Genomic DNA, 57,671 nt, shown 5'->3' on the forward strand with positions numbered 1-57,671 from the left:
GGCCGCCGAGGAATGACAAGCGGAAAAATGCATTTTTATTTCAACCGCTCATCTTTTCACCAGAAAGGCTATTTTTGGTGCTTTTTAATCTCTTTTGGCAGCTCGGCCAGACTATTAATTACCCAATCCGCCGCATTCTCAGCTTCTGGCGTCACAGGCTTGCCGGTGCGCACTAATATTTTGGTCCCTACACCCGCTGCTGTGGCTGCCTGCATATCTTCCAGTTTATCGCCCACCATATAAGAAGCCGCCATATCAATGTGCAGGAACTCCTGCGCAGAGATGAACATCCCCGGATGCGGCTTACGGCAATCACAGGTCTGACGATACTCTTCTACGGTTCCCTGTGGATGGTGCGGACAATAATAGATGCCATCGAGATCCACACCGCGGTCGGCCAGCGACCAGTCCATCCATTCCGTCAGCGTTTCGAACTGCGCTTCGGTGAATTTACCGCGTGCAATACCGGACTGGTTCGTCACGACCACCAGCGCATACCCCATCTCTTTCAGCTGGCGCATGGCATCTATTGCGCCCTCGATAAACTCGAACTCATCAATCTCATGGACATAACCGTGATCCACATTAATAGTGCCATCACGATCGAGAAAAATTGCGGGTACTGATTTTGCCACCGGTTTGCTCCTGAAAAAGGCATGTTCAACTAGTATCTCATGAATCGCAGCGCAATAAAGTGCTCATCGTGCATAGTTGGATTGATTTAGACGTCTGGATGCCTTAACATCCGTTTTGTTTACGGCCATCACCCGTATCTGGCAGAAGAAAATGCCACGGCTAACTTACATACGATAAAAATAATCTAATGATTAAACTTTCCAATATCACCAAAGTGTTCCAGCAGGGGAACCGAACCATTCAGGCTCTGAACAATGTCAGCCTGCATGTTCCTGCTGGCCAAATTTATGGCGTCATTGGCGCATCGGGTGCAGGTAAAAGCACGCTGATCCGTTGTGTTAACCTGCTTGAGCGTCCAACCCAGGGCAGCGTAGAAGTTGGCGGTCAGGAACTTACCGCCCTTTCAGAGAAAGAACTCACCAAAGCGCGTCGTCAGATTGGCATGATTTTCCAGCACTTTAACCTGCTGGCTTCCCGCACCGTGTTCGGCAACGTTGCCTTACCGCTTGAGCTGGATAACACGCCGAAAGAAGAAGTGAAGCGTCGCGTCACCGAGCTGCTCGACCTCGTGGGTCTGGGCGATAAACATGATAGCTACCCGGCAAATCTGTCCGGCGGGCAAAAACAACGTGTGGCCATCGCCCGCGCGCTGGCCAGCAATCCTAAGGTACTGCTGTGCGATGAGGCCACCAGCGCACTGGATCCCGCAACCACGCGTTCTATTCTGGAACTGCTGAAGGACATTAATCGTCGTCTGGGCCTGACGATCCTCCTTATTACGCACGAGATGGATGTGGTGAAACGCATCTGCGACTGCGTGGCGGTCATTAGCAACGGTGAACTGATCGAGCAGGACACGGTAAGTGAAGTGTTCTCGCACCCGAAAACCCCGCTGGCGCAGCAGTTCATCCAGTCCACCCTGCATCTGGATATCCCGGAAGACTATCTGGAGCGTTTGAAGACCGAACCCGCTGCTGACAGCGTCCCGATGCTGCGCATGGAGTTCACCGGTCAGTCCGTTGATGCTCCCCTGCTTTCCGAAACCGCGCGTCGCTTTAACGTGAACAACAACATCATCAGCGCGCAGATGGATTACGCCGGTGGCGTGAAGTTCGGCATCATGCTGACAGAAATGCACGGCACACAAGAAGAAACCCAGGCAGCCATTGCCTGGCTGCAAGAACATCACGTAAAAGTAGAGGTACTGGGTTATGTCTGAGCCGATGATGTGGCTGCTGGTTCGCGGCGTTTGGGAAACGCTGGCAATGACCTTTGTCTCTGGCTTCTTTGGTTTTGTGATTGGCCTGCCGGTCGGCGTGTTGCTGTACGTGACGCGTCCGGGTCAAATCATTGAGAACGCGAAGCTGTACCGTACGCTCTCTGCGCTGGTGAACATCTTCCGTTCTATCCCGTTCATTATTTTACTGGTGTGGATGATTCCGTTTACCCGCGTGATCGTCGGAACGTCTATCGGTCTGCAGGCGGCGATCGTTCCGCTGACCGTTGGCGCTGCGCCGTTTATCGCCCGTATGGTGGAGAACGCCCTGCTGGAAATCCCAACCGGTTTGATCGAAGCTTCCCGTGCGATGGGTGCCACGCCGATGCAGATCGTCCGCAAGGTTCTGCTGCCTGAGGCGCTGCCAGGGCTGGTGAATGCGGCAACCATTACGCTTATCACCCTGGTCGGTTATTCCGCGATGGGCGGTGCCGTTGGTGCCGGCGGTTTAGGTCAGATTGGTTACCAGTACGGCTATATTGGATATAACGCTACCGTGATGAATACCGTTCTGGTATTGCTGGTTGTTTTGGTTTACTTAATCCAGTTCTCTGGCGATTGCATCGTCCGGGCTGTTACGCATAAATAACGTTACACACAACACAAACTCTACGAGTTAAGGATAAAACATGGCGTTTAAATTAAAGACCTTCGCAGCAGTAGGCGCGCTGATCGGCTCTCTGGCACTGGTGGGTTGCGGTCAGGACGAAAAGGATCCAAACCACATTAAAGTGGGCGTTATCGTAGGTGCAGAACAGCAGGTTGCGGAAGTTGCTCAGAAAGTGGCAAAAGAGAAATATGGCCTGGACGTGGAGCTGGTGACCTTCAACGATTACGTTCTGCCGAACGAAGCGCTGAGCAAAGGCGATATCGACGCGAATGCCTTCCAGCATAAGCCATACCTGGATCAGCAGATTAAAGATCGCGGCTATAAACTGGTGGGTGTCGGTAACACCTTCGTGTATCCGATTGCCGGTTACTCTAAGAAAATTAAATCCCTGGACGAACTGCAGCCGGGCTCTCAGGTTGCCGTACCTAACGACCCAACTAACCTTGGTCGTTCCCTGCTGCTGCTGCAGAAAGTGGGCCTGATCAAACTGAAAGACGGTGTTGGCCTGCTGCCAACCGTTCTGGACGTCACCGAGAACCCGAAAAATCTGAAAATCGTTGAACTGGAAGCACCGCAGCTGCCACGTTCTCTGGACGATGCACAGATTGCTCTGGCCGTTATCAACACCACGTACGCCAGCCAGATTGGCCTGACGCCAGCCAAAGACGGTATCTTCGTTGAAGATAAAGACTCCCCGTACGTTAACCTGATCGTGACTCGCGAAGACAACAAGGACGCGGAAAACGTGAAGAAATTCGTTCAGGCCTATCAGTCAGATGAAGTTTACCAGGAAGCCAACAAAGTGTTTAACGGCGGCGCTGTTAAAGGCTGGTAATCTCACCTCAGTGTAATATCATCAGGACGGGCTTATGCCCGTCTTGTCATTTGTGCAGTCAACTGATTCAATATCTGACGTTTTGATTATCCATTGAGGAAATATTATGCGTGCTTTACCGATCTGTCTTTTAGCACTCATGCTGAGCGGCTGTTCTATGCTAAGCAGATCTCCCGTTGAACCTGTTCAAAGCACGGCAACCCCGCCAAAGACCGAGCCTGCGAAACCGAAAGTGGTTCGCCCTGCGCCGGTTCGCATTATCACGAAAGCGGACGAACTCGTCGGTAAACCGTTCCGTGAGCTGGGCGAAGTGAGCGGCGAATCCTGTCAGGCGACCAATCAGGACTCACCACCAAATATTCCGACAGCGCGTAAACGCATGCAGATTAATGCCGCAAAAATGAAAGCTAACGCGGTTCTGCTGCACAGCTGTGAAGTCACCAGCGGCACGCCGGGCTGCTACCGTCAGGCGGTTTGCATCGGTTCTGCGCTGAACATCACGGCGAAATGAGTGCATTTCAGTTCGAGCAGATAGGCGTTATCCACTCTCCTTATAAAGAGAAGTTCGCCGTCCCTCGCCAGCCCGGTCTGGTCACCAGCGGAAGCGGTGAGCTTCACCTGATTGCGCCTTACAATCAGGCCGATGCGGTACGCGGGCTCGAGGCTTTCAGCCATTTATGGGTGGTGTTCGTGTTTCACCAGACGATGGAAGGCGGCTGGCGACCTACCGTGCGTCCTCCTCGTCTTGGCGGCAATGCGAGAATGGGCGTGTTTGCAACGCGCTCGACCTTCCGTCCAAACCCGGTTGGCATGTCGCTGGTTGAACTGAAAGGCATACGCTGCCAGAAAGATCGGGTGATACTGGAGTTAGGTAGCCTGGACCTGGTCGACGGCACGCCGGTTATCGACATCAAGCCCTATTTGCCCTTCGCCGAAGCGCTCCCGAACGCGCGTGCAAGTTATGCTCAGGACGCACCACAGGCGGACATGCCGGTGTATTTTACGCCTGAGATAACCGCACAGCTCGGTCAGCTGGAGAAACGCTATCCTCGCTTACGGGATTTCATCACCGAAGTTCTGGCACAGGACCCGCGCCCGGCCTACCGTAAAGAAGAGGAAGCAGGAAAAACGTACGCCGTCTGGCTGATGGATTTTAACGTTCGCTGGCGCGTCTCCGGGGCAGGTTTTGAAGTGTTTGCCCTTGAACCCAGGTAATTTTGTTCTCCTCTCTTTTGGCATCTTTGCCACACTGGTAAACTAAACCACTTTTTTTGTGTCAGGCTGGTGTTTCAGCCTGTTCCAATCGTCGAAATGGAACCGTAACAACATGCGTACTAGCCAATATCTGCTCTCCACTCTGAAGGAGACGCCTGCCGACGCCGAAGTGATCAGCCATCAGCTGATGCTGCGCGCCGGGATGATCCGCAAGCTGGCCTCCGGGTTATATACCTGGCTGCCGACCGGCGTGCGCGTCCTGAAAAAAGTCGAAAACATCGTGCGTGAAGAGATGAACAACGCCGGTGCTATCGAGGTGTCCATGCCTGTGGTTCAGCCCGCTGACCTGTGGCAGGAGAGTGGCCGTTGGGAACAATATGGTCCTGAACTGCTGCGCTTCGTCGATCGCGGCGAGCGTCCGTTCGTTCTCGGCCCAACGCATGAAGAAGTTATTACCGACCTGATTCGTAATGAGCTGAGCTCTTACAAACAGCTGCCGCTGAACTTCTTCCAGATCCAGACCAAGTTCCGTGACGAAGTTCGCCCGCGTTTCGGCGTCATGCGCTCTCGCGAATTCCTGATGAAAGATGCCTACTCTTTCCATACCTCTCAGGAATCACTGCAAGAGACTTACGACGCAATGTACGCGGCATACAGCAAAATCTTCTCCCGCATGGGTCTGGATTTCCGTGCTGTGCAGGCTGATACCGGCTCCATCGGCGGTAGCGCATCCCATGAGTTCCAGGTACTGGCGCAGAGCGGTGAAGACGATGTGATCTTCTCTGACTCTTCAGACTACGCGGCGAACATCGAATTTGCAGAAGCGCTGGCACCAAAAGAACCGCGTGCTGCGGCAACGCAAGAGATGACGCTGGTTGATACGCCAAACGCGAAAACCATTGCCGAGCTGGTTGAGCAGTTCAATCTGCCAGTTGAAAAAACCGTGAAAACGCTGCTGGTGAAATCCACCGAAGGCAGCGCTTACCCGCTGGTTGCCCTGCTGGTGCGTGGCGATCATGAGCTGAACGAAGTGAAAGCCGAGAAGCTGCCGCAGGTCGCCAGCCCGCTGACGTTCGCCACGGAAGCGGAAATCCGCGCCGTGGTGAATGCGGGTCCAGGTTCACTGGGTCCAGTCAATCTGCCGGTGCCGGTTGTTATTGACCGCACGGTTGCTGCAATGAGCGACTTCTCCGCTGGTGCGAACATCGACGGTAAACACTACTTCGGCATCAACTGGGATCGCGACGTGGCGACGCCGGAAGTGGCTGACATCCGTAACGTGGTTGCAGGCGATCCAAGCCCGGATGGTCAGGGTACCCTGATGATTAAGCGCGGCATCGAGGTCGGTCACATCTTCCAGCTGGGCGATAAATACTCTCGCGCGCTGAACGCCGCCGTTCAGGGCGAAGATGGCCGTAACCAGATCCTGACCATGGGTTGCTACGGTATCGGGGTGACGCGCGTGGTGGCTGCGGCGATTGAGCAGAACTACGACGAGCGCGGCATCGTCTGGCCGGACAATATCGCGCCGTTCCAGGTCGCCATTCTGCCAATGAACATGCACAAGTCTTACCGCGTGCAGGAGCTGGCCGAGAAGCTGTATGCCGAGCTGCGCGCTCAGGGCATCGAAGTGCTGATGGATGACCGTAAAGAGCGTCCGGGCGTGATGTTCGCCGATATGGAACTGATCGGCATCCCACATACCGTCGTTATCGGCGACCGTAACCTCGACAGCGATGAGATTGAATACAAATACCGTCGCAGCGGCGAAAAACAGATGATCAAGACCGGCGATATCCTTGATTACCTGGTGAAAGCCATTAAAGGCTAAACAAAAAAACCCCGCTCAGGCGGGGTTTTTTAATGGTGCTACGTCAGCTTATTTACTATTACAGTCTTTGCCCGCAATAAATTTCGCGCCTTTATCCGCCACCAGCGTTTTCACCATCTCTCCGCTATCCGGGTTTGCTTCAAGCGTAAAGTGACCGTCAACCGTCAGCAATACCGGCTTGCTGTCATTACCGCGTGCCACGGCGTAATCACGTTCAAGCTGCGCATTGTTTGCCACGCTAACCTTCCTGCCGGTTGCGCAGTCGGTAAAGATCGCCGCATCCGCCATATAGAAGTACATCCCCCGCATTGCCATAGGCGTGGCAGGCAGAGCCGCTTTTACCGGCGCAAGCGTGTAGTTGAACTGGGATTCAATCGGGTTGCCTTCGCGGTCAAGCATCTCCATTCCCTCGCCTTTGGCGCGGAAAAAGGTTTTCTCACCGGAGGCATCCGTCAGAACCAGCTTCTCAGCCGTACGCGCCCATGTTCCGTAAGTTGCAAATGACGAGGGTTCTTTAGCGCCCTGATAGCGCTGGTTCATTACCCAGGTGCCGTCTTTTTGCAGGAACAGAGACGTTTCAATGCCTTCGCAGTCTGCGCAAGGCAATACGCCGCGCCAGCTCTGCTGCATTGGTTTTAACTCTTCCGTTTGCGTGGGTTGTAACATCTGCGTTTCGGAGCGGTTGTTACACCCGAAAAGCGCAAACAGCGTGCTCACTGCCATCGCTGACCATAATGCTTTTTTCACAATGAATTCCTTATGAAAATTGTGTTCCCTTTCGTCACTCTGTTGGGCGACGAACTTTACCGCGTAGTGCTTTCACTGTGGATTTTTGGGCCTTCGAGGACAGCCGACGCTCTTTCGATGCGCGGGTTGGCCGCGTTGCCCGGCGGCTTTTTTGTACTGCCGTTAATTCTTTGATGACCGCCACCAGCCTGGCTATCGCCGCTTCCCGGTTGAGCTCCTGGCTCCGGTACTCCTGGGCTTTGATCACAATCACACCATCGCTGGTGATCAGGTGATGGCTGGCAGCAAGCAGGCTGTCTTTATAATACTCTGGCAGGCTCGAGGCCCGAATGTCAAAACGCAAATGGATAGCCGTCGACGCCTTGTTGACGTGCTGCCCACCGGCCCCCTGAGCACGGATGGCGGTAATCTCCAGCTCGTTGTCAGGAATGCTGACGTTACGGGACAAGACGATCATGACGCGGGCTGCCACGCCGCCAAATGAATTTCCAGATTATTCTGAGAATCAGAGAGCCAGATGGCGCCATCCTGAATCGTCGCCTGCAACACCATGGTCCGGCTGGCAAACTCGCTCAGCTGAGCCAGCTGCTCATCATCCAGATACCAAACCGTGAGATTTTTAAACTGTCCGCACTTGCTCTTGTTTTGCTGCCACCAAATCTCCGCAGCACGCTGATTATACGCGAATAAGGCCACTTCAGCGGACTGGGTGCAGGCCTTCTTAATTCTGCGCTCGTCAGGCAGGCCGAGTTCGATCCACAAGTCGATACCCAGATGATCGTTGCGCAGCCAGGCTTCAGGCTCGTCTTCTGCGCTTAACCCACGGGTAAACTGCAGACGCTCGTCGGCGTACTTAATCCACGCCAGCAGGCGCAGCATCATGCGCTCCTGGGTTTCGGAGGGATGGCGTGCCAGCGTAAGCGACGCGTCGAGGAACTGGTTGCGATCAAGATCGGCCACATTGACCACTGCTTTATAAATTGTCGCTTTCAGCGCCATGAGAGAACTCCATTCGAATCAGGCGCTCATTGTAGCGAAAACCGCGGCAAAAGGCTGTTATGGGGTGATAAATACACCGCTATCAAGGCGCTGATATTGCTTAAATGAGTATGGTATAGTCACCTTGCTAAACCGAGTTTATCTTCGTAGGCTTAATGATATCTCACAGTAAGTCAGTGCGCTGGCGGGAGGGGATGTGAATAATTATTGTGAGTTAATTCGCAAACGGTATGCGGAAATCGCCAGCGGAGATCTGGGGTATGTCCCGGACGCGTTGGGCTGTGTATTGAAAGTGCTTAATGAAGTGGCCTCTGATGAGAGCCTTTCAGAGTCGGTCAGGGAAAAAGCAGCGTATGCTGCGGCGAATTTACTGGTGAGCGATTATGTCGATGAATGATACTTATCAACCCATCAATTGTGATGACTATGACAACCTCGAACTCGCCTGCCAGCATCATTTATTACTGACGCTGGAGCTAAAAGATGGCGAAGTGTTGAAGGCAAAAGCCAGCGATCTGGTTTCACGCAAGAATGTGGAATACCTGATAGTGGAAGATGCCGGTGCGACGCGTGAGCTGCGCCTGGACAAAATAGCCAGCTTCAGCCACCCGCAAATCGGCACCGTCGTGGTGAGCGAATCCTGATGACACTAACGGGCAGCCTGGCTGCCCGTTACGCTTTCTGCCACTCAAAACGGACACCCTCTTCTGTCCAACCCTCTTCCGTAATGAAAACCCCTGCCGCAGCAATCAACGTTTCACCATAGAACAGCAGCGGCGTGGTGTCGCGCAGCCACGGCGGCACGTTGCACTCCTGCCAGATTTTCTTCAGCTTGCGTCCCCCGTTGCGCCCGACGATATGCAGCATGCCGCCAGCCTTAAAGCGCACGGTGACCGGTTCACCGGGCTTCGGCAGCCGCACATGACCAGACGACAGGAGAGAAACGCGTCCTGCCTCACCGGGCAATACCAGCGGTGCGTCAGGAGAAAGCCAGTCGAGCACCACATCGGTCAGTGAAGGCGTTGATTTTATCCACCAGAGTTCCCCTTTATAGCGTCTAACGTCAAAACCGTTAAGGTGGACGCACGGGGAAGCATCATCCCGCGCCAGGGCAACCTCGTCCCAGATACGGCTCAGCATCGCCCGCGACGGCATCGCAGCGTGATGAGAGGCAAGCCAGCGGCGTAACAGCGCGGCGCGACGTACCGGGCTCATCGCTTGCATCGGGGCGATCGCCAGCCCCCCGTCGGCAGAAATCAGCCCAGCCAGCTCGCCGCTCAACAGCTCGTCCAGCAGCGACTCCTGTTCGGCGCACAGCATGGCGCTTCTTGCCGTCGCGTCGGCGAAATGCGGCCAGCGCTCGCTTAAAAGCGGAAGGACGCGCAGACGAAGGAAGTTACGGTCATAGCCGTCATCCTGGTTGCTCTCATCTTCGATCCAGCTCAGCTGATGTTCTCGCGCCCAGGCTTCAAGCGAGACGCGCGTCTCGCCAAGCAGCGGACGCAGTAACGTTGTGCCGGCAAATTCAGAACGCGCCGGCATGGCAGAAAGCCCCGCCGGCCCGCTGCCCCGCTTAAGCGCCAGCAGAAAGGTTTCACACTGATCGTCCAGGTGCTGGGCAGTGACCAGCGCTTCTCCGGTACGTAATGCCCCGGCAAAGGCGGCATAGCGGGCTTTACGTGCCTGCGCCTCGATACCCAGCCCTTCCTCTACCAGCGTGACGCGCTCGACGAGGAGCGGGATCGCCCATGCCGCACACAAGGCTTCGCAGTGCGCCACCCACTTCTCTGCGTGAGGACTTAATCCGTGATGAATATGTATCGCCCGCAGCTGGACGTCAGGCTCCCGATCGCGCCAGCGCTTAAGGCGATGGAGCAGAACGGTGGAATCCAGGCCACCGCTAAACCCCACCAGCAGCTGGCGGTACGGTGAAACGGCGTGTGCGATAGCGGGTAAGGTCATAGGGAATTACACATAAAAAATGCCCGAACTGAGCGGGCATTATCACACAGCACGAAGATTACTGCTGATAAAGCTCCAGCGGCAGGCCGTCCGGGTCGTTGAAAAAGGTAAAGCGCTTGTCGGTGAACGGATCGACGCGAATCGCTTCGCACGTCACGCCGTGCGCTTCCAGATGTTTTACTGCGCTATCCAGGTCATCGACGCTGAAGGCGAGATGGCGCAGGCCGCAGGCTTCCGGGCGGGACGGACGCGCAGGCGGAAAAGGAAAAGAGAACAGTTCAATCACATACTGCCCGTTTAACGCCAGATCGCCCTTCCAGGAGTCGCGATCCTCGCGGTACGCCTCGCTCAACAGCGTAAAGCCGAGAATGTCGCAGTAGAAGGCCTTACTCTTCGCGTAATCGGTCGCAATGATCGCAATATGATGAACCTGTTTTAAACCCAGCATAGCTTCTCCTTTTTATGATGCCTGAACGTTACAACCGAAAACCCGCACCATGCAAGCGGTCACCCTTATTTTAGGACTCGCACCCAGTAAACGCCGTTTTCGTCGCGCTTCGCACCGTGGATATCCGTCTCAAAACCGGGATAGTGACGCCCTACCGAACAAAGCATCAGCAGGAAATCGAGCACGGCCCGACTCTCTTCGGTAATCATCTCTCCCGGCATCAGGAGCGGTACGCCCGGTGGGTAGGGCAGGATCATGTTCGCTGATACGCGCCCGACCAGGTTTTCCAGCTCAACGGTTTCGACCTCCCCTTTCACCTGGCGCTGCCATGCCTTGTGCGGGATAAACTTCATCTCCGGTAAGACATCGAACGCCTGAAGCATCAGACGCGGCAGATCGTGCTGACGGATCAGCCTGTGGATCCCCTGGGCCAGATCCTGAATGCGCATATTACGGTAGAAGTCAGGATCCTCCGCGTAGAGATCCGGCAGCATGTTCTTTACCCGCAGGTTGAGATCGTAGGCTCGCTTAAACTCCATCAGCCCGCGCAGCAATCCCATCGCCCGGGTTTTGTCGATCCCGATGCTGAACAGGAACAGCAGGTTATAGGGACCGGTTTTCTCCACCACCACGCCACGTTCATCAAGGAATTTCGCGACCAGCGCGGCCGGAATACCTTCATCGCTCATCCTGCCCTGCTCGTCCATGCCCGGCGTCAGGATCGTCACTTTTACCGGGTCGAGGAACATATGGTCGCTATCGGCATCCCGGAAACCATGCCAGTCTTCGCCGGGCGAGACGGGCCAGCATTCTGCCTCATCAATCTCTTCCGGCTGCCAGATATCAAAGAACCAGCCGTCGGCTTCATCTTTCAGCCGCTGCACCTCTTTACGGAAATGCAGCGCGCGCTCCACCGAACGGTTGATGAGACGTTTACCCGGGTTGCCGCGCAGCATCGCCGCGGCCGTTTCGATAGACGCCACCAGCGGATAGCTCGGCGAGGTGGTGGTATGCATCATAAAGGCTTCGTTAAAGGTCTCCTCGTCGTACTCGCCTTTAATGTGAATAAGCGAAGCCTGGGAAAACGCGGCCAGCATTTTGTGCGTCGACTGCGTTTCGAAGAATACTTTACCCGGCACGCGCTCGCCGCTCATGCCGCTTTTACCCGCGTAAATCGGGTGGAAATTAGTGTACGGTACCCATGCGGAATCGAAGTGGATCGACGGCACGTCCAAAGTCTTTTTGATCCAGTTCGTGTTGTACAACAGACCGTCATAGGTCGAGTTGGTGATGACCGCATGAACAGGCCAGCTTGCGCAAGGGATCGTCGCGACCTTACTTTCAATGGCTTCATGGGTAAACTCCCGGCGCGGAATGCCGCCAAGAATACCGAGCGCGTTACGCGTGGGCGACAGCCAGAGCGGTACGACGTCGCTCATCATCAGCAGGTGCGCCAGCGATTTATGGCAGTTACGGTCAATCAGCAGGGTACTGCCCGCAGGCGCGGCGTACATCCCGACGATTTTATTCGAGGTCGAGGTGCCGTTGGTCACCATATAGCTCTGCTCGGCCCCAAAGGTGCGGGCGATGTACTCTTCGGCTTCCAGATGAGGGCCGGTGTGATCCAGCAGAGAGCCTAATTCGGTGACTGAAATGGACACGTCCGCTTTCAGCGTGTTGCCACCAAAGAAATCATAGAACAGGCAGCCGACCGGGCTTTTTTGGTAGGCCGTTCCCGCCATATGGCCCGGCGTACAGAAGGTATATTTTCCCTCTTTCACGTAGGTGAAGAGCGCCCGGGTAAACGGTGGCGTAATGTTATCGAGATATTCATTCGTGTACTGCTGAATGCGGGTCGCAATGTCTTCCGCCACGCCGAGTGAATATTCAAAGAACCACAGCGCCATACGCATATCATTGGCGCTGACGTCCATGGTTGAGTGGGTATTAATAAAGGCGTACAGCGGGAGATATTCGTTCAGCTTGTTGATATCGCTGCACAGTTCAAGGTCATATTCATCCCAGTCGAAGATCACGCCGCAGATACGCGGGTTATGCTCGATGAACTTCAGCAGATCGGCGCTGTTGTGCGGCCAGATTAGCTGATACCCACGCGACTGCAGGGCTTGCTCCAGCTCCTTAATCGGCTCATCTTTATAAAAGACGCCGTGTGGCCCCATAACGGCAATGATATTCATGGGCTTCCTCCTTAAAAAACATTAGCTAAGCATAGTCCGGCTAAACCGCAGGTATAAAAAAAGCCGCAACATTGTGCGGCTTTTCAGATAATTGTGAAGCTTACGCGTAGCCGTAAGTCATCAGACGCTGGTAACGGCGGTTGAGCAGATCTTCTTTGCTCAGCACGTCCAGGTCTGCCAGATCGGCCAACAGCTGCGCTTTCAGGGACGCGGCCATCACTTCTGGCTTACGATGTGCACCACCCAGCGGTTCCGGGATGATGGAATCGATCAGCTTCAGCTCTTTCAGGCGTGGTGCAATGATGCCCATTGCTTCTGCAGCCAGCGGCGCTTTGTCGGCGCTTTTCCACAGAATGGACGCACAGCCTTCCGGGGAGATAACGGAATAGGTACTGTACTGCAGCATATTCACTTTATCGCCCACGCCAATTGCCAGCGCACCGCCGGAGCCACCTTCACCGATAACGGTACAGATGACCGGCACCTTCAGACGAGACATCTCGCGCAGGTTGCGCGCGATGGCTTCAGACTGACCGCGCTCTTCCGCGCCCACGCCAGGGTAGGCCCCCGGGGTGTCGATGAAGGTGATGATTGGCATGTTGAAACGCTCAGCCATCTCCATCAGACGCAGGGCTTTACGGTAGCCTTCCGGTGCTGGCATACCGAAGTTACGACGGATTTTCTCTTTGGTTTCACGACCCTTCTGATGACCAATGATCATCACCGGGCGTCCGTCCAGACGCGCGATACCGCCAACGATAGCTTTATCGTCAGCGTATGCGCGATCGCCTGCCAGTTCGTCAAATTCGTCAAACGCCAGGCGGACATAATCCAGGGTGTACGGACGCTGTGGATGGCGAGCCAGCTGGGCCACCTGCCATGCGCCGAGATCGGCAAAGATTTTGCGCGTCAGCTCTACGCTTTTCTCGCGCAGACGATGCACTTCTTCGTCGATGTTAATATCCAGTTTTTCATCCTGACGGCTTACCGCTGTCAGAGAATCGATTTTCGCTTCCAGCTCAGCAATCGGCTGTTCGAAATCAAGGAAATTCAGACTCATAGTATTCCTGTATTAGTCAAACTCCAGTTCCACCTGCTCCGAACCAATGAGGCCACGGAGATCGTTCAGTAAACGATCGCTCGGAGAGACACGCCACGTTGCACCAAAGCGCAACCGCGCACGTGCATCCGCCCTCTGATAGTAGAGATGTACTGGAATTGTCCCCGAGCGGTGGGGTTCCAGAGACTGACGGAGTCGGTTTAAAAGCTGGTCATCAATTTGCCTGTCCGTCAGCGAGATAGCAAGCCCGCGAGCATATTTTTCCCGGGCTTCGTCAATGTCCATCACTTCGCGGGCGGTCATTTTAAGCCCCCCACTGAAGTCATCAAAGCTGACCTGTCCGCTGACGATAAGTATGCGGTCTTTTTCCAGCAATTGCTGGTATTTATCCAACGCGTCGGTGAACAGCATCACCTCCAGACGCCCGGAACGGTCATCCAACGTACAGATGCCGATACGATTGCCGCGCTTGGTGACCATAACCCTTGCAGCAATCACGAGCCCCGCAGCCGTAGTGATTTTACCACGTTCTGTCGGATGCATGTCTTTAAGCCTGTGGCCGCCGACATAGCGCTCAATTTCTTTAATGTACTGGTTGATCGGGTGCCCCGTCAGGTACAAGCCTAACGTTTCACGCTCCCCATCCAGTACCACCTGTTCTGGCCACGGCTGGCAGTTGGAATAAGATTGCTCGATCTGCTCTGGCTCTTCCGCCAGCACACCGAACATATCCGCCTGACCAATGGCTTCCGCTTTTGCGTGCTGATCCGCCGCTTTCAGGGCGTCGCCGAGGGAATTCATCAGCGCGGCGCGGTGCGGCCCCAGCCTGTCAAACGCGCCGGACATGATCAGTTTTTCCAGCACGCGACGGTTCAGTTTTTTGGTATCGGTACGGGCGCAAAGATCGAACAGCTCGCGGAAATACCCGCCGTTGTTACGCGCCTCGATGATCGCCTCGATCGGACCTTCACCTACGCCTTTGATCGCGCCGATCCCGTAAACGATCTCTCCGTCATCGTTGACGTGGAAGTGGTAGAGCCCTGAGTTAATATCCGGCGGCAGGATCTTGAGTCCCATGCGCCAGCACTCGTCCACCAGGCCAACCACCTTCTCGGTGTTATCCATATCGGCCGTCATTACCGCCGCCATAAATTCAGCAGGATAGTGCGCCTTCAGCCACAGCGTTTGATACGACACCAAAGCATAGGCGGCGGAGTGAGATTTGTTAAATCCGTACCCGGCGAATTTCTCCACCAGGTCGAAGATTTTCATCGCCAGCTCGCCGTCAACGCCGTTTTTCTTCGCCCCGTCTTCAAAAATGGAGCGCTGCTTGGCCATCTCTTCCGGCTTTTTCTTACCCATCGCACGACGCAGCATGTCCGCGCCGCCGAGCGTATAGCCGGAAAGCACCTGGGCAATCTGCATGACCTGTTCCTGATACAGGATGATGCCGTATGTTGGTTCCAGTACCGGCTTCAGGCTTTCGTGCTGCCACTGAACGTCCGGGTAAGAAATCTCTTCGCGACCGTGCTTACGGTCGATAAAGTTATCTACCATCCCTGATTGCAGTGGGCCCGGACGGAACAGGGCGACCAGTGCGATCATATCTTCAAAGCAGTCAGGCTGCAGACGTTTAATCAGATCTTTCATGCCGCGGGATTCAAGCTGGAAGACGGCTGTCGTCTCCGAGCGCTGCAGCATGTCGAAACTTTTCTTGTCATCCAGCGGGATGGCGGCAATGTCTATCGGCTCAAGACCCTGCTTTTCCCGGCGCGGGTTGATCATCTTCAGCGCCCAGTCGATGATCGTCAGCGTACGCAGGCCGAGGAAGTCAAACTTCACCAGCCCGGCGTATTCCACGTCGTTCTTATCAAACTGAGTAACCGGATGCTCACCAGCTTCATCGCAGTAGAGCGGCGCGAAGTCGGTAATTTTGGTCGGCGCAATAACCACGCCCCCCGCATGCTTACCGGCGTTACGCGTGACGCCTTCAAGCTTGCGCGCCATGTCGATCAGCGCTTTGACCTCTTCGTCCGCCTCGTAGATTTCCGGCAGCTGCGGCTCGGCTTCAAACGCTTTTGCCAGCGTCATGCCCGGATCGGGCGGCACCAGCTTAGAAATGCGATCGACAAACCCGTACGGGTGGCCCAGCACGCGGCCCACGTCGCGGATAACCGCTTTTGCCGCCATCGTACCGAAGGTAATGATCTGCGATACCGCGTCACGGCCGTACATATCGGCGACGTGCTCAATCACCTGGTCGCGTTTCTCCATGCAGAAGTCGACGTCGAAGTCGGGCATCGAGACACGTTCCGGGTTGAGGAAACGTTCGAACAGCAGGTCGAATTCCAGCGGATCGAGGTCGGTAATTTTCAGCGCATACGCCACCAGCGAACCTGCACCGGAGCCACGCCCTGGCCCGACCGGCACGCCGTTATCTTTCGACCACTGGATAAACTCCATAACGATCAGGAAGTAGCCCGGGAAGCCCATCTGGTTGATCACCTGGAGTTCAATGTCCAGGCGTTCGTCATACTCAGGACGACGCTTTTTACGCTCTTCTTCATCCGGGAACAGGAATTCCAGACGCTCTTCCAGACCTTCTTTTGATTTCGCGACCAGGAAATCTTCCGTGGTCATGTCACCCGTCGGGAACTGCGGCAGGAAGTATTCGCCGAGGCGGACGGTAACGTTGCAGCGCTTGGCGATCTCTACGCTGTTTTCCAGCGCTTCGGGAATATCGGAGAAGAGTTCACACATCTCCTCCTCGCTGCGCATGTACTGTTGAGCGGAGTAATTACGCGGCCGCTTCGGATCGTCGAGCGTAAAGCCATCGTGGATCGCCACGCGAATTTCGTGCGCGTCAAAATCTCCCGGTTCGAGAAAGCGTACATCGTTTGTCGCGACGACGGGCAGACCGCGTTCTTCCGCAAGTGCGACCGCCGCATGAAGATAGCTCTCTTCGTCCTGGCGACCGGTGCGGATCAACTCCAGATAATAACGATCCGGGAAATACTCTTCGTAGAACGAGACGCATTGATCCACCAGCGCGCTGTTACCGCGCAGCAGTGATTTGCCGACGTCACCCATACGGCCACCGGAGATCAGCAGCAGCCCTTCGTTGAGCTCGGCCAGCCAGTCGCGGTCGATCCACGGGCCCAGCGCACCATATCCGCGCTGATAGGCTTTTGAGATAAGCAGCGTGAGGTTTTGGTAACCCGTGTTGTTCATCGCCAGCACGGAGATTTGCGTCAGTTCATCCCCGATGAGGTCGCTCTGTACGTGGAAATCCGCGCCGACGATGGGCTTTATCCCCGCGCCGTGCGCTGTTCCGTAGAACTTCACCAGGCCACACAGGTTGGTAAAATCGGTGATCGCCAGCGCAGGCATGCCAAGGGAGGCCGCCTTTTTTACCAGCGGCCCGGTCTTCGCCAGCCCATCGATCATGGAGTAGTCGCTATGCACCCGCAGGTGTACGAAACGTGGTTCAGCCATCTTCAGATTCCGCGTTACTTAATTGCTTGCGTATTGATTCAGGACACCCGTCCCAGCGCGCGTTTCACCGGGCCGAAACTGCGCCGGTGGTGTTCGGTTGCGCCATGTTCAGCCAGCCTCTCCAGGTGGAAAGGTGTGGGATACCCCTTGTGCTGGGCGAAACCGTACTGAGGGTAAGTGAGGTCCAGCGCGGCCATTTCGGCGTCGCGCGTCACTTTGGCAATAATAGAAGCTGCGCTAATTTCTGCGACCCGGCTATCGCCTTTGACGACCGCCATTGAAGGCATGGGCAATGCCGGACAGCGGTTGCCGTCAATCAGGACATATTCCGGGGAAATTTTCAGGCCCGCTACCGCACGCTGCATCGCCAGCATCGTGGCGTGCAAAATATTCAGTTCATCTATTTCATGCGGTTCAGCGCGCCCCAGGCTCCAGGCCAGCGCCTTCTCCTGAATCTCACTAAACAGCGCCAGCCGGCGCTTTTCAGACAATTTTTTAGAGTCGTTCAGCCCGACGATCGGCCGAGCCGGATCGAGGATCACCGCAGCGGTCACCACTGCCCCGACTAACGGACCACGACCCACTTCGTCCACGCCCGCCACAAGATGGGTGTGAGGATAAACAAATTCCATCATTTTGCTAACTCCAGCACCGCATCGGCCGCTTGCTCATCAGCATTACAGCGGATCAGTTGATGCAGTTCGCGGAAGGTATCGTGCATCTGGTGGCTGGTCTTGCCGTTGGCGAGCAGCGGCAGCAGCGCATCGGCAAGCGCCTGCGGCTGGCACTCATCCTGCAGCAGTTCTTTCACCAGCTCGCGCCCGGCAAGCAGGTTCGGCAGGGAGACATAATCCGTTTTCACCAGACGTTTTGCCAGCCAGAAAGTGAACGGCTTCATGCGATAACCGACCACCATCGGACATTTCGCCAGCATGCATTCCAGCGCCGCCGTGCCGGAGGCCAGCAGCGCGGCATCGCTCGCATACATCGCTTCCCTCCCTTTCCCGTCCAGAAGACGGACGTGTAGATCCGGGGCGACTTCCGCTTTGATACGCTCAAACTGCTCGCGGCGTTTGGCATTCACCAGCGGCACGACCACTTCGAGATCGGGGTACGTCTGGCGAAGAATTTGCGCTGTTTTGAGGAAATCGGAGCTCAGCATCTCCACTTCTGCGCCACGGCTGCCCGGCAGCAAGGCCAGACAGTGCACATCATGGGGAATGCCCAGCACGTCGCGCGCCGCGTTTTTATCCGGATCCAAGGGCATCGCATCCGCCATGGTATGACCGATAAAACGGCACGGAACATTAAATCTGTCGTAAAACGCTTTTTCGAAAGGCAGAAAAGCCAGCACCAGGTTGGTGGACCGTCCGATTTTGAAAACGCGTTTCTGTCGCCACGCCCAGACGGACGGACTGACGTAGTGAATCGTTTTGATACCCTGCTTTTTCAGATTCCCTTCGAGGGTAATGTTGAAATCAGGCGCATCGATACCGACAAACACATCGGGTTTGAGTTCGGTAAAACGACGGGTGAGATCGGCGCGGATGTGCAGCAAACGGCGTAGCCGCCCCAGCACCTCAACGATGCCCATCACGGCGAGCTCTTCCATTTCATACCAGGCTTCACAGCCTTCGGCCTGCATTAGCGGGCCAGCAACGCCGACAAAGCGAGCATTGGGTACACGCGCCTTAAGCGCGCGGATGAGACCGGCACCAAGAATATCGCCGGAGGTTTCTCCGGCGACCAGGGCTATCGTAAGCGGACGACTGTCGACCATTAACGAATCAGACCCCTTGTGGAACGGTCAAAGAATTCCATGAACGCGTTCACTTCCGGGTGCTTATTCGCCAGCTCGGCAATTTCCGGCTTCGCCTCTTCCAGCGTTTTACCGCTACGGTACAGCAGTTTGTACGCGTTGCGGATGGCAGTAATCGCTTCGCGACTAAAACCACGACGCTTGAGGCCTTCGATGTTCACGCCAAACGGCGTGGCATGGTTGCCCTGCGCAATCACATACGGTGGGACGTCCTGCGCCACACCGGAGCATCCGCCAACCATCACGTGCGCACCAATGATGCAGAACTGATGGACAGCGGTCATGCCGCCAATAATTGCGAAGTCATCAACCGATACGTGTCCTGCCAGCGTTGCGTTGTTGGCAAGAATACAGCGGTCACCTACGGTACAGTCGTGCGCGATATGCGCATTAACCATAAACAGGTTATCGCTGCCCACCTTCGTCAACCCACCACCCTGTACTGTTCCACGATGAATGGTGACGCTTTCGCGAATACGGTTACGATCGCCAATTTCCAGACGGGTCGACTCACCAGCATATTTCAGATCCTGGTTAACTTCGCCGATGGAAGCGAACTGATAGATCTCGTTATTGCAGCCAATGGTCGTGTGACCGTTCACGACAACGTGAGATTTCAGTACTGTACCCTCACCAATTTCGACATGGGGTCCAACAATACAAAACGGGCCAATATGGACGTTAGCGCCAATGATGGCACCGGTTTCCACAATAGCGGTAGGATGAATAAAGGCGGATTTATCAATCACGTATCAGGACTCCCGGCTACGAGCACACATCATCGTCGCTTCGCAAACAACTTTGCCGTCAACCAGCGCTACGCCTTTGAAGCGAGTCAGGCCACGACGCGTTTTTTCAAAAGTGACTTCCATGATCATCTGATCACCAGGCACGACAGGGCGCTTAAAGCGCGCTTCATCAATACCCGCGAAGTAATACAGCTCACCTGGCTCCAGTTTACCGACGCTTTTAAACGCCAGGATACCGGTAGCCTGAGCCATCGCTTCCAGAATCAACACACCCGGGAAGATAGGCTTCCCAGGGAAGTGCCCCTGGAAGAACGGCTCGTTCACGGAAACATTTTTCACTGCGCGCAGAAAACGACCTTCTTCAAAATCCAGCACACGGTCTACCAGCAGAAACGGGTAGCGGTGCGGCAGAAGTTCTAAAATCTCTTCAATATGCAGAGTATGAGTGTCAGTAGTCAAAATACTCTTCCTGTCAAAATGTACTGATAACAATAATAACACGGCCTGCCGGTTTATTAGAAAGCCGACAGGCCGGGAAAAATAGCGTTAAACGGATGACGCTTAATCTTGTTGATCGATCTTACGCTCAAGAGACTTGAGGCGCTTGTTCATATCATCAATGTTCATCACCAGAGCTGCTGTTTTACGCCATACCTTGTTGGGTTGTAGCGGAATGCCCGAGGAATAGACGCCAGGTTCAGTGATAGGACGCATTACCATGCCCATTCCCGTCACGGTGACCTTGTCGCATATTTCCATATGGCCATTGATCACGCTCGCGCCGCCAATCATGCAATAACGGCCAATTTTCAGGCTGCCTGCCATGATGACGCCACCCGCAACCGCGGTATTGTCGCCAATCACAACGTTATGCGCAATCTGGCACTGGTTATCGATGATAACACCATTGCCAATGATCGTGTCGTCAAGCGCGCCACGGTCAATGGTGGTACAGGCGCCGATCTCTACGCGATCGCCAATAATAACGCGACCAAGCTGCGGGATCTTAACCCAGTTACCGCGATCGTTAGCGTAACCAAAGCCATCGGAACCAATCACGGTGCTGGACTGGACGAGGCAATTTTCGCCAATTTCAACGTCATGATAAACGGACACGTTGGCCCATAAACGGGTCCCGGCCCCGATTTTTGTATTTTTCCCAACGAAGCAACCTGGGCCAATGACGACGTTATCGCCCAGCACAACGCCGGATTCGATAACCGCATTCGCGCCAACGGCGACGTTGTTACCCAGCCTGGCCGTCGCATCAATCGCTGCACTGGCAGCAATGTTCTGGGCCGGCTGCGGCGTGGTATCGAGAATTTGAGCCATGCGTGCATACGTCAGGTAGGGGTTTTTCACTACCAGCGCGCTTACAGTGGCAAATGGAAGATCGTCCTGCGTCAGTACAACAGCTGACGCCAGGCATTGAGCCAGTTGCTCACGGTACTTAGGGCTTACCATGAAGGTAATCGTGCCAGCTTTAGCAGATTGCATGGACGCAACAGCGGTGATGACGATATCGCCATCACCGTGTAATTCTGCATCCAACTGCTGAGCTAAATCAGCCAGTCGAATTGAAGGCATTACTTATTTAACCTGTTTCAGAACATCAGCAGTGATGTCTTTAACATCTTTGCTGTTGAAAGCAACGGCGTTCGCATCAACAACCAGATCGATGCTCTGATCGGCAGCCACTGCTTTAACAGCGGTCTGAATGCGAGTCACCAGCTTGCCGCGTTCTTCGTTAGAACGACGCTGACGATCCTGCTCGAAAGCCTGCGCTTTCTGGGAGAACGTCTGGCGCTGAGCCATTACGTCTTTTTCCAGCTTGCTGCGGTCGCTTGCCTTCATGGTAGAACCATCACGCTGCAGACGCTGCATTTTGGACTGAAGATCGTTTTCCATACCCTGCAGTTCGCTTGCACGGCCTTTGAATTCGTTTTCCAGAGTCGCAGAAACACCCGTTTTCTGTGCAACCTGCTGGAACAAATTACCCATGTTGACGATTGCAATTTTGTCTGCTGCCTGAGCAGAAGTTGCCATCGCTAAACCGAGACCTGCAGCTAATAACCACTTTTTCACAATTAACTCCTTACCATCCCATTGGCACCAGAAGGTACCGTTCTTTGCGTGGCAAGGCGACCGTATTACCGATCGCCAGTTGTCAGCGCTACACTGCCAACGCATTCCTTTGCAGCGGATTATTACCAGGTTTTACCAATGTTAAACTGGAATTGCTCCGCTTTGTCTCCATCGTATTTCTTAAACGGCTGGGCGTAAGAGAAGACCAACGGCCCCAGCGGTGACATCCATTGTAATGCGATACCGGCAGACATGCGAATATTGCTCGGATCGCTGTAGTCAGGTATGCCTTCTGCGCGCATCTGGGCTGTATTCTGCCAGTTGGTATCCCACACGGTACCCGCATCCCAGAAGAAGGACGTACGGACCGAGTTCGCGTATTTATCACTGATAAACGGCGTTGGCGTGATGAACTCCAGGCTGGCAACGGCCATAGCGTTACCGCCCACCGCGTCATTGGAACCACAGACTTCGGAAGAGGAAGACTTATTACAGTTATCTTTGTCGTTTCCGCCGTAGTAAACCGCTTTCGGACCAATGTTGTTGGACTGGAAACCACGAACGGTGCTGGAGCCACCCGCATAGAAGTTTTCATAGAACGGCAGCTCTTTGCCACCCAGACCATCGCCATAGCCCCAACGGGTACGACCCAGTACCACCCACTTATGATCGTCATCGATCGGGAAGTAGGATGCGGTATCCAGCGTGACCTTATAGAACTCGTTATCGGAACCTGGAACTGTAACTTTACCGTTCAGGTTGACGCGAGAACCTTCCGTTGGGAAGTAACCGCGGTCGAGACGGTTATAGGTCCAACCGTAGTTAAAGGTGAAGTCATCCGCCGCGAAGCCATTGTCATGACCAGTTTTGCTGGTTGACTGGCCGATAGAGTCCAGATAACGCCACATCGCCACCTGAGGTTGCATGTTGGACAGGTCGTTATGTACGTAACCTAAGCCCGCACGCAGGGTGTTGTATTCGTTAACCGGGAAGCCAAGCGTACCGTCTACACCGTAACTCTTGTTGGTGTAAGAAGACAGATCCGCGTCGTCTGCTTTAAAGTCGTTATAGAAAATACGACCGCCCAGGCTCACACCGTCTACGGTGAAGTATGGGTTAGTTACAGAGAACTCAGAGTAGGTCTGGTAGTCGTTTTTGGTGCCGTTAATACCGACAGAGTAACCTGTACCCAGCCAGTTATCCTGCTGCACGCCGACCTGGAAGCTGACGCCGCTTTCAGTACCGTAGCCCACACCGAAGTTGAAGCTACCGGTATTGCGCTCTTTCACTTTATAAACGACATCAACCTGATCCGGGCTGCCCGGTACGCGCTGGGTATCGGTATCTACCGTTTCAAAATAACCCAGACGGTTCAGACGCTCTTTACCCTGATCAACGAGGTCGCTACCCAACCATGCGCCTTCCATCTGACGCATTTCGCGACGCAGAACGGAATCTTTGGAGGTGTCGTTACCGACGAAGCGGATCTTACGCACGTAGAAACGGTTGCCCGCATCAACATTCACATGCAGCTTAACGGTTTTATCCGCGTCATTGATTTCAGGCTGAGTCTGTACGCGCGGATAGGCGTAACCATAGCGGCCGAGCAGCTTCTTAATGCTGTCTTCCATTTTGGTTACTTTGGAACCGCTATACAGGTCGCCTGGCTGAATTTTGGTCAGCGATTCGATTTCAGCAGAATGCCCCGCCAGATTACCACTCACTTCAACACCAGAAAGCTTGTACTGCTCGCCTTCAGTGATGTTAACCGTAATGTAGATGCCTTTCTTGTCCGGAGTCAGACTGACCTGAGTCGAGTCGATGTTGAAACGCGCATAGCCACGATCGAGATAGTAGCTGCGCAGGGTTTCAAGGTCGCCCGCCAGTTTCTGTTTCTGGTATTTGCGATCGCCTACCACGTTCCACCATGGCACTTCATCGCGCAGCTGGAAGGTGGAGATCAGTTCGTCGGTGCTGAACGCATGGTTGCCGACAATGTTGATCTGCTGGATCTTCGCAGAAACACCTTCCTGGAAGACCAGCTTCAGGTCAACACGGTTACGTGGCAGCGGAGTAACAACCGCTTTCACGCTGGCGCTGTATTTACCGACGCTGTAGTAGAAGTCTTCCAGACCTTTTTCAATGTCTGAAAGGGTTGTGCGGTCCAGAGATTCACCCACACGAACACCCGATGCTTCAAGGTTTTGCTTGAGCATGTCATCTTTCACCGACTTGTTACCGGAGAAAGTGATACTGGCGATCGTTGGACGTTCTTTTACCTGTACCAGCAGCGTATCACCATCGCGCAGGACGCGAACGTCCTCAAAGTTGCCGGTGGCAAACAGAGCACGGATGGTGTTACTGATATCATCATCATTAACCGTATCGCCGGGGCGTACAGGCATACTGAGGAGGGCCGCACCAACGGCGACACGCTGGAGGCCTTCGAAATGAATGTCTTTCACTACGAACCCGTCAGCACCGTATACGGTGGCGCTGCTAAACAGCAGCGACGCTATGAGCAACTTTTTCATCGCCATCGTTATTATGCGTTCTTCCTAACACTCTCTTACAACCGAGAGAAATCATTGAAAAGTGCAAGCCCCATTAACAGCACCAGCAGAATCGAGCCAATGCGATAACTAAAGTCTTGAACTCGCTCGGATACCGGTCCGCCTTTTAGCTTTTCAATCGCTAAAAACAGCAGATGACCCCCGTCTAAAACGGGAAGCGGGAACAGGTTGATTATCCCAAGGTTCACGCTAATGAGCGCGAGGAACATGAGATAGTAAATCACCCCGAATTCCGCTGACATCCCAGCCCCCTGAGCAATCGAAATTGGCCCACTGAGGTTGTTCAGTTTCACATCACCGGTTATCAATTTCCCCAACATGTTGACCGTCAGCTTCATCAGTTGCCATGTTTTATCCGTGGCTTCAAGGATGGCGCTGAACGGCCCATACTGGCGTATTGTCTTGTACTCATCTGGCAGCGGGATCACTTTTGGCACAACGCCTGCAAACCCTTCTGCCTTTTTGCCGACCGACTTCGTATCCGGAATCAGCGTCAGCGAAAGCGGACTACCCTGCCTTTCAACTTCCAGCGCGAGAGACGTTCCCGGATTATCGCGCACCAGAGTAACAAAGGTCATCCACTCTGTTAATGGTTGACCATCGACTTTAACGATCCTGTCGCCCGCTTGCAAACCCGCTTTGCTCGCTGCCGAATTTGCCTGTACTTCGGCTAATACCGGCTCGATCTGCGGGCCGCGCGGACGAATGCCCAGCGCAGCGACGGGATCCTCTTTGTCTGGCTCGAAACGCCAGTGGCGTAAATCAAGTACTTTGTGCTGACGCGTATCAGAACCAAACGGCGATACGCTGATGGTGGTCTGCGGATCGCCAATTTTGGCTACCAGCTGCAGTCGCACGGCATCCCAATCAGGGGTTTCGATGCCATCAATCGCTTTTAGTTCCATCCCGGATGTAATTTGCGCACTCGCCGCGATGGAGTTGGGGGCAATTTCACCCACTACAGGACGTACGCCAGGGACGCCGATGATAAACACCAGCCAGTACGCAAAAATCGCAAAGATGAAGTTGGCTACCGGTCCGGCAGCAATGATGGCGGCGCGTTGTCCAACGGTTTTATTGTTGAATGCGCTGTGTCGCAGCTCAGGAGCGACAGGCTCGACGCGTTCGTCGAGCATTTTGACGTAGCCGCCCAGCGGAATAAGGGCGATGACAAACTCTGTGCCATGACGATCTGTGCGCGTCCAGAGTGATTTACCAAAACCGATGGAAAACCGCTCTACGCGCACGCCACAGCGGCGAGCAACCCAGAAATGGCCAAATTCATGCACGGTAATCAGTACACCCAGTGCAACAATGAACGCCGCCAGATTCCAGAGAATGCTCAGCATAAAACCTTCCGTTAAATCGTCCCGAATACCAGTAAAAGCAAACACGCAAACACTGGAACAGCCGCTGTCAGGCTATCAATGCGATCCAGTATACCGCCATGCCCTGGAATCAGGTGTCCGCTATCCTTAATCCCTGCTTCGCGCTTAAACATACTTTCGGTCAAATCACCGAGCACGGAGGCAAGCGCAGCAAAAATCGAGCACACCAGCAGTATTGACGGTGCCACTTCAAGATTCGCCCAGACGCCGTAGCCCCAGGAGATGATCGCTGCCGTAAACAGGCCACCGATGAATCCTTGCCAGGTTTTGCCCGGAGAAACCTTCGGTGCCAGCTTATGTTTGCCAAACAGTTTACCAAACATATAGGCCCCGGAGTCAGCACCCCAGACCAGAATCATTACATAAAGCAGCCAGATCGCACCGCTGTAGTGGTTTTCGTCGTAGTGCCAGGCTCGCAGCGCAACCATACCCCAGAAAAAAGGAATAATTGTGAGCAAACCAAAAATCAGTCGCAGCACTTTTGAATTACGCCATAATGCCGCAGAACCTGGATAAAAAAGAACCAGCAACAGCGCGGCAACCCACCAGGCCAACGATATCCACAAGGAACCGGCAACCAGTGGCTGATGAATATCATGGTGATATTCAGGCAACGTAAACAGCATTATGGCCAGGATAAAGCCACAAAGTACCGCAAGCCATACTCGCTGAGTGCGCGAGGTAAAGCCGCTAAACTGTCCCCATTCCCACGCGGCGAGCATACACACCACCAGCGTGACAATAGCGAATCCCACCGGGGGCAGTAAAAACAGCGCCGCAATGACAATGGGTATTAATACAAAAGCGGAAATCAGGCGATACTTCAGCAAAAGCTACCCCCATCAGGCTTTGTCGCCACCAGGCTCGGTGCCGCCGAAACGACGCTCTCGATTGGCAAAGGCATGCAGCGCACCTTCAAAGTCTTGTTCATCAAAATCGGGCCAAAGAACATCCGTAAAGTAAAGTTCGGCATAGGCAATTTGCCATATCAAAAAGTTACTTATGCGATGTTCCCCCCCTGTCCTAATTACCAAATCCACGGGAGCCTGTTCATTCATGCAGATTTGCTTGCTCAGCGCCTCTTCATCAATTTGGTCGGGTCTCAACAGCCCTTCCTGAACCTGTTCGGCCAGATGCCGAACGCCCTGGATAATATCCCAGCGTCCGCCGTAATTCGCCGCAATATTCAGCGTAAGACCGGTATTATTTTCCGTCAGCGCTTCTGCTTTACGAATCCGTTCCTGCAAACGTGAGTTAAAACGACTGGTATCGCCAATGATACGCAGGCGGACGTTGTGGCGGTGCAGGCTTTTTACTTCGCTGTCTAGCGCCCACACAAACAATTCCATCAACGCAGTCACTTCCTGCAGAGGCCGATTCCAGTTTTCACTGCTAAAAGCATAGAGCGTTAACGCATCAATGCCGTTGTTGGCGGCAAAAGAAACGGCGCGACGAACGGATTTCGCCCCCGCTTTATGCCCAAAGGCTCGTATCTTCCCTTGTCTTTTCGCCCAGCGGCCATTGCCATCCATAATGATTGCTACATGACGGCAGCCATGAGCTGGCAAATTTTCGCTTATTGGTTGATTCGCAGACAACATAACGCGTTTTTTGTCCCTGAAAAGGATTTAACGGTACTCAGGAATACTGAAGCCTATACATAAAAAAGCCGTGTCAAACCACGGCTCACCTGACCACATTAAGTCAAATACCTGCGATCAGGTGGCGCAGACTATATCACTGAAGCCCAACGCTAACAAATAGCACGACGACTAGTGCTTGCTTTATCACCAGCTTGCGAGACGTGTCACCTGTTGGCGCGCAATATTACGCGCAGCTGCATCCACCGCCAGCACCTCTTCCACGCTTTGTGGTTCGCGCAAATCCATCATCTCCAGTACCGATAAATTTAACGACGCGATATCGGTAAAACGAATTTGCTGATTCAGAAATGCCTCAACGGTAATTTCATTGGCTGCATTAAGTGCCGTTGTCGCCGCCTGCCCCTGGTCAAAGGCAGTCATCGCAAGCTTCAGACAAGGATAGCGATCGTAATCTGGTTCACTGAACGTCAGGGAACTTAGCTTGCAGAAATCAAGCGGCTTCACGCCGGATTTCACTCGATTTGGCCACGCCATTGAATGGGCAATCGGCGTACGCATGTCCGGCTCACCCAGCTGTGCCAGCACGCTGCCATCCTGATAACGCACCATCGAATGAATCACCGATTGCGGGTGAATCAGTACTTCCATCTGTTTCGCTGACGCATTAAACAACCAGCGCGCTTCAATGTATTCCAGACCTTTGTTCATCATGGTGGCAGAGTCAACGGAGATTTTACGCCCCATCGACCAGTTCGGATGACGGCACGCCTGATCCGGCGTCATGGCGCGCAGTTCAGACAGTGGCGTTTCACGGAACGGGCCACCAGACCCGGTAAGCAGAATCGACACGACGCCATTCTGCTCCAGGTCAGCGTACCCCAGGTTCTGTTGAAAAGGTTGCGGTAAACTCTGAAAAATCGCGTTGTGCTCGCTGTCGACGGGCAAAAGACGCGCGCCGCGCTGCTTCACCGCCTCCATGAACAGGCGTCCGCAGGTGACCAGCGACTCTTTATTGGCCAGCAGAACGTCCTTACCGGCATCAATCGCGGCAAGCGTCGGCAATAATCCTGCCGCGCCGACGATAGCAGCCATCACCTGATCCACCTCATCCAGCGCCGCCATCTCGCAGGCCGCCTGTTGGCCACTCAGCACCTCGGTTCGACTGCCCTTTTCACGCAACTGTGCTTTCAGCAGGCGTGCGCTCTCTTCGTCATCCATCACCGCATAGCGGGGCGCAAACTCCAGGCATTGCTCGACCATTCGCTGCACATTCTTACCGGCCACCAGCGCTGTCACGGTGTAAAGTTCAGGATTATGGCGAACGACGTCGAGAGTGCTGCAACCGATGGAACCAGTTGAGCCGAGGAGTGTTAAATGCTTCATGGGATGCCCGAAAAGTTAGACCAGATAAAAGCAAAACGCCGCCAGCAAGACCCGAAGTCCCTCTGAACGGCGTTTATCAGTGTACGACAGAAATCAGAACTGCATCAGTTCCGCTTCTTTATCTGCCAGCGCCGCATCAATTTTCTTGATGGCAGCGTCGGTCATTTTCTGAATGTCGTCCTGAGAACGACGATCGTCATCTTCACTGATCTCTTTTTCTTTCAGCAGCGCTTTTACTTTATCGTTCGCGTCGCGACGGACGTTACGCACGGATACACGACCCTGCTCAGCTTCGCCACGTACCACTTTGATCAGGTCTTTACGACGCTCTTCGGTCAGCGGTGGCAGTGGAACGCGGATGTCAGCACCCGCAGAGCTTGGGTTCAGACCAAGGTCAGACGCCATGATCGCTTTCTCAACCGCCGGGCCCATAGAACGATCGAACACGTTGATTTTCAGCGTACGGGTATCTTCTACCGTTACGCTCGCCAGCTGACGCAGAGGAGTTGGCGTACCGTAGTACTCAACAATGATGCCATCCAGCAGGCTTGGAGAAGCACGGCCAGTACGGATTTTGCTGATTTGGGTTTTGAACGCTTCTACGCATTTTTCCATGCGTACTTCAGCATCTTTTCTGATGTCGTTAATCACGTTACGAATCCTTGAAAACTTGTCTCAGGCAGACTATCCGCCAGCACAGCGCTACAGGTGTGCTAAGTATAGTCGCGTTTAATTCATGACAACGCCAAAGGCGTGCCCGGGTAAGATACCACTACAAAATAAAGCGGAATCTTACCTGTATTTATCGTCGACGGAAATTATTCCGTGATCAAAGTGCCTTCTTTTTCGCCCATGACCACGCGACGCAGTGCGCCTGGTTTGTTCATGTTGAAGACACGGATCGGCAGTTTGTGGTCGCGAGCCAGCGTGAAGGCGGCAAGATCCATCACTTTCAGCTCTTTATCCAGCACTTCGCTGTAGCTCAGCTGATCGTACATGGTGGCAGAAGGATCTTTTGCCGGGTCGGCAGTAAACACGCCGTCAACTTTGGTCGCTTTCAGTACCACATCGGCTTCGATCTCGATACCGCGCAGACAGGCAGCGGAATCGGTCGTAAAGAACGGGTTACCCGTACCGGCGGAGAGGATCACCACACGGTTGTTGCGCAGCAGGCTGATGGCTTCTGCCCAGCTGTAATTATCGCATACGCCATTCAGTGGAATAGCGGACATCAGGCGGGCGTTCACATAGGCGCGATGGAGCGCATCACGCATCGCCAGGCCATTCATCACGGTTGCCAGCATACCCATGTGGTCGCCCACAACGCGGTTCATCCCCGCTTTCGCCAGACCAGCACCACGGAAAAGGTTGCCACCGCCAATGACCACGCCAACCTGGATACCCAGTTCGACCAGTTCTTTGATTTCCTGTGCCATGCGATCAAGGATGCTTGCGTCAATACCGAAGCCTTCCGATCCCTGCAGCGCTTCGCCACTCAGCTTAAGCAGAATGCGTTTGTACACGGGTTTTGCATTGGTAGCCATGTTTCTTTCCTGAGACTGTCAACGATTAAGATGGGGGTTAATTCTGGCGACATGATATGCCGCAAATCAGTACAGCGATACTGGAGCCTGTCTGATTTCCTGTGACGGGTGACAAAAAGAAGCCGCCCTCAGGCGGCTCCTTTTCAATCATTAAGACTGCTTGGACATTGCAGCAACTTCTGCTGCGAAGTCAGTCTCAACTTTCTCGATGCCTTCGCCCACTTCGAAGCGGATGAAGCCAGTTACGTCAGCGTTGTGCTCTTTCAGCAGCTGAGCAACAGACTTGCTTGGGTCCATTACGAATGGCTGGCCAGTCAGAGAAACTTCACCGGTGAATTTCTTCATGCGGCCTTCAACCATTTTCTCTGCGATTTCTTTTGGTTTACCAGACTGCATCGCGATGTCCAGCTGAACCTGGTACTCTTTCTCAACCACTTCAGCAGACACGTCTTCTGGCTTAACGAATTCTGGCTTGCTTGCAGCGATGTGCATTGCCAGCTGTTTAACCAGCTCTTCGTCAGCGCCTTTAGCCGCAACCAGAACACCGATACGTGCACCGTGCTGGTAAGAGCCCAGAACGTCACCTTCCAGAGAAGATACGCGACGGATGTTGATGTTCTCACCGATTTTAGCAACCAGCGCAACACGTTCTTCTTCGAACTGTGCTTTCAGAACTTCAACGTCAGTGATTTTACCAGCAACAGCTGCGTCCAGAACTTTGTTAGCAAATGCCTGGAAACCGCCATCTTTAGCAACGAAGTCAGTCTGGCAGTTAACTTCCAGAATGATGCCGTAGTTGCCGTCGATCTTAGTGATGATCACGCCGTCAGCAGCAACGTTGCCTGCTTTTTTAGCTGCTTTGATCGCACCGGATTTACGCATGTTTTCGATTGCCAGCTCGATGTCGCCGTTCGCTTCAGTCAGCGCTTTTTTGCAATCCATCATGCCTGCGCCAGTACGCTCGCGCAGCTCTTTTACCAGGGATGCGGTAATTTCAGCCATTCTTAAATCCTCGGGAGATGTGAACTGCCCGGCCGGGGGCCAAACAGTGTAAATTGAAAAAAGGGGCCGGTAATGGGCCCCTATTCATACACGGTACTAATAAGGGGTAAAACCTTATTATTCAGCTTCTACGAAGCTTTCTTCCGCCTGAGAAGCCAGATCTTGGGAACGGCCTTCACGAACGGTAGCAGCTACAGCGCTCAGGTACAGGCTAACAGCACGGATTGCGTCGTCGTTACCCGGGATAACGAAGTCAACACCGTCCGGATCGGAGTTGGTATCAACGATAGCGAATACCGGGATACCCAGGTTGTTAGCTTCTTTGATAGCGATGTGCTCGTGGTCTGCATCGATTACGAACAGCGCGTCTGGCAGGCCGCCCATATCTTTGATACCGCCCAGGCTGTTTTCCAGCTTGTCCAGTTCACGAGTGCGCATCAGCGCTTCTTTCTTAGTCAGCTTGTCGAAAGTACCGTCCTGAGACTGGGTTTCCAGATCTTTCAGGCGCTTGATGGACTGACGAACAGTTTTCCAGTTGGTCAGCATGCCGCCCAACCAGCGATGGTTCACGAAGAACTGGTCGCAGCTGTTAGCAGCATCTTTCACAGCTTCGCTTGCAGCGCGCTTAGTACCAACGAACAGAATCTTACCTTTACGGGAAGAGATCTTGTTCAGCTCAGCCAGGGCTTCGTTGAACATTGGTACAGTTTTCTCAAGGTTGATGATGTGAACTTTGTTACGCGCGCCGAAGATGAAAGGCTTCATTTTCGGGTTCCAGTAACGGGTCTGGTGACCAAAGTGAACACCAGCCTTGAGCATGTCGCGCATGGAAACAGTTGCCATGTTTAAAACCTCTATATTGAAAGTTGGGGTTATGCCTCCACGTATCCCATATTACCGACCCCGAAGGGCACCCCGGAATATGTGCCGATACGTGTGTGTTGTTACACAAAGTGAGATTTGTCGCTTCCGTCCAGCCTGTGTATCTGAGATGGATCGGAAGTCCGGCGCGCTTTATACCACAAAACACGACCAGAAACCAACAGTTGTTGGCGGAGTGTGCTGTTAATGATTCTCAATTTGGCACGGAGCGTGCCTGACTGATACCATTGACGACACTTAGACTAGTATTGTCGAAAAAATCGACACCGATGGACAGATTACATGGCTATCTCTATTAAGACACCTGAAGAAATTGAAAAGATGCGCGTCGCCGGTCGTCTGGCCGCGGAAGTGCTGGAAATGATCGAGCCGTTCGTGAAGCCGGGCGTCAGTACCGGTGAACTGGACCGTATCTGTAACGACTATATCGTGAACGAGCAGCACGCGGTTTCCGCCTGCCTCGGCTACCACGGTTTCCCGAAATCCGTCTGCATCTCTATTAATGAAGTGGTGTGTCACGGTATTCCGGACGATGAAAAACTGCTGAAAGACGGCGACATCGTTAACATCGACGTGACCGTCATTAAAGACGAGTACCACGGTGACACCTCAAAAATGTTCATCGTTGGCAAGCCGACTATTCTTGGCGAGCGTCTGTGCAAAGTGACGCAAGAGAGCCTCTATCTGGCGCTGAAAATGGTTAAACCGGGTATTCGCCTGCGTACCATCGGTGCGGCAATCCAGAAGTTTGTGGAAGCAGAAGGTTTCTCCGTGGTTCGCGAGTACTGCGGTCACGGCATTGGTCGCGTCTTCCATGAAGAGCCGCAGGTTCTGCACTATGATGCAGACGACGGCGGCGTGGTGCTGCAAAAAGGCATGACCTTTACCATTGAACCGATGGTCAACGCGGGTGATTACCGCATCCGTACCATGAAAGACGGCTGGACGGTGAAAACCAAAGACAGAAGCTTGTCTGCACAGTACGAGCATACTATTGTGGTAACAGACAACGGCTGCGAAATTATGACGTTGCGCAAGGATGACACCATCCCGGCGATACTGACGCACGACGAATGATAAAAAAGCCGGCAAATGCCGGCTTTTTTAATGGCTATAGCTTTTTCTTATGGGTGGCGCACGATGAGTAATCTTTTACCCGAACAGTATGCTAACACAGCACTTCCCACCCTCCCCGACCAGCCCGATAACCCGGGCGTCTGGCCGTCGCACGAGCTGACCTGCGCGCATATTAAAGCCCATATGGATGTTTTCCATCGCTGGCTGGGCAGCGCGTTCGACGCAGGCGTGTCGGCCGAGCAGCTCATTGAAGCGCGCACCGAATTTATCGACCAGCTGCTGCAGCGTCTGTGGATCGATTATGGGTTTGGGCAAATCAGTGATGTTGCGCTGGTTGCCGTCGGGGGCTACGGCCGCGGTGAGCTGCATCCGCTTTCCGATATCGATCTGCTGATCTTAAGCCGCAAAAAGCTGCCGGACGAACAGGCGCAAAAAATTGGCGAACTGCTGACGCTGCTTTGGGACGTGAAGCTGGAGGTGGGCCACAGCGTGCGCACCCTGGAAGAGTGTCTGCTGGAAGGGTTATCGGACCTGACCGTCGCCACCAACCTGATTGAAACCCGCCTGCTGATTGGTGACGTTGCCCTGTTCCTGGAGCTGCAAAAACACATCTTCAGCGACGGCTTCTGGCCGTCAGAAAAGTTCTTCGCCGCGAAGGTCGAGGAGCAAAACCAGCGCCACCAGCGCTATCACGGCACCAGCTATAATCTTGAACCCGATATAAAAAGCAGCCCCGGCGGCCTGCGCGACATCCACACTTTACAGTGGGTCGCCCGCCGCCATTTTGGCGCCACCTCGATGGACGAGATGGTCGGCTTCGGCTTTTTAACCGAGGCCGAGCGTAACGAACTAAACGAGTGCCTGCACCTGCTCTGGCGCATCCGCTTTGCCCTGCATCTGGAAGTTACGCGCTACGATAACCGTCTGCTGTTTGACCGCCAGCTCAGCGTGGCTCAGCGCCTGAATTACCAGGGCGAAGGTAACGAGCCGGTTGAGCAGATGATGAAGGATTTCTTCCGCGTCACCCGCCGGGTGACCGAGCTGAACCAGATGCTGTTGCAGCTGTTCGACGAGGCCATTCTGGCCCTGACGGCCGACGAAAAGCCGCGCCCGATTGATGACGAATTCCAGCTGCGCGGCACGCTTATCGATCTGCGCGACGAAACGCTGTTTATTCGCGAGCCGGAAGCGATCCTGCGGATGTTCTATACCATGGTGCGCAACAGCACCATTACAGGTATCTACTCCACCACCCTGCGCCATCTGCGCCATGCGCGCCGTCATCTGACGCAGCCGCTGTGCTATATCCCGGAAGCGCGTTCGCTGTTCCTGAGCATGCTCCGCCACCCGGGTGCCGTCAGCCGCGGCCTGCTGCCGATGCACCGTCACAGCGTGCTGTGGGCCTATATGCCGCAGTGGTCGCACATCGTCGGGCAGATGCAGTTCGATCTGTTCCACGCCTACACGGTGGATGAACACACCATCCGCGTGATGCTCAAGCTGGAGAGCTTTGCGAAAGAAGAGACGCGCTCCCGCCACCCGCTGTGCGTGGAGCTGTGGCCGCGCCTGACCCATCCGGAACTGATCCTGATTGCCGCCCTGTTCCACGATATCGCCAAAGGTCGCGGCGGTGACCATTCGGTGCTGGGCGCGCAGGACGTACTGAAATTTGCCGAACTGCACGGCCTGAACTCACGTGAAACGCAGCTGGTGGCCTGGCTGGTGCGCCATCACCTGCTGATGTCGGTCACCGCGCAGCGCCGAGACATTCAGGACCCGGAAGTCATTAAGCAGTTCGCCGAAGAGGTTCAGACTGAAAACCGTCTGCGCTATCTGGTCTGCCTGACGGTGGCCGATATCTGCGCCACCAACGAGACCCTGTGGAACAGCTGGAAGCAGAGCCTGCTGCGCGAGCTGTACTTCGCCACAGAAAAACAGCTGCGTCGCGGGATGCAGAACACGCCGGACATGCGCGAGCGCGTGCGTCACCACCAGCTTCAGGCGCTGGCGCTGCTGCGGATGGATAACATTGATGAAGAGGCGCTACATCAGATTTGGGCCCGCTGCCGCGCCAACTATTTTGTCCGCCACAGCCCAAACCAGCTGGCGTGGCACGCGCGGCACCTGCTCAAGCACGATCTGTCCCAGCCGATGATCCTGCTAAGCCCGCAGGCCACGCGCGGCGGAACGGAGATTTTCATCTGGAGCCCGGACCGGCCTTATCTGTTTGCTGCCGTCTGCGCCGAGCTGGACAGACGTAACCTGAGCGTTCACGACGCGCAGATTTTCACCACCCGCGACGGCATGGCCATGGACACCTTTATCGTGCTTGAGCCGGACGGGAGCCCGCTCTCGGCGGACAGGCATGAAGGGATACGTTTTGGTCTGGAGCAGGCGATTACCCAGCGCAGCTGGCAGCCTCCGCAGCCGCGTCGCCAGCCTGCGAAATTGCGCCACTTTACCGTCGATACCGAGGTCAATTTCCTGCCGACTCACACCGACCGAAAATCGTTCCTGGAGCTGATCGCGCTCGACCAGCCAGGGCTGCTTGCCCGCGTCGGCCAGGTTTTTGCCGATCTGGGAATTTCGCTCCATGGGGCCCGAATTACAACCATTGGCGAGCGAGTAGAAGATTTATTTATAATCGCCACCGCCGACCGGCGTGCCCTTAATAATGACCTGCAGCTTGAAGTGCAACAACGGTTGACAGCAGCCCTCAATCCAAACGATAAAGGGTGATATGTTTTTTAGTGAAATGGAAAGAGTAAACAATGCAGCAGTTACAGAACGTTATTGAGTCCGCTTTTGAGCGTCGCGCCGAGATTACCCCGGCAAATGTGGATACCGTGACCCGTGAAGCGGTAAACCAGGTGATTTCCCTTCTGGATTCCGGCGCGCTGCGCGTGGCAGAAAAAATCGACGGTCAGTGGGTCACTCATCAATGGCTGAAGAAAGCCGTGCTGCTCTCTTTCCGCATCAACGATAACCAGGTTATCGACGGAGCAGAAAGCCGCTACTTCGATAAAGTGCCAATGAAATTCGCTGACTACGACGAAGCGCGTTTCCAGAAAGAAGGTTTCCGCGTGGTACCGCCTGCGGCAGTACGTCAGGGCGCATTCATCGCACGCAATACCGTGCTGATGCCATCCTACGTGAACATCGGTGCCTACGTTGACGAAGGCACGATGGTTGACACATGGGCGACCGTCGGTTCCTGCGCGCAGATCGGTAAAAACGTTCACCTGTCTGGCGGCGTGGGCATCGGTGGCGTTCTGGAACCACTGCAGGCTAACCCGACCATCATCGAAGACAACTGCTTCATCGGCGCGCGCTCTGAAGTGGTAGAAGGCGTGATCGTTGAAGAAGGCTCCGTGATCTCCATGGGCGTTTACATCGGTCAGAGCACCCGTATTTATGACCGTGAAACCGGCGAAGTTCACTACGGTCGCGTTCCGGCTGGCTCCGTGGTGGTTTCCGGTAACCTGCCGTCAAAAGATGGCAAATACAGCCTCTACTGTGCGGTTATCGTGAAGAAAGTGGATGCGAAAACGCGCGGTAAAGTGGGCATCAATGAATTGCTGCGCACCATCGATTAATCGGGTATAACAAAAAGCGGGGGCAACCCCGCTTTTTTTATATCTGAGGGTGGCGAAAATAGATTTTTTCGTTAATTATTCAAAGGTTATGTTGAGATCAAGGGTACCGCTATGTACGATAATCTGAAAAGTCTGGGCATTACCAATCCTGATGAAATTGATCGTTACAGCCTCCGCCAGGAAGCCAACAACGATATTTTGAAAATCTATTTTCACAAGGACAAAGGAGAGTTTTTCGCCAAAAGCGTGAAGTTTAAATACCCACGCCAGCGTAAGACCGTTGTTGCTGACGGCGTAGGTCAGGGATACAAAGAAGTACAGGAAATCAGCCCTAACCTGCGCTATGTGATCGATGAACTCGATCAGATCTGCCAGCGCGACCGCACCGAAGTCGATCTCAAGCGTAAGATCCTTGACGATCTGCGTCACCTGGAAAGCGTTGTGACTAACAAGATCAGCGAGATTGAAGCGGATCTTGAGAAATTAACCCGGAAATAAAAGCAAAACGGCAATCCTTGATTGCCGTTTTTAGTGTTTGCGCCCTCTCCCCGTGGGAGAGGGATGGGGTGAGGGCACCAGACCGCACTCAGCTATCGCTGTTCATCCAACTGCAGCGCCACATACAGCAGCAGCCTGTCGTCGAAATTCCCCAGATCCAGCCCCGTCAGCTCTGAAATCCGATTTAACCGATACTCCAGGGTATTGCGGTGAATAAACAGCGCCTTTGAGGTCGCCAGCGGCTGCACGTTATGGCGGAACCACGCCTGCAGCGTCCGGCGCAGCAGGCCGTTGTTATCCATGGCTTTCAGGCGCGCCAGTGGCCGCGCCAGCTCATTGGCCTGCCAGCCCCCGCGCAGGCTGTCGAGCAGCACCGGCAGCATCAGATCCTGATAGAAATAACTGCGGCTCTCCGGCATCCGCTGCTTGCCCACCATCATGGTGGTTCGCGCGGTACGCCAGGAGCGGGCGATACTGCCCGGCCCGGTAAAGTAGTTGCCCAGCGCAACGCGAAAACGCAGCTGACCATTCTCCTTCATCCGGGAGATCAGCAGCTCCACGCGACGACGATGATCGTCCGCATCCCAGCGGCCAAACGCATTGAGCGCCGGTTTGAGCACCACCATTTCCGTCAGAGAAACGATCGCCACCAGGTTATCGCGCTCCGGCGTCGCCAGCGCATTTTGCAGCTGCTGCAGCTCGGCCATCGCGCTGTCCACGCCAAGCTGGCCGCTATCGACCTCAATCACCGCCACCACGCGCGGCTGGTTTAGATCGATCCCCAGACGCTGGGCCCATTCACTCAGTGCAGGCGTATGCTCTTCCGCCTGAATAAGGTTCATCACCAGCTCTTCGCGCAGGCGGCTGTCCTGAGCGAGCAGGTGCATCAGGCGCGACTGCTCCAGCATCATCTCTGCCGTCATGCAGACCAGCTCACCGTATTTTCGCAGCGACTCCGGCTCGCCGGTCAGGCCAATAACGCCGACTATCTCCCCTTCCAGACGCAGCGGTAAGTTGATCCCCTGCCGGACGCCGTGAAGATGTTTCGCTACCGCGTCGTCGATATCCACGACCCGCCCCTGGGAAAGCACCAGCAGCGCACCTTCGTGCAATTCTCCAATACGCTCGCGATCGCCGCTGCCGATAATGCGCCCGCGAGCATCCATCACGTTGATATTGGTATCGATGATGCGCATGGTGCGCGCCACGATATCCTGCGCCATTTTGGTATCAAGATGCCAGCCAGCCATAGAACCCTCCCGTGAGCAGAGCTCAAGCATAGGGAAGTTCAGCTGCGGCTGCATTGTGCGAATGCACAAAGAGAGAGGGAGAAGTATGGAGTTGTGGTTACAGTCACAGAAACGAGAAAGCCCCTGCGAACAGGGGCTTCAGAGGATTACTGCATCAGCAGATAAAGAGAGGTATCACCACGCTGGATATTCAGCGCCAGCACGGAAGGCTTGCTGTCGAGAATTTTGCGCAGTTCAGCGATGTTTTTAACCGGCTGCTGGTTAGCGCCCATGATCACATCGCCTTTTTTCAGGCCGATTCGGGCTGCCGGTGAATTCGCTTTCACGTTATTCACCACCACGCCTTTGTCTGCGCCTTTATTGCTCATCTCGGCACCTTCAATCCCGCTGAAGATGGTGCTGGAATCCACCTGATTCTGGCTGCTCTGCTGCAGCTCAAGGCTCACGTTAACCGGCTTACCGTCGCGCAGCAGGCCGAGGGTCACTTTGCTGCCAATCGGCATTGAGCCCACTTCGGCACGCAGGGCGGCAAAGCTGCTGATCGGCTTACCGTTCAGGGAGGTGATCACATCCCCTGCTTTAATGCCCGCTTTCGCCGCAGAGGAATTCGGCATCACCTGGCTGACGAATGCCCCGCGCTGAGCGTCAACTTTCATTGCCTTCGCCAGTTCGGAGTTCAGCTCCGTACCGAGGATACCCAGCTCGCCGCGTTTCACCTGGCCATACTGCACCATCTGCGCGGTCAGGTTTTTCACCATGTTACTTGGGATAGCAAAGCCGATCCCGATGTTGCCGCCGTCCGGTGCCAGGATCGCGGTGTTGATACCGATCAGCTCACCGTTCAGGTTCACCAGCGCACCGCCGGAGTTACCGCGGTTGATCGCTGCATCCGTCTGGATGAAGTTTTCGTAGTTTTCCGCGTTAAGGCCGCTACGACCCAGCGCAGAGACGATACCGGATGTCACGGTTTCACCCAGGCCGAACGGGTTACCGATCGCCACGGTGTAGTCACCCACGCGCAGCGCGTCGGAGTCGGCAATTTTAATTGCCGTCAGGTTTTTCGGATCCTGAATCTGGATCAGCGCGATGTCGGAGCGCGGGTCTTTGCCGACCACTTTGGCGTCAAACTTACGGCCATCGCTCAGCTGAACCTTAATGCTGTTAGCGTTATCGACAACGTGGTTGTTGGTAACGACGTAGCCTTTCGCTGCATCAATGATTACCCCCGAGCCAAGCGCCATGAATTTCTGCTGCTGGCCGCCGCCCTGGCTGTCATCCCCTGCGCCACCGCCCTGACAGAACGGAGAGCTCTGGAATGGCGAACCGTCCTGGCAGAACGGCGAATTGTCGCCGAAGAACTGCTGGAAGTTACGCGGCATACGCGGCGTATTGACGGTCGTGCTGCCCTCAACGTTAATACTCACCACCGATGGCATCACTTTTTCGAGCATCGGTGCCAGGCTTGGCATCTGCTGCGCGGTTGCTGCCGACGACGCGGTCTCGGCTGCAGTAGCAGTCAGAGGAGACAGCGCTAAACCTAAACTCAGAGCCAGTGCACTCATTGCTAATGTGGTTTTTTTCATGTTTATCAATCTCGATTTACAGGTAACGCAAAATTGCTGTGTAACTCAGATTCGTTTTATACCGCTTAGTTCCGGCGATAAGTTTATGGAAAAGGTAAAAATTTATTGGCCGTCTTTACAAAACTCCGGCATTATTCCACCGCCATCAGCTTGCGGTATTCATCCCAGGCATACAAATCCGTCATGCCGCTGATATAGTCCTGGATAAGACGGCAGCGATAATAATATTCCATTACCAGCCATTCGGGAGAGTTGCGTTCCAGCTTGCCAATCGCTTCGACATACGCCAGACGATGCCGGGTAGAGAGTTTTTGATAAAGCCGCGATTCGATGGGTATTCTGCGCACGCGCTCGTGTTCCACCAGCTCGCTGAATTCGTCGACCGAAAGCTGGAGCAATGGGGAATAAATTTCCAGTAACCCACTGATTACCCGATAGCCCTGCAGCTCTAGCTGCTCGACATCCGGATGGCTGAATACATGCCGCATCGCAACATGTTTATAAAGCTCAAGGAGCTGGCTGAAACTGCTGTCATCTTCCAGCAGCGCGTGGTTGAATTCCCCGCTGAAAATGAGCGGCAAATTATCAATAAAGCGCGACGCCGCGTATGGCACCAGTTTATTTAATGTATTGACCCGCAAATACATAAAGAACTGGTCTTCCGTACTGCGGCTTAATGTATTTGACCGCGATTTTTCCCAGGCATTTTCTACAACCTGCGCAAACAGCGAGCCTTTTTCGTGAGTACCCCAGGCCGCATAAAGATGCTGATAAAGCTCCTCGACGCTGAAAATTCTTTTCTCAACGGCATCTTCCAGATCGGCCACGCAATAAGAGATATCATCGGCGGCTTCCATAATCCAGGTCAATGGAAAGCGGCCGTTTGGCGTCAATGAAAGTTCTTTACGTAGCCGTTCAATATAGGCCTCTTCGGAAAGATAATAGCCCGGTTTTTTCATTAAATAACTGTGGGACGCGGGCGTCTCCCCCATCCACCACGCGGGGCGCGTATATTTCAGAATGCAGCCGACCTGTGCCCAGGTCAGGTTCATACGCATCAGGGAGTGGACCAGCCGGATCCCCTGCGCGTTGCCCTCAAAATGACAGAGATCCTGGCGCACCTTGCGGCGCAAATCGTTTAGTCCCTCTTCGCCTTCACGCAGGCGTAAATCGCGTACGATGCAGCGGTCGTCGCTCAGCGGCTGGCTTACCGCATCCGAAGGGTAAAGCCGTTGTTTAAACCAGTCATTAATTGCTGCCTCACCAAAATGACCGAAAGGCGGGTTGCCGATGTCATGCATCAGGCAGGCCATCTCAACGATGCTCTCAAAAGGCCCCGTCAGCTCGTCCAGACCATAGGTTTCCAGCAAGCGCTGCTCTTTGAGACGGCTCAAAATCTCTTTGGCTATATAGCGCCCGACCTGCTGCACCTCCATAGAGTGGGTTAAGCGCGTGCGCACCGCGGCGTTACGCTCCAGCGGAAAGACCTGGGTTTTTTGCTGCAGACGGCGGATGGCGGGCGAGTTAATGATCCGCCCGCGATCGCTTTCGAAGATACGCAGGATCTCATGTTCGCTCTTGTCGCCCTGCGGCGAACGGAAACGTCGATGCCAGTTAATTTTGGTGCGAAAATCGATTGGTGACATGTGCTCCCCCGCGTGAGAATGCGTTTCCCCTTAACCGCATGATAGACTATGCATCTTAACAAGGCACATCGCGAGTAAATCTATGAAAATCGGCATTATTGGTGCAATGGAAGAAGAAGTTACGCTCCTGCGTGACAAAATTGAGAACCGTCAGACCCTCTCTCTGGGTGGTTGTGAGATCTATACCGGTCAGCTAAACGGTGTTGACGTGGCTCTGCTGAAATCAGGCATCGGTAAAGTCGCTGCGGCGCTGGGTGCCACCCTGCTGCTTGAGCGCTGCAAGCCGGACGTAATCATTAATACCGGCTCTGCGGGCGGCCTGGCGCCGACGCTGAAGGTGGGTGATATCGTTGTTTCCGACGAAGCGCGCTATCACGATGCGGACGTCACCGCGTTCGGTTACGAGTACGGCCAGCTTCCTGGCTGCCCGGCAGGATTTAAGGCTGACGACAAACTGATTGCGGCGGCAGAGACCTGCATTACAGAGCTAAACCTCAACGCGGTACGCGGTCTGATTGTCAGCGGTGATGCGTTCATCAATGGCTCCGTGGGCCTGGCGAAAATCCGCCATAACTTCCCTCAGGCGGTGGCCGTTGAGATGGAAGCGACCGCGATCGCTCACGTTTGCCATAACTTCAACGTACCGTTCGTGGTGGTTCGCGCCATCTCTGACGTGGCAGACCAGCAGTCCCACATCAGCTTCGACGAGTTCCTTACCGTTGCGGCAAAACAGTCCACCGTTATGGTGGAACGCCTGGTGCAGAATCTGGCACGTGGCTAAACATACCCTCAGGGCGCTTGCCGCCCTGCTTCTTTTCGCACCGCTGTGGCTCTATGCGCTACCGCGCGTAATTACCCTCTCTCCCGCGAATACGGAACTGGCATTTGCCGCCGGGATCACTCCCGTTGGCGTGAGCAGCTTTTCGGATTACCCACCGCAGGCCGCGGGTATTGAACAAGTGGCAACCTGGCAGGGGATGAACCTTGAGCGTATCGTGGCGCTTAAACCGGATCTCGTGCTGGCCTGGCGTGGCGGCAACGCCGAGCGGCAGGTCAACCAGCTCACTTCCCTTGGCATAAAGGTGATGTGGATAGATGCCGTCAGCATTGAGCAGGTCGCTCAGGCGCTCCGCGCCCTGGCACCCTATAGCCCTAAGCCCAAAAAAGCAGAGGCCGCGGCAAAACAGATGCTGAGCGACTATGCGGCGCTGAAATCCCGATACGATACCCCTGTTAAAAAGCGCATCTTCCTTCAGTTTGGCAGCCAGCCGCTGTTTACCACCGGAAAAGGGTCGATTCAGAACCAGGTGCTGGAAGTCTGTGGCGGTGAAAACATCTTTGCAGCCAGCCGGGTGCCGTGGCCTCAGGTAAGCCGTGAGCAGGTTCTGGCGCGCCAGCCACAGGTCATCGTCGTGGTCGGAAATGCGAGCGAAATTCCCAAAATTGAGCAATTCTGGCAAAGACAGCTAAAAATACCGGTGATACCTCTCAACAGCGACTGGTTTGAACGCGCCAGCCCGCGTATTATCCTCGCCGCAAAACAGCTCTGTGCCGCGCTGGCAGAGAGTCACTAACATAAGACCCTTTTCGAGGATTTAACGATGCTCGTTTATTGGCTGGATATTCTTGGCACAGCCGTTTTTGCTATCTCCGGCGTCCTGCTCGCCGGAAAACTGCGCATGGATCCGTTTGGCGTGCTGGTGCTGGGCGTCGTGACCGCCGTGGGCGGCGGGACTATCCGCGATATGGCGCTGGCGAATGGGCCGGTGTTTTGGGTGAAAGATCCGACCGATCTGGTGGTCGCAATGGTCACCTGCCTGTTAACCATTGTGCTGGTTCGCCAGCCCCGCCGATTACCAAAATGGATATTGCCGGTACTGGATGCCGTCGGTCTGGCCGTGTTTGTCGGTATTGGCGTCAATAAGGCGTTTAATGCGGGCACCGGTCCGATGGTGGCAATCTGCATGGGCGTATTAACCGGCGTGGGCGGCGGCATCATTCGCGACATTCTGGCGCGTGAAGTGCCGATGATCCTGCGTACTGAAATTTACGCGACGGCCTGTATTGCGGGCGGCATTGTTCACGCGACCGCGTACTACACCTTTGCAATTCCGCTGGAAAACGCCGCAATGCTGGGGATGGTCGTGACGCTGGTGATACGTTTAGCGGCGATACGCTGGCACCTGAAGCTGCCGACGTTTGCGCTGGATGATAATGCAAGATAAAAGCAAAACGGTAACCGTCAGGTTACCGTTTTTAGTATTTCTCCCTCTCCCTGTGAGAGAGGGCCGGAGTGAGGGCATCAGCCCGCACTCTCTTAGATACTGAACGAAGATCCACACCCACAGGTGCTTGTCGCATTCGGGTTAGTGACCACAAAGCGCGAACCTTCCAGACCCTCGGTGTAATCCACCGAACCGCCCACCAGATATTGCAGGCTCATCGGGTCAACCACCAGCGCGACGCCCTGTTTCTCGATAGTCATATCGCCATCGTTAACCTGGTCGTCAAAGGTAAAACCATACTGGAAGCCGCTGCAGCCACCACCGGTAATATAAACACGCAGTTTCAGATCCGGATTGTCTTCGTCGGCAATCAGGGTTTTCACTTTGTTGGCTGCTGCTTCGGTAAATTCCAGCGGCACAGCTACGTCATCACTCATCTTATGCTCCCATGAATACTGCTATTGGGTAAAATTCACCCAATTCTTTTCGTCATTATCTAATACCCTGGTAATTCATTCAAGTATTCTGCGCGGCGGCCCGCTCCGCCTCTTGTTTTGCCAGAGTACGCGCAAGGATGGTGGAGTATAGCGGTTTTCCACCCAGGAACTGGGCTAATAGTGTCGCGCCGAGACAGGTAATGATCATTGGCAAAATGAGCTGGTAATTGTCCGTCATCTCCAGCACCAGCACGATCCCGGTCAACGGCGCACGAAGGGACGCGGCCAGCAGCGCCCCCATTCCGGCGACGGCAAACGTCCCGGCGTCAAGATGATAGGCGGGAAACCCCGCTTCAGCCGCCATACCAAACGCGGTGCCGAGCAGCGTACCCAGCGCCAGCATCGGGGCGAAAATCCCTCCCGGCGCGCCCGAGGAGAAGCACAATACCGTGGTAATGACGCGGGAGATAAACATAAACAGCTGCAGGCCTACGCTGAAATTCCCCGCAGCCGCAATGGGTATCAGCCCGAAGCCACCGCCCGCGGCATTCGGCTCGATGAACCCAAGCACGCCGCACATGCCGCCCAGCAGCCCCCCCATCAGCACCCATTTCGTCGTGTTGCCGCCGTGAATGCGCTGAAACATATCCTGAGCGCGCAGGATAAAGGTGTTAAACAGCGGCCCCACCACGCCAAAAATCATGCCGAGGATCAGATAAAGCCACAGGGTGTTGACCGGCGCATTGGTCAGTTTCCCCACTTCAATTACCGCCCCTTCGCCATTAAAAAGGCGGAAGACAATGCTCGACATAATGACGCCGGTAAACACCGCTTTAATGGAGATCAGGTTGTAGCGAAACTGCGCGCGCATCTCTTCGATGATGAACAAAATGCCCGCCAGCGGCGCGTTAAACGCCGCCGACAGCCCCGCCGCCGCGCCTGTCGCCAGCAGCGTATGGCGCGCTTCGGCGCTGCGCATCCGAAAGAGATCGCCCACCATGCGACCGACGTTCCCGCCCAGCTGAACCGTGGGTCCTTCCCGTCCGAGTACCATTCCCGCGCCCAGCGTACCCATGCCGCCGATGAACTTAACCGGAATCACCCGCCACCAGCGCACCGGACGCAGCTCCTCCAGCGCGCCTTCAATTTCCGGGATGCCCGATCCCCCTGCTTCCGGCGCGAATTTACGCACCAGAAAATACCCCACCATGGCAAACAGCGCAGACAGCCCGAATGCCCACACCCAGACCAGCCATTCGCTATTGGCGAAACCGGCCACGGTGCCCACTCGCCAGTTGAGCACGGCATTAACCGCTTTTTCAAACGCCACGCCCACCAGCCCGGCGAGTGTTCCCACCACGGCGGCAGCCAGAAGGATCGCCAGCGGCGTTTTATCGCGGTTAAGCAGCCGCCGAATGCTGATTCGGTGCTGAGCGCGCGTAAACTGTTGTTCTTCAAAAGACGGAGAATCTGATTTCATGTCCTGCACTTATTCGTCATACAAAAGCCGCGTGGATTTTACCAGAGACTGCCCTACCGTCTCCTGAAAATTACTTAACAAATCTTAAAGCATTACCCGGCTAAAAATTTCATAACCATCCCCGAATCACTTAGAATAGTGGGCTTAACCATTTTATACGAACCAGGAACGACGCCATGAGCAAGTCTGAAAACCTCTACAGTGCAGCCCGCGAGCTTATTCCGGGTGGCGTGAACTCACCTGTGCGCGCCTTCACCGGCGTGGGCGGTACGCCGCTGTTTATCGAACGTGCTGACGGCGCGTATCTGTATGATGTCGATGGCAAAGCCTATATCGATTACGTCGGCTCCTGGGGCCCGATGGTGCTGGGTCACAACCACCCGGCTATTCGTAACGCGGTAATTGAAGCCGCCCAGCGCGGCCTGAGCTTCGGTGCGCCAACCGAAATGGAAGTGAAAATGGCGGAGCTGGTGACTGAACTGGTGCCTACCATGGACATGGTGCGTATGGTGAACTCCGGTACCGAAGCCACCATGAGCGCCATCCGCCTGGCGCGCGGTTTTACCGGTCGCGACAAGATTATCAAGTTTGAGGGTTGCTACCACGGTCATGCGGACTGCCTGCTGGTGAAAGCGGGTTCCGGCGCGCTGACGCTCGGCCAGCCGAACTCCCCGGGCGTACCGGCTGACTTCGCGAAGCATACCCTGACCTGCACCTACAACGATCTGGACACCGTTCGCGCGGCGTTCGAGCAGTATCCGCAGGAGATCGCCTGCATCATCGTTGAGCCGGTTGCGGGCAACATGAACTGCATTCCACCGCAGCCTGACTTCCTGCCGGGCCTGCGTGCCCTGTGCGACGAGTTCGGCGCGCTGCTGATCATCGATGAAGTCATGACCGGCTTCCGCGTGGCGCTGGCGGGTGCCCAGTCTTACTACAACGTCGAGCCGGACCTGACCTGCCTCGGCAAAATCATCGGCGGCGGCATGCCGGTCGGCGCATTCGGTGGGCGTAAGGACGTGATGGAAGCTCTGGCGCCAACCGGCCCGGTTTACCAGGCGGGCACGCTCTCCGGTAACCCAATCGCCATGGCGGCGGGCTTTGCCTGCCTGACCGAAGTGGCTCAGCCAGGCATTCACGAAACCCTGACCGACCGTACCACGCAGCTGGCAAACGGCCTGCTGGAAGCGGCAGAAGAGGCCGGCATTCCGCTGGTGGTTAACCACGTAGGCGGGATGTTCGGGATTTTCTTCACCGACGCGAAAACCGTGACCTGTTATCAGGACGTGGTGAAGTGCGATGTTGAACGCTTCAAGCGCTTCTTCCATCTGATGCTGGAAGAAGGCGTCTACCTGGCACCGTCCGCATTCGAGGCGGGCTTTATGTCCGTGGCGCACAGCGAAGAAGATATCAATAATACCATTGACGCGGCGCGTAAGGTGTTTGCGAAACTGTAAGATGTGCGGCTTGATGCCCTCACCCCAACCCTCTCCCACGGGGAGAGGGAGCAAACACTAAAACGGCAATCAAAGGATTGCCGTTTACTTTTATTACCTACTCTGCTTTCTCAACAGATAAATAAAGTACGGCGCACCGATAAAGGTCGACAGCAGACCCGCCGGGATCTGATACGGGAACAGAACCATTCTTCCGCACCAGTCCGCAAACACCAGCATCACCCCGCCCGTCAGGGCCGACATAACAATATGCGGCATCGTCCGACGGAACCCCATCATTCTGGCAATGTGCGGCGCCATTAATCCGACAAAACTCAGCGGTCCAATCGTCAGGGTTGCCACAGCCGTCAGGCACGCAGCCAGCAGCAGCAAGGCCACGCGCGCTGGCGTCAGCGCCATTCCCACCGCGCGCGCGGTTTCGCCGCCGAGCGGCAGAATGGTCATCCAGCGGCGGCACAGCGGCACAAACGCCAGCAGCACGAGCATCACCATCCCGGACCAGATTACCTGGCTGCCGGTGGCGTTGTACGTTGAGCCGGAAATCCAGGTCAGGATCTTCGCCATACGCGGATCGCCGCTCGCCTGCAGCATCATCAGCAGCATCGTGAACGCGGTGCTGAGCGCCATCCCCGCCAGCAGCATGCGGTGCGGTGAAAACCCGCCGCGACCGGCGGCAATCAGGATAATCATCAGCGTAACTGCCGCACCGAGACTGCCGGCAGGCATCAGCCAGCCAAACGCATTCCCCGGCACAAAGAATAGCATCAGCACCACGCCAAAGGCGGCGCCGGAGCTGATCCCAAGCACTTCCGGGCTCGCCATCGGGTTGCCGGTAAGACGCTGAATAATGCACCCCGCTACCGCCAGCATTACCCCTGCGATCAGCGCAGCAAAGATACGCGGCCAGCGCCACTGCAGCAGGTCGTTGAGTAAATCGCCCGTTGCCCAGTGCCAGCCCGAGGCATCGCGTCCGAATGAGAGCGCCGCGAACGAGGCGATAATCAGCACCGCCAGACCGGCAAGGCTAAACCACAGCACCGACTGACGTTCAGCGTAGACTTTGTCGCCAGCGTCCATCGCCGGTGCGCTCATGCTGCGCAGGCGCGGGAGCAGCCACAGCAGCAGCGGCGCCCCGATAAGCGCGGTCACAGAGCCGGTGGACACTTCCCTCCAGACCTGCGCCAGCCAGAGAATAAGCTGATCGGAAAGCCAGAGGATCAGCGCCCCAATCAGCGGCGCCAGCATCAGACGCGCCAGCAGGCGACGCGCGCCGAGCATTTTCGCCAGCAGCGGCGCAAACAGGCCGATAAACCCGATGATGCCGACCGCGTTCACCAGCAGGGCACTCAATACGATCGCCAGCGTCAGCGCCGCCAGGCGAGCCAGCGACAGGGCCAGACCGAGATTGCGCGCCACGCCATCGTCCAGCCCCATGAGCGTCAGAGGGCGCAGGAGCAGCAGCGTCAGCACGACACCGCCAGCCAGCTGCGGCCACAGGCGCAGCACAACGCTCCAGTCGGTCTGGGTGAGCGTGCCGGTACTCCACAGGAACATGCTTTGCAGCCGATCGTGATGGAACAACACCAGCAGCTGGTTAATCGCCCCGCAGTACAGGCTCACCACCAGCCCGGCCAGGATAAGCGTCACGGGAGAAAGGCGTTTGCCCCAGGCCACGCCAAAGACCAGCGCGCCCACCACGCACGCACCCGCGAGTGCCGCAAACTGCGAGGTTAACGCTCCCGGCAGCGTCCACAGGGTGGTGATGGTGATCCCAAGCTGTGCGCCGGTCGCGACGCCGAGCGTGGTTGGCTCTGCCAGCGGGTTACGTAAAACCTGCTGGAACAGCACGCCCACCAGCCCTAAACCGGCACCGACTAACAGGGAGATTGCCAGACGCGGCAGCAGGCTGTAGTGGAACAGCATCTGCTGAATATTGTCGATATCCGGCGAGGCCAGCGCGGCTCCCCATTGCGCGCGAGGTAACGCGGCAGAGAGGTTGAACCCGGTTAACGCCAGCGCGGCAAGAAAAATCAGCATCAGCAGAAGCGCCGGGAAACGGGCGATACGCGTACTCATGCTTTACCTCCCAGAGCGTTATCAAGCACGCGGGCAAAATGCATGGCCGACAGCGTCGCGCCGTAGAACCAGACCGCCGGAGCGCGCTGGAAGCGCTTCTCGCGCACAAACGGCATCGCCTGCCAGAGCGGAGTCGCCATCAAGGTTTGCATGTCGCGTTCGTTGCCGTGGTCGAAACACAGCACGTCCACGTCGCGAAACGCCGCCAGACGGTCGATACCCACGGCGGTACTGCCCCAGAACGTCATCTCCCCTTCCCAGGCATTACGAATGCCGAAGCTGTCCAGCACCTCCTGGAAAAGACAGTTTTTACCGAAGACCAGCATATGGCGGGCATCCAGCAGCGTCACCATCAGCAGCGGACGATCGCCCCGGTGAGCAAAGCGCGGCTTCAGGGAGTCGAGCAGGGCATCAAATTCGTCGAGGTGTTTTTTGGCCTCCACCTCGCGGTTGAGGAAATGCGCCATCTCGTTAATCGAATTTTTCGCTACGGCCAGCGGTTTTTTACCGTCGCTGAAAGCGAATCCGCGCCCGGGCGCAATGCGCGCCATGACCTCCTCTGAGGGACCGTAGCCCGCAGACCAGAACAGGAACGAGGGTTTCATCTGGGTGAGCAGCTCAAGGTTTGGCTCCGTTCGCAGGCCGACGTCGATTACCGAGTCCGGCAGCTTCGGCTCGTTCACCCAGAGGTTATAGTTGGGAATGTCCGCGACGCCGTAGGGCGTGACGCCGAGCGCCATCATCAGTTCGACCGGCAGCCATTCCAGGGCCACAATACGGTGCGGATCGACGGTGGCAGCACGCGCCGTATTCATTTTTAACAGCAGCGGTGAAAGGGCCATCGCCGTCAGCAGGCGACGGCGGCTAATGCGTGTGTTATTCAGCATCAGTAGACAAAGCTCACCGGTGCAGCCCCGGCCGGGTGAGGCAGAATACCCATCGGAATACCGTAAATATGTTCCAGCGTTTCGCTGCGCATCAGCTCGGATGGTGTACCCTGCGCAATCATTTCGCCACCGCGCAGCGCAACAAGGTAGTCACAGTAGCGTGCCGCCATGTTGATATCGTGCAGGACCGCAATGACCGTCAGACCACGTTCCTGGCTTAAGCGGTGCACCAGCGCCAGCACGTCGACCTGATGGGCAATATCCAGCGCGGAGGTTGGCTCATCCAGCAGCAGGCAGCGGCTGTCCTGCGCCACCAGCATCGCAATCCACGCGCGCTGGCGTTCGCCGCCGGACAGGCTATCCACCAGACGGTGCGCCAGCGGTTTCAGCCCGACCAGCGCAATCGCCTCTTCCACTTTCTCTCTGTCAGCAACGCCAAAGCGCCCAAGCGCCCCGTGCCAGGGATAACGCCCAATTGCCACCAGCTCACGCACCGTCATCCCTTCCGCCTGCGGCAGCTGCTGCGGCAGATAGGCCACTTTGCGGGCAAACGCTTTGCTGCTCCAGCTCTCCAGCGGCTGGTCATCCAGCAGAATATCGCCTTCAGAAGGCGGCTGATGGCGCCCCAGCATCTTGAGCAGCGTAGATTTACCGGAACCGTTATGACCAATCAGGCCAGTGACTTTACCTGCGGGAAACGTCAAAGAGAGCGGATGCAGCAAGGTGCGCCCGGGTACGCGAAAGGAGAGATGGTTAAGCGTAAAGGTGGTGTCGGGTTGCGTTTGATTATCCTGCATATCAGCCAACTTAAATAAAAAGGGCACGGCGAACCGTGCCCGAAGAGAGATTAGAAGCGGAAGGTCGCGGTGGCAACAACCTGACGTTCAGCACCCCAGAAGCAGCCGTAAGTATTAAAGCAGCTGGCAACGTACTCACGATCGAACAGGTTGTTCACGTGTAGCGCGACGTTTGAGCCAGCCATGCCAACGCGTGCCAGATCGTATCTGACCAGCGCATCGACAACGGTGTAGCTGCCTACTTTAAAGGAGTTCGCCGGATCGCCATAGCTTGAACCCGTGTAACGCACGCCGGTACCCAGCGTCAGGCCAGACAGCGCACCGTCAAACAGCGTGTAATCACCCCACAGCGATGCCATGTGTTTTGGAACCTGAGCAGGCGTGTTGCCTTTATAAGTGGTGTCTGTGGTGTATTCGGCATCGGTATAGGTATAAGAACCTACCAGGTTAACGCTCGCAGACAGGGCCGCTTTCGCTTCCACCTCTACGCCACGCGCGCGGATTTCACCGCCCTGTACCGAGAAGAAGGAGCCCGCCGGGTCCGCCATCAGGTTGTTGGTTTTGGTCAACTGGTACAACGCACCGGTGACGACGATCGGACGATCGTTCGGCACGTATTTCACGCCCGCTTCGTACTGTTTGCCTTTAGACGGTGCAAAGACGTTGCCGTTCGCTCCGGTCTGAGAAGCCGGTTCAAACGACTCGCTATAGCTAAAGTACGGGGTTACACCGTTATCAAACAGGTAGTTAACGCCACCACGCCAGGTGAACTGGGTATCATCACGTTTGGAGGTGGTGTTCGTCACGCGGTTGTAGGATTCCTGATCGGCCCAGTCATAACGACCGCCCAGGGTTACCAGGACTTTGTCCCACTCAATTTGATCCTGAGCGTAAACGCCGGTCTGTTTTTGCTTGTTCAACACCTGATAGGCACCTGACGGTCCAGGATGTGAACCGAAATCGAAATCGCTACGATCGAGGTTATAGATATCAGATGGCGCAACGGAACCGGCATAGCCGAACCACGAGTCGATGTCATTACGCATGCGCATGAAATCCACCCCAGTCAGCAGAGTATGATCGAGTGAACCTGTCGCGAACTTGCTCTGCAACTGCGTATCAACAGTGAAGTTTTCCAGCTTCTCGTTATCGATCACATACTGGCGAGTCAGCGTATGACCCCACTGCGACTGAGGAACGCTCGCGCAAGGGCTGGATGCCGGATTACTCGAGTAGAGCGGATCGGAACACATGCCGTAGCCGTAGACGCTGTTTTGGGAAGTTTTATTCTGCGCATAGCGCAGGTTCTGACGCACGGTAAAGGTATCATTGAACTCGTGGTCGAAGCTGTATCCCACCATTTTCTGGTTACGGGAATAGGTATTGTTCTTCGCGCCTTCGTTGAAGTTCGTCGGCAGACGATCGCCGTTCGGCAGCGGATCAACCGTTCCTTCTTTTGGCAGCCAGCCGTAGTAGCCCGTTTCAGGTTCGTTCTGGAAATAGGAGAGGAACGTGAAGGTGGTTTTATCATCCGGACGCCAGGAGAACGATGGCGCGATGGCGTAACGCTGCTCGCCCTTACCTTCCTGCTGGGAATTATTAGAACGCGCAACGCCCGTTAAACGGTAAGAGTAAACGCCGTCATCGTCGATTGCATCGCTAAAGTCGAACCCGGTCTGGAACAGGCTGTCCGTGCCGACTTTGAACTGGATCTCTTTCAGGGGCTCGGTTGTTGGGCGCTTACTGACCATGTTCAGCAACCCGCCAGGGCTGCTTTTACCGTACAGAACGGAAACCGGACCGCGCATGATCTCGGCGCGCTCCAGCATATAAGGATCAATCACCGCGTCGTTATAGAAGTTCCCCTGCATTTTCATGCCGTCGAGGTAGTTATTCTGCGTCTGACCATCGGCTGCGAAGCCGCGAATAATCAGATAGTCATAGGTGTTAGACGCACCGCGCGTGCCTACCGCAACGCCCGGCGTATAGCTCAGGGCTTCTTTCACCGAGCGCGGCTGATGCAGCGCCATCTCTTCGGCAGTGACGACAGAAATAGACTGCGGAACCTTTTGAATAGGGGTATCCGTTTTGGTTCCGGTCGCGGATTGCCTTGCGGCGATGGTAGCAGCAGGGCCCCAGGCACTTTCCTGTGCCGCAGGAGCTGCTGTTACCGTAATGGTTTCTTCTTTTTTCGGGGTTTCGGCAGCATGTGCATAAGTTGACATGCCGGCAACCGCTGTAGCGACGACGACCGCGAGTTTACGCAGCGACGTGTTCATTGGCTGAGCAGTATTGGAAAGCGCCATGTTGAATCTCTGATGTGAAAGTGAATGATAACGTAAACGAGAATTATTATTATGAGCGCCAGAATAATATGCGAAACGCTGGTTGCATAGCAAGCAGTAAGCGGCCCTATGAGAATTAAGGGTTTAAGAAATCATCAAGAGAAAACGAAGGGTTAATCAGAGTTAAAACGATGGTTAACGAAATGAGGTCTACGGGTAAAAAAAGCCCCCTTCCGGGGAAGAGGGCTTTACAAGGTTAGTTACCGCCGAACATGTCTTTAATCCAGCCCGCAACACCGTCGCTGTCTTTCTTCTCATTCTGCTGCTGCGGCTGTTGCTGCTGCGGCTGCTGTGGCTGAGAAGACTGGTCGAACGGGTTACCGGTCGGCTGTTCAGGCTGGCTCTGCTGGCACAGGGAATCCGGGTTGGTTGTCCAGACCGGCAGAGTACGCATTCCGCCGCCGCAGACGAAGTTACCGGAGCTGTCCACGCCCATATCGACGATATCTTCCGGCGCGACAAGGTTCAGCGGCACCGGGGACTGATTTGCCAGATAGCGCTGATAAATCGACATCGCCCCGCTCGCCCCGTACAGCTTGGTCGGCTGGTTGTTATCGCGGCCTACCCAGGTGATCACCACTTCACGGCCATCAATCCCGGCAAACCAGGTATCGACGTTATTGTTGGTGGTCCCGGTCTTACCTGCCAGATGCAGGCCCGGATACTTCGCACCCAGCTGACGCCCGGTACCGCGCTGCACTACCTGCTGCATCGTCCACAGCGTCATGTAGGCGGCCTGAGCAGGAACTGCACGCTCCGCCTGCGGGAAGCTCTGATACAGCACGGAGCCATCTTCGGCAATCACCGAACGCAGGGCGGACAGCGGCGCGCGGTTACCGCCGCTGGCGATGGTCTGGAACGCCTGCGCCACTTCGATTGGCGTCAGGTTAAGCGCGCCCAGGATCATCGCCGGTACCGGGTGCAGCTGATCTTTCGCCACGCCCAGCTTCTGCCAGGTATCGACAATGGCCGGCAGGCCCAGCGACATGCCCAGGTTTACCGTCGGCACGTTCATGGAGCGCGTCAACGCATCCACCAGCATCACCTGCCCGCTGAACTGCTTATCGTCGTTCTGCGGTGACCACACCTGGCCGTTAGGCTGGCGCAGGGAGATAGGCGCATCCGCAATCCAGGTATTCAGACGATACTGGTTTGGCTGACTCAGGGCAGTGAGATAGGTTGCTGGTTTTGCCAGAGAGCCGATCGAGCGACGCGCCTGCATGGCACGGTTGTAGCCTGCAAACTGCGGCTCGGCACCTCCCACCATCGCACGAACTTCGCCGGAGTTGCGGTCAACCACCACCATCGCGGTTTCCAGATCGGAGAGCTTACGCTGTTTCTTCAGCGCCGGAATGCCTTCTACCGCTGCTTTTTCTGCCGCATCCTGCGCCACGGAGTCAAAGGTGGTGAAGATCTTCACGCCGGAGAGATCTTTGACCTTATCGCCAAGCTTGCTTTGCAGCTCCTGACGCACCAGCTGCATAAACGCAGGCTGAGGCGAGATCACCCCACCGCGCGGCTGAACCCCGAGTGGACGTGCGCTCAGCATGTCGTACAGCTCCTGGTCGATCACCTGCTGTTGTTGCAGCAGACGCAGCACCAGGTTACGACGCTCCAGCGCAAGTTTCGGGTTACGCCACGGGTTATAAATGGACGCCCCTTTCACCATGCCCACCAGCAGCGCCTGCTGGTCCAGGCTCAGCTCTTCCACCGGACGACCAAAGTAGTACAGGCTCGCCAGCGGGAAGCCGCGGATTTCGTTATCGCCGCTCTGACCGAGATACACCTCGTTCATATACAGCTCAAGGATACGATCCTTGCTGTAGCGCGCATCCATCAGCACGGCCATGTAGGCTTCGTTCGCTTTGCGCCAGTAAGAGCGTTCGCTGGAGAGGAACAAGTTCTTCACCAGCTGCTGGGTCAGCGTACTCGCCCCCTGCACGGTCCGACCGGCAGTCAGGTTAGCCAGCACCGCACGACCAATCGAGTAGAGGCTGATGCCATCGTGCTCGTAGAAGTGACGGTCTTCGGTTGCCAGCAGGGTATCGACCAGCAGATCCGGGAAGCCATTACGCGCCACGAACAGACGCTGCTCGCCGTTTGCTGACGAAAGCATGGTGATCAGACGCGGATCGAGACGGAAGAAACCGAACTGACGGTTGTTATCCATGTTCTCGATGGTATCCAGACGATCGCCGTCAAAGGTCAGACGCGCTCGCACCTGTCCTTCTTTACTGTCCGGGAAATCAAACGGACGACGGATCATCTCAATGCTGTTGGACTGCACGGTAAATTCGCCAGGCCGCGTCATTTTTGACACCTGACGATACTGGGTGGCTTCCAGCAGTTTAACCATCTCGTTCTTAGTGATGGACATATCTGGCTCAAGGTTCACCATACGGCCATACACTGCCGCAGGTAACTGCCAGACTTTACCGTCGATACGGCTGCGGATCTTCTGATCGAGATACACGCCGTAAATCGCCATCAGCACGACAAAAACAATAAACAGCTTCAGCAGCAGCCAGAACCAGCCGCGCTTGCCCCGAGGCTTACGCCCTTTGCCTTTCCCTTTACGCGGCATCGGTTCTTCATCCTCATCATCGTCTTCATAGTCATCGTCATAGTCCTCATCTCTGAGGCGACGACGGCTTACTTTTTCTTTCGCCGGACGCGTTGGTTTTCCCTTACGTCCTATTGGCTCGCGGTCATTCCCCGCCATGCTTTTTCTCCGCAACTTTCAGGCGCAAAGGCCAGATTTTCTTTTCTTTCACAGGCCTGTGAAAGAAGAAATCTCTCAAAATTTGTTTTCTCCCTCTCCCCATGGGAGAGGGCCGGGGTGAGGGCATCAGGCCACACTCCCTTTTACGAATATTTCTTCGTTCGCCGCGTCGGCGCCGTATTCGCCGGATCGTCCGGCCAGACGTGTTTGGGGTATCGCCCCTTCATCTCTTTCTGCACGTCACGGTAGCTCCCCGCCCAGAACGCCCCTAAATCTCGGGTGATCTGCAAGGGGCGATGTGCAGGCGACAGCAGTTCAAGCACCAACGGCACGCGCCCTTCCGCAATGGACGGCGTGGTGGCTTCACCAAACATCTCCTGCATCCGAACCGCCAACGCCGGCGGATTTTCCTCATGATAACGGATAGTAATCCGGCTTCCGGTCGGCACAGTGTAATGCCCTGGCAGTTCACTATCCAGACGTTGACGTAATGACCAGTCCAGTAAATTCTGTAACGCAGTCTTAACATCAAGCGCCTTAAGGGCTCGCAGAGAGTGTACGCCGCTCATTTGCGGCAGTAGCCAGTGCTCAAGCTTAGCCAGCAGCGTCTCGTCATCCACCGCAGGCCAACCGTATTCCGGCAGCCACTTCGCGGCGCAGTGCAGACGAATGCGGTACTGATCCGCTTCCGGCGTCCAGTTCAGGGCACTCAACCCTTTTTCCCGAATACCGTTCAGCATCGCCTGATGCAGCTCTTCTTCCGACGGCTTCGCCAGCGGCTTCGTTCCAAGCGTCAGCTTTCCAATCTGGCTGCGACGAAACGCCTTAAGCGTGCCCTGGGCGTCATCCCACTCCACGGTATCAGATTGCTGAAGCAGCTGCGGACAGGTACGCGTCAGAGCTTCAATATCTACGGCTATCGCCTGCAGGATACGCGCATCCGGAGAATGGCTGCCCTGCAGCAGGAGCGGCGCAATCAGCCACTCGTGACGCGTCAGGGCGTCATCGCTGTCCAGCATCGCCCCCATGCCGTTTGCCAGCTGGTAGCGACCGTCCAGCCCGCGCCGACGCGCAATCCTGTCCGGGAAGGCCTGGGCCAGCAGGAAGGCAATCTTATCGCTGTCAGGCGCTCCTCCCCGGCTATTCAGGCGTTTGCACAACTGCTGCGCCCGCTGCTGCCAGTTTCCCTGATTGCGCGAAAAAGCCTGCCCCAGATCGCTGTTGCCTCCACGCGGCGGCTCCTCAAGAATAGCC

51 protein-coding genes (1 of these 51 running past the window's edge) are annotated in these 57,671 nt (G+C 55.4%); 16 read left to right on the plus strand and 35 right to left on the minus strand.

From position 1 onward, the window contains the following. Nucleotides 1-68: 68 nt before the first annotated feature. Nucleotides 69-635 (minus strand): D-glycero-beta-D-manno-heptose 1,7-bisphosphate 7-phosphatase, encoded by a 567-nt coding sequence (gene gmhB / locus LRM19_RS10575; protein ID WP_111963981.1) that lies wholly within the window; start codon nucleotides 633-635, stop codon nucleotides 69-71. A gap of 188 nt (nucleotides 636-823) precedes the next feature. Between gmhB and metN the strand changes: the two genes are divergently transcribed. The 6 genes from metN (at nucleotide 824) to proS (ending at nucleotide 6,403) form a co-directional block, all read left to right on the plus strand. Beyond that, the gene (gene metN, locus LRM19_RS10580; protein WP_023310475.1) at nucleotides 824-1,855 is read left to right on the plus strand and encodes a methionine ABC transporter ATP-binding protein MetN; all 1,032 of its coding nucleotides are present in this window, start codon (nucleotides 824-826) and stop codon (nucleotides 1,853-1,855) included. Continuing rightward, nucleotides 1,848-2,501: a methionine ABC transporter permease MetI gene (locus LRM19_RS10585; protein WP_271368680.1), complete on the plus strand. Its 654-nt coding sequence runs from the start codon at nucleotides 1,848-1,850 to the stop codon at nucleotides 2,499-2,501. The genes metN and LRM19_RS10585 overlap by 8 nt, the downstream gene beginning before the upstream one ends. Nucleotides 2,502-2,541: 40 nt before the next feature. Then, nucleotides 2,542-3,357 carry a methionine ABC transporter substrate-binding lipoprotein MetQ gene (gene metQ, locus LRM19_RS10590; RefSeq protein WP_014168729.1) on the plus strand — a complete coding sequence of 272 codons (816 nt, stop codon included), beginning with the start codon at nucleotides 2,542-2,544 and terminating at the stop codon, nucleotides 3,355-3,357. Between the two features lie 106 nt (nucleotides 3,358-3,463). Beyond that, nucleotides 3,464-3,868, plus strand: coding sequence for an Rcs stress response system protein RcsF (gene rcsF, locus LRM19_RS10595; protein WP_008501883.1), 405 nt, complete (start codon nucleotides 3,464-3,466; stop codon nucleotides 3,866-3,868). Further along, nucleotides 3,865-4,572 carry a tRNA (N6-threonylcarbamoyladenosine(37)-N6)-methyltransferase TrmO gene (tsaA, locus tag LRM19_RS10600; RefSeq protein ID WP_271368681.1) on the plus strand — a complete coding sequence of 236 codons (708 nt, stop codon included), beginning with the start codon at nucleotides 3,865-3,867 and terminating at the stop codon, nucleotides 4,570-4,572. The genes rcsF and tsaA overlap by 4 nt, the downstream gene beginning before the upstream one ends. A 112-nt stretch (nucleotides 4,573-4,684) precedes the next feature. Then, nucleotides 4,685-6,403: a proline--tRNA ligase gene (proS, locus tag LRM19_RS10605; RefSeq protein ID WP_090418973.1), complete on the plus strand. Its 1,719-nt coding sequence runs from the start codon at nucleotides 4,685-4,687 to the stop codon at nucleotides 6,401-6,403. A gap of 48 nt (nucleotides 6,404-6,451) precedes the next feature. Here proS and nlpE read toward each other — a convergent pair whose 3' ends face one another. Genes nlpE through LRM19_RS10620 form a run of 3 tightly spaced genes read right to left on the minus strand, consistent with a single transcriptional unit; the run spans nucleotide 6,452 to nucleotide 8,149 of the window. Next, nucleotides 6,452-7,150, minus strand: a complete 699-nt coding sequence (gene nlpE / locus LRM19_RS10610; protein WP_271368682.1) for an envelope stress response activation lipoprotein NlpE — start codon at nucleotides 7,148-7,150, stop codon at nucleotides 6,452-6,454. Nucleotides 7,151-7,184: 34 nt separating this feature from the next. Beyond that, nucleotides 7,185-7,607 (minus strand): alternative ribosome rescue aminoacyl-tRNA hydrolase ArfB, encoded by a 423-nt coding sequence (gene arfB, locus LRM19_RS10615; protein ID WP_271368683.1) that lies wholly within the window; start codon nucleotides 7,605-7,607, stop codon nucleotides 7,185-7,187. After that, nucleotides 7,604-8,149 (minus strand): YaeQ family protein, encoded by a 546-nt coding sequence (locus LRM19_RS10620; protein WP_024907533.1) that lies wholly within the window; start codon nucleotides 8,147-8,149, stop codon nucleotides 7,604-7,606. The genes arfB and LRM19_RS10620 overlap by 4 nt, the downstream gene beginning before the upstream one ends. A gap of 196 nt (nucleotides 8,150-8,345) precedes the next feature. Between LRM19_RS10620 and LRM19_RS10625 the strand changes: the two genes are divergently transcribed. Beyond that, complete coding sequence (locus LRM19_RS10625) at nucleotides 8,346-8,546, plus strand: YaeP family protein (protein ID WP_008501889.1); 201 nt, start codon at nucleotides 8,346-8,348, stop codon at nucleotides 8,544-8,546. Then, the gene (rof, locus tag LRM19_RS10630; protein ID WP_008501890.1) at nucleotides 8,533-8,793 is read left to right on the plus strand and encodes a Rho-binding antiterminator; all 261 of its coding nucleotides are present in this window, start codon (nucleotides 8,533-8,535) and stop codon (nucleotides 8,791-8,793) included. Before LRM19_RS10625 ends, rof begins: the two co-directional genes overlap by 14 nt. A gap of 28 nt (nucleotides 8,794-8,821) precedes the next feature. Here the strand turns inward: rof and tilS are convergent, their stop codons facing one another. The 20 genes from tilS to rpsB all read right to left on the minus strand — a co-directional run bounded on the left by tilS (nucleotide 8,822) and on the right by rpsB (nucleotide 32,302). Next, nucleotides 8,822-10,111, minus strand: coding sequence for a tRNA lysidine(34) synthetase TilS (gene tilS, locus LRM19_RS10635; protein WP_271368684.1), 1,290 nt, complete (start codon nucleotides 10,109-10,111; stop codon nucleotides 8,822-8,824). 58 nt (nucleotides 10,112-10,169) lie between these two features. Next, on the minus strand, nucleotides 10,170-10,559 hold the full coding sequence (locus LRM19_RS10640; protein ID WP_271368685.1) for a VOC family protein: 390 nt from the start codon (nucleotides 10,557-10,559) through the stop codon (nucleotides 10,170-10,172). A gap of 65 nt (nucleotides 10,560-10,624) precedes the next feature. Then, nucleotides 10,625-12,757, minus strand: a complete 2,133-nt coding sequence (locus LRM19_RS10645) for a lysine decarboxylase LdcC (RefSeq protein ID WP_271368686.1) — start codon at nucleotides 12,755-12,757, stop codon at nucleotides 10,625-10,627. 100 nt (nucleotides 12,758-12,857) lie between these two features. Continuing rightward, nucleotides 12,858-13,817: an acetyl-CoA carboxylase carboxyl transferase subunit alpha gene (accA, locus tag LRM19_RS10650; RefSeq protein WP_008501895.1), complete on the minus strand. Its 960-nt coding sequence runs from the start codon at nucleotides 13,815-13,817 to the stop codon at nucleotides 12,858-12,860. Between the two features lie 12 nt (nucleotides 13,818-13,829). Next, on the minus strand, nucleotides 13,830-17,312 hold the full coding sequence (dnaE, locus tag LRM19_RS10655) for a DNA polymerase III subunit alpha (protein ID WP_111963989.1): 3,483 nt from the start codon (nucleotides 17,310-17,312) through the stop codon (nucleotides 13,830-13,832). A gap of 38 nt (nucleotides 17,313-17,350) precedes the next feature. After that, nucleotides 17,351-17,947 carry a ribonuclease HII gene (rnhB, locus tag LRM19_RS10660; protein WP_008501897.1) on the minus strand — a complete coding sequence of 199 codons (597 nt, stop codon included), beginning with the start codon at nucleotides 17,945-17,947 and terminating at the stop codon, nucleotides 17,351-17,353. Further along, nucleotides 17,944-19,092: a lipid-A-disaccharide synthase gene (gene lpxB, locus LRM19_RS10665; RefSeq protein ID WP_127729666.1), complete on the minus strand. Its 1,149-nt coding sequence runs from the start codon at nucleotides 19,090-19,092 to the stop codon at nucleotides 17,944-17,946. Before lpxB ends, rnhB begins: the two co-directional genes overlap by 4 nt. Continuing rightward, nucleotides 19,092-19,880 (minus strand): acyl-ACP--UDP-N-acetylglucosamine O-acyltransferase, encoded by a 789-nt coding sequence (gene lpxA, locus LRM19_RS10670; protein WP_023310462.1) that lies wholly within the window; start codon nucleotides 19,878-19,880, stop codon nucleotides 19,092-19,094. Before lpxA ends, lpxB begins: the two co-directional genes overlap by 1 nt. A 3-nt stretch (nucleotides 19,881-19,883) precedes the next feature. After that, nucleotides 19,884-20,339 (minus strand): 3-hydroxyacyl-ACP dehydratase FabZ, encoded by a 456-nt coding sequence (fabZ, locus tag LRM19_RS10675; RefSeq protein ID WP_010426706.1) that lies wholly within the window; start codon nucleotides 20,337-20,339, stop codon nucleotides 19,884-19,886. Between the two features lie 102 nt (nucleotides 20,340-20,441). Then, nucleotides 20,442-21,467, minus strand: a complete 1,026-nt coding sequence (lpxD, locus tag LRM19_RS10680; RefSeq protein ID WP_271368687.1) for a UDP-3-O-(3-hydroxymyristoyl)glucosamine N-acyltransferase — start codon at nucleotides 21,465-21,467, stop codon at nucleotides 20,442-20,444. Between the two features lie 3 nt (nucleotides 21,468-21,470). Continuing rightward, nucleotides 21,471-21,965 (minus strand): molecular chaperone Skp, encoded by a 495-nt coding sequence (gene skp / locus LRM19_RS10685; protein WP_045907838.1) that lies wholly within the window; start codon nucleotides 21,963-21,965, stop codon nucleotides 21,471-21,473. A gap of 122 nt (nucleotides 21,966-22,087) precedes the next feature. Beyond that, the gene (bamA, locus tag LRM19_RS10690) at nucleotides 22,088-24,505 is read right to left on the minus strand and encodes an outer membrane protein assembly factor BamA (RefSeq protein ID WP_115876403.1); all 2,418 of its coding nucleotides are present in this window, start codon (nucleotides 24,503-24,505) and stop codon (nucleotides 22,088-22,090) included. Between the two features lie 29 nt (nucleotides 24,506-24,534). After that, on the minus strand, nucleotides 24,535-25,887 hold the full coding sequence (gene rseP / locus LRM19_RS10695) for a sigma E protease regulator RseP (protein ID WP_271368688.1): 1,353 nt from the start codon (nucleotides 25,885-25,887) through the stop codon (nucleotides 24,535-24,537). 11 nt (nucleotides 25,888-25,898) lie between these two features. Next, nucleotides 25,899-26,756 carry a phosphatidate cytidylyltransferase gene (cdsA, locus tag LRM19_RS10700; RefSeq protein WP_023310457.1) on the minus strand — a complete coding sequence of 286 codons (858 nt, stop codon included), beginning with the start codon at nucleotides 26,754-26,756 and terminating at the stop codon, nucleotides 25,899-25,901. Between the two features lie 12 nt (nucleotides 26,757-26,768). Next, nucleotides 26,769-27,527, minus strand: coding sequence for a (2E,6E)-farnesyl-diphosphate-specific ditrans,polycis-undecaprenyl-diphosphate synthase (ispU, locus tag LRM19_RS10705; protein ID WP_024907522.1), 759 nt, complete (start codon nucleotides 27,525-27,527; stop codon nucleotides 26,769-26,771). 186 nt (nucleotides 27,528-27,713) lie between these two features. Then, nucleotides 27,714-28,913: a 1-deoxy-D-xylulose-5-phosphate reductoisomerase gene (ispC, locus tag LRM19_RS10710; protein WP_271368689.1), complete on the minus strand. Its 1,200-nt coding sequence runs from the start codon at nucleotides 28,911-28,913 to the stop codon at nucleotides 27,714-27,716. A 93-nt stretch (nucleotides 28,914-29,006) separates the two neighbouring features. After that, a complete protein-coding gene (gene frr / locus LRM19_RS10715; protein ID WP_008501909.1) occupies nucleotides 29,007-29,564 on the minus strand; it encodes a ribosome recycling factor in 558 nt (185 codons plus the stop codon). Between the two features lie 167 nt (nucleotides 29,565-29,731). Continuing rightward, entirely contained in the window at nucleotides 29,732-30,457 is a 726-nt protein-coding gene (pyrH, locus tag LRM19_RS10720; protein ID WP_008501910.1) for a UMP kinase, read from the minus strand. A 150-nt stretch (nucleotides 30,458-30,607) separates the two neighbouring features. Next, entirely contained in the window at nucleotides 30,608-31,459 is an 852-nt protein-coding gene (tsf, locus tag LRM19_RS10725; protein ID WP_014882627.1) for a translation elongation factor Ts, read from the minus strand. A 117-nt stretch (nucleotides 31,460-31,576) separates the two neighbouring features. Next, nucleotides 31,577-32,302, minus strand: a complete 726-nt coding sequence (rpsB, locus tag LRM19_RS10730) for a 30S ribosomal protein S2 (protein ID WP_003856207.1) — start codon at nucleotides 32,300-32,302, stop codon at nucleotides 31,577-31,579. Nucleotides 32,303-32,623: 321 nt separating this feature from the next. On the opposite strand from rpsB, the gene map reads away from it, so the two are divergent. From map to LRM19_RS10750, 4 genes are all read left to right on the plus strand, one after another. After that, a complete protein-coding gene (map, locus tag LRM19_RS10735) occupies nucleotides 32,624-33,418 on the plus strand; it encodes a type I methionyl aminopeptidase (protein WP_023310454.1) in 795 nt (264 codons plus the stop codon). Between the two features lie 63 nt (nucleotides 33,419-33,481). Continuing rightward, a complete protein-coding gene (gene glnD, locus LRM19_RS10740) occupies nucleotides 33,482-36,157 on the plus strand; it encodes a bifunctional uridylyltransferase/uridylyl-removing protein GlnD (RefSeq protein WP_115876405.1) in 2,676 nt (891 codons plus the stop codon). A 32-nt stretch (nucleotides 36,158-36,189) separates the two neighbouring features. Continuing rightward, complete coding sequence (gene dapD / locus LRM19_RS10745; RefSeq protein WP_008501915.1) at nucleotides 36,190-37,014, plus strand: 2,3,4,5-tetrahydropyridine-2,6-dicarboxylate N-succinyltransferase; 825 nt, start codon at nucleotides 36,190-36,192, stop codon at nucleotides 37,012-37,014. Nucleotides 37,015-37,125: 111 nt separating this feature from the next. Further along, nucleotides 37,126-37,512: a DUF3461 family protein gene (locus LRM19_RS10750; RefSeq protein WP_014168696.1), complete on the plus strand. Its 387-nt coding sequence runs from the start codon at nucleotides 37,126-37,128 to the stop codon at nucleotides 37,510-37,512. A 92-nt stretch (nucleotides 37,513-37,604) separates the two neighbouring features. Here the strand turns inward: LRM19_RS10750 and cdaR are convergent, their stop codons facing one another. From cdaR to dgt, 3 genes are all read right to left on the minus strand, one after another. Then, nucleotides 37,605-38,762 carry a DNA-binding transcriptional regulator CdaR gene (cdaR, locus tag LRM19_RS10755; protein ID WP_045327810.1) on the minus strand — a complete coding sequence of 386 codons (1,158 nt, stop codon included), beginning with the start codon at nucleotides 38,760-38,762 and terminating at the stop codon, nucleotides 37,605-37,607. A gap of 146 nt (nucleotides 38,763-38,908) precedes the next feature. After that, complete coding sequence (gene degP / locus LRM19_RS10760) at nucleotides 38,909-40,345, minus strand: serine endoprotease DegP (protein WP_024907518.1); 1,437 nt, start codon at nucleotides 40,343-40,345, stop codon at nucleotides 38,909-38,911. Between the two features lie 131 nt (nucleotides 40,346-40,476). Then, complete coding sequence (gene dgt, locus LRM19_RS10765; RefSeq protein WP_271368690.1) at nucleotides 40,477-41,991, minus strand: dGTPase; 1,515 nt, start codon at nucleotides 41,989-41,991, stop codon at nucleotides 40,477-40,479. Nucleotides 41,992-42,073: 82 nt separating this feature from the next. On the opposite strand from dgt, the gene mtnN reads away from it, so the two are divergent. From mtnN to LRM19_RS10780, 3 genes are read left to right on the plus strand one after another with little or no spacing between them, the layout of a single operon-like run. Then, on the plus strand, nucleotides 42,074-42,772 hold the full coding sequence (gene mtnN, locus LRM19_RS10770) for a 5'-methylthioadenosine/S-adenosylhomocysteine nucleosidase (protein WP_271368691.1): 699 nt from the start codon (nucleotides 42,074-42,076) through the stop codon (nucleotides 42,770-42,772). Then, nucleotides 42,765-43,565 (plus strand): vitamin B12 ABC transporter substrate-binding protein BtuF, encoded by an 801-nt coding sequence (gene btuF / locus LRM19_RS10775; RefSeq protein ID WP_271368692.1) that lies wholly within the window; start codon nucleotides 42,765-42,767, stop codon nucleotides 43,563-43,565. Before mtnN ends, btuF begins: the two co-directional genes overlap by 8 nt. A 27-nt stretch (nucleotides 43,566-43,592) precedes the next feature. Next, nucleotides 43,593-44,216, plus strand: coding sequence for a TRIC cation channel family protein (locus LRM19_RS10780; protein ID WP_115876409.1), 624 nt, complete (start codon nucleotides 43,593-43,595; stop codon nucleotides 44,214-44,216). Between the two features lie 92 nt (nucleotides 44,217-44,308). Here LRM19_RS10780 and erpA read toward each other — a convergent pair whose 3' ends face one another. Next, a complete protein-coding gene (erpA, locus tag LRM19_RS10785) occupies nucleotides 44,309-44,653 on the minus strand; it encodes an iron-sulfur cluster insertion protein ErpA (RefSeq protein ID WP_008501923.1) in 345 nt (114 codons plus the stop codon). 79 nt (nucleotides 44,654-44,732) lie between these two features. Beyond that, entirely contained in the window at nucleotides 44,733-46,133 is a 1,401-nt protein-coding gene (gene clcA, locus LRM19_RS10790) for a H(+)/Cl(-) exchange transporter ClcA (RefSeq protein ID WP_271368693.1), read from the minus strand. Between the two features lie 176 nt (nucleotides 46,134-46,309). Here clcA and hemL point away from each other — a divergent pair, with 176 nt between their 5' ends. After that, nucleotides 46,310-47,590, plus strand: a complete 1,281-nt coding sequence (hemL, locus tag LRM19_RS10795; RefSeq protein WP_248175390.1) for a glutamate-1-semialdehyde 2,1-aminomutase — start codon at nucleotides 46,310-46,312, stop codon at nucleotides 47,588-47,590. 93 nt (nucleotides 47,591-47,683) lie between these two features. Here the strand turns inward: hemL and fhuB are convergent, their stop codons facing one another. The 6 genes from fhuB to hrpB form a co-directional block, all read right to left on the minus strand. Next, nucleotides 47,684-49,666 (minus strand): Fe(3+)-hydroxamate ABC transporter permease FhuB, encoded by a 1,983-nt coding sequence (gene fhuB, locus LRM19_RS10800; protein ID WP_248175389.1) that lies wholly within the window; start codon nucleotides 49,664-49,666, stop codon nucleotides 47,684-47,686. Next, nucleotides 49,663-50,553, minus strand: coding sequence for a Fe(3+)-hydroxamate ABC transporter substrate-binding protein FhuD (fhuD, locus tag LRM19_RS10805; RefSeq protein ID WP_127729652.1), 891 nt, complete (start codon nucleotides 50,551-50,553; stop codon nucleotides 49,663-49,665). Before fhuD ends, fhuB begins: the two co-directional genes overlap by 4 nt. Further along, nucleotides 50,553-51,350 carry a Fe3+-hydroxamate ABC transporter ATP-binding protein FhuC gene (gene fhuC, locus LRM19_RS10810; RefSeq protein ID WP_127729650.1) on the minus strand — a complete coding sequence of 266 codons (798 nt, stop codon included), beginning with the start codon at nucleotides 51,348-51,350 and terminating at the stop codon, nucleotides 50,553-50,555. Before fhuC ends, fhuD begins: the two co-directional genes overlap by 1 nt. A 50-nt stretch (nucleotides 51,351-51,400) precedes the next feature. Continuing rightward, a complete protein-coding gene (fhuA, locus tag LRM19_RS10815; protein WP_111964006.1) occupies nucleotides 51,401-53,656 on the minus strand; it encodes a ferrichrome porin FhuA in 2,256 nt (751 codons plus the stop codon). 235 nt (nucleotides 53,657-53,891) lie between these two features. Beyond that, nucleotides 53,892-56,417, minus strand: a complete 2,526-nt coding sequence (mrcB, locus tag LRM19_RS10820) for a bifunctional glycosyl transferase/transpeptidase (protein ID WP_115876416.1) — start codon at nucleotides 56,415-56,417, stop codon at nucleotides 53,892-53,894. A gap of 143 nt (nucleotides 56,418-56,560) precedes the next feature. After that, on the minus strand, nucleotides 56,561-57,671 hold the final stretch of the coding sequence (gene hrpB, locus LRM19_RS10825; protein WP_271368694.1) for an ATP-dependent helicase HrpB. It continues 1,319 nt past the right edge of the window; 1,111 of the gene's 2,430 nt are visible here — the last part of the coding sequence; its start codon lies off the right edge, out of view; the stop codon is at nucleotides 56,561-56,563.

Source organism: Enterobacter sp. PI-10 (genome assembly GCF_027947695.1).
Classification (GTDB): Bacteria; Pseudomonadota; Gammaproteobacteria; order Enterobacterales; family Enterobacteriaceae; genus Enterobacter; species Enterobacter vonholyi.

Coding starts and splice junctions, on each gene's coding strand:
- metN (WP_023310475.1), top strand. CDS start 824: ATGATTAAACTTTCCAATATCACCAAAGTGTTCCAGCAGGGGAACCGA.
- LRM19_RS10585 (WP_271368680.1), top strand. CDS start 1,848: ATGTCTGAGCCGATGATGTGGCTGCTGGTTCGCGGCGTTTGGGAAACG.
- metQ (WP_014168729.1), top strand. CDS start 2,542: ATGGCGTTTAAATTAAAGACCTTCGCAGCAGTAGGCGCGCTGATCGGC.
- rcsF (WP_008501883.1), top strand. CDS start 3,464: ATGCGTGCTTTACCGATCTGTCTTTTAGCACTCATGCTGAGCGGCTGT.
- tsaA (WP_271368681.1), top strand. CDS start 3,865: ATGAGTGCATTTCAGTTCGAGCAGATAGGCGTTATCCACTCTCCTTAT.
- proS (WP_090418973.1), top strand. CDS start 4,685: ATGCGTACTAGCCAATATCTGCTCTCCACTCTGAAGGAGACGCCTGCC.
- arfB (WP_271368683.1), bottom strand. CDS start 7,607: ATGATCGTCTTGTCCCGTAACGTCAGCATTCCTGACAACGAGCTGGAG.
- LRM19_RS10620 (WP_024907533.1), bottom strand. CDS start 8,149: ATGGCGCTGAAAGCGACAATTTATAAAGCAGTGGTCAATGTGGCCGAT.
- rof (WP_008501890.1), top strand. CDS start 8,533: ATGTCGATGAATGATACTTATCAACCCATCAATTGTGATGACTATGAC.
- tilS (WP_271368684.1), bottom strand. CDS start 10,111: ATGACCTTACCCGCTATCGCACACGCCGTTTCACCGTACCGCCAGCTG.
- LRM19_RS10640 (WP_271368685.1), bottom strand. CDS start 10,559: ATGCTGGGTTTAAAACAGGTTCATCATATTGCGATCATTGCGACCGAT.
- LRM19_RS10645 (WP_271368686.1), bottom strand. CDS start 12,757: ATGAATATCATTGCCGTTATGGGGCCACACGGCGTCTTTTATAAAGAT.
- accA (WP_008501895.1), bottom strand. CDS start 13,817: ATGAGTCTGAATTTCCTTGATTTCGAACAGCCGATTGCTGAGCTGGAA.
- dnaE (WP_111963989.1), bottom strand. CDS start 17,312: ATGGCTGAACCACGTTTCGTACACCTGCGGGTGCATAGCGACTACTCC.
- rnhB (WP_008501897.1), bottom strand. CDS start 17,947: ATGATGGAATTTGTTTATCCTCACACCCATCTTGTGGCGGGCGTGGAC.
- lpxB (WP_127729666.1), bottom strand. CDS start 19,092: ATGGTCGACAGTCGTCCGCTTACGATAGCCCTGGTCGCCGGAGAAACC.
- lpxD (WP_271368687.1), bottom strand. CDS start 21,467: ATGCCTTCAATTCGACTGGCTGATTTAGCTCAGCAGTTGGATGCAGAA.
- bamA (WP_115876403.1), bottom strand. CDS start 24,505: ATGGCGATGAAAAAGTTGCTCATAGCGTCGCTGCTGTTTAGCAGCGCC.
- rseP (WP_271368688.1), bottom strand. CDS start 25,887: ATGCTGAGCATTCTCTGGAATCTGGCGGCGTTCATTGTTGCACTGGGT.
- ispU (WP_024907522.1), bottom strand. CDS start 27,527: ATGTTGTCTGCGAATCAACCAATAAGCGAAAATTTGCCAGCTCATGGC.
- ispC (WP_271368689.1), bottom strand. CDS start 28,913: ATGAAGCATTTAACACTCCTCGGCTCAACTGGTTCCATCGGTTGCAGC.
- pyrH (WP_008501910.1), bottom strand. CDS start 30,457: ATGGCTACCAATGCAAAACCCGTGTACAAACGCATTCTGCTTAAGCTG.
- tsf (WP_014882627.1), bottom strand. CDS start 31,459: ATGGCTGAAATTACCGCATCCCTGGTAAAAGAGCTGCGCGAGCGTACT.
- rpsB (WP_003856207.1), bottom strand. CDS start 32,302: ATGGCAACTGTTTCCATGCGCGACATGCTCAAGGCTGGTGTTCACTTT.
- map (WP_023310454.1), top strand. CDS start 32,624: ATGGCTATCTCTATTAAGACACCTGAAGAAATTGAAAAGATGCGCGTC.
- glnD (WP_115876405.1), top strand. CDS start 33,482: ATGAGTAATCTTTTACCCGAACAGTATGCTAACACAGCACTTCCCACC.
- dapD (WP_008501915.1), top strand. CDS start 36,190: ATGCAGCAGTTACAGAACGTTATTGAGTCCGCTTTTGAGCGTCGCGCC.
- LRM19_RS10750 (WP_014168696.1), top strand. CDS start 37,126: ATGTACGATAATCTGAAAAGTCTGGGCATTACCAATCCTGATGAAATT.
- cdaR (WP_045327810.1), bottom strand. CDS start 38,762: ATGGCTGGCTGGCATCTTGATACCAAAATGGCGCAGGATATCGTGGCG.
- degP (WP_024907518.1), bottom strand. CDS start 40,345: ATGAAAAAAACCACATTAGCAATGAGTGCACTGGCTCTGAGTTTAGGT.
- dgt (WP_271368690.1), bottom strand. CDS start 41,991: ATGTCACCAATCGATTTTCGCACCAAAATTAACTGGCATCGACGTTTC.
- mtnN (WP_271368691.1), top strand. CDS start 42,074: ATGAAAATCGGCATTATTGGTGCAATGGAAGAAGAAGTTACGCTCCTG.
- LRM19_RS10780 (WP_115876409.1), top strand. CDS start 43,593: ATGCTCGTTTATTGGCTGGATATTCTTGGCACAGCCGTTTTTGCTATC.
- erpA (WP_008501923.1), bottom strand. CDS start 44,653: ATGAGTGATGACGTAGCTGTGCCGCTGGAATTTACCGAAGCAGCAGCC.
- clcA (WP_271368693.1), bottom strand. CDS start 46,133: ATGAAATCAGATTCTCCGTCTTTTGAAGAACAACAGTTTACGCGCGCT.
- hemL (WP_248175390.1), top strand. CDS start 46,310: ATGAGCAAGTCTGAAAACCTCTACAGTGCAGCCCGCGAGCTTATTCCG.
- fhuB (WP_248175389.1), bottom strand. CDS start 49,666: ATGAGTACGCGTATCGCCCGTTTCCCGGCGCTTCTGCTGATGCTGATT.
- fhuD (WP_127729652.1), bottom strand. CDS start 50,553: ATGCTGAATAACACACGCATTAGCCGCCGTCGCCTGCTGACGGCGATG.
- fhuC (WP_127729650.1), bottom strand. CDS start 51,350: ATGCAGGATAATCAAACGCAACCCGACACCACCTTTACGCTTAACCAT.
- fhuA (WP_111964006.1), bottom strand. CDS start 53,656: ATGGCGCTTTCCAATACTGCTCAGCCAATGAACACGTCGCTGCGTAAA.
- mrcB (WP_115876416.1), bottom strand. CDS start 56,417: ATGGCGGGGAATGACCGCGAGCCAATAGGACGTAAGGGAAAACCAACG.